General features: G+C 36.2%; 59 protein-coding genes and 1 pseudogene (2 of these 60 only partly in view). 28 read left to right on the forward strand and 32 right to left on the reverse strand.

Annotated elements, in window-relative coordinates:
• Both P2Q73_RS12750 and P2Q73_RS12755 read right to left on the reverse strand, forming a co-directional pair.
• On the reverse strand, positions 1 to 167 hold the 5' portion of the coding sequence (locus P2Q73_RS12750; RefSeq protein ID WP_275787772.1) for a GNAT family N-acetyltransferase. It extends 625 nt beyond the left edge of the window; the window shows 167 of its 792 coding nt (coding positions 1-167); the start codon lies at positions 165 to 167; its stop codon lies beyond the left edge, outside the window.
• Positions 167 to 739 (reverse strand): tetratricopeptide repeat protein, encoded by a 573-nt coding sequence (locus tag P2Q73_RS12755; protein WP_275787776.1) that lies wholly within the window; start codon positions 737 to 739, stop codon positions 167 to 169. Before P2Q73_RS12755 ends, P2Q73_RS12750 begins: the two co-directional genes overlap by 1 nt.
• 144 nt (positions 740 to 883) lie before the next feature.
• Between P2Q73_RS12755 and P2Q73_RS12760 the strand changes: the two genes are divergently transcribed.
• Positions 884 to 1366, forward strand: a complete 483-nt coding sequence (locus P2Q73_RS12760) for a nucleoside 2-deoxyribosyltransferase (RefSeq protein ID WP_056830752.1) — start codon at positions 884 to 886, stop codon at positions 1364 to 1366.
• Between the two features lie 63 nt (positions 1367 to 1429).
• Here the strand turns inward: P2Q73_RS12760 and P2Q73_RS12765 are convergent, their stop codons facing one another.
• Complete coding sequence (locus P2Q73_RS12765; RefSeq protein WP_275787781.1) at positions 1430 to 1807, reverse strand: nuclear transport factor 2 family protein; 378 nt, start codon at positions 1805 to 1807, stop codon at positions 1430 to 1432.
• 246 nt (positions 1808 to 2053) lie between these two features.
• On the opposite strand from P2Q73_RS12765, the gene P2Q73_RS12770 reads away from it, so the two are divergent.
• The 4 genes from P2Q73_RS12770 (at position 2054) to P2Q73_RS12785 (ending at position 5730) form a co-directional block, all read left to right on the forward strand.
• Complete coding sequence (locus P2Q73_RS12770; RefSeq protein WP_053591449.1) at positions 2054 to 2602, forward strand: GNAT family N-acetyltransferase; 549 nt, start codon at positions 2054 to 2056, stop codon at positions 2600 to 2602.
• Positions 2603 to 2965: 363 nt separating this feature from the next.
• Positions 2966 to 3994 carry a PTS sugar transporter subunit IIC gene (locus P2Q73_RS12775; protein ID WP_275787784.1) on the forward strand — a complete coding sequence of 343 codons (1029 nt, stop codon included), beginning with the start codon at positions 2966 to 2968 and terminating at the stop codon, positions 3992 to 3994.
• A gap of 123 nt (positions 3995 to 4117) precedes the next feature.
• On the forward strand, positions 4118 to 4267 hold the full coding sequence (locus P2Q73_RS12780; protein ID WP_172794361.1) for a hypothetical protein: 150 nt from the start codon (positions 4118 to 4120) through the stop codon (positions 4265 to 4267).
• Between the two features lie 182 nt (positions 4268 to 4449).
• Positions 4450 to 5730: a glucose-6-phosphate isomerase gene (locus P2Q73_RS12785; RefSeq protein ID WP_275787788.1), complete on the forward strand. Its 1281-nt coding sequence runs from the start codon at positions 4450 to 4452 to the stop codon at positions 5728 to 5730.
• 228 nt (positions 5731 to 5958) lie between these two features.
• On the opposite strand, the gene P2Q73_RS12790 is transcribed toward P2Q73_RS12785, so the two are convergent.
• Together P2Q73_RS12790 and P2Q73_RS12795 are read right to left on the reverse strand one after the other, a co-directional pair.
• Complete coding sequence (locus tag P2Q73_RS12790) at positions 5959 to 6852, reverse strand: ROK family protein (RefSeq protein ID WP_056830761.1); 894 nt, start codon at positions 6850 to 6852, stop codon at positions 5959 to 5961.
• A gap of 1 nt (position 6853) precedes the next feature.
• Positions 6854 to 8542, reverse strand: coding sequence for a glycoside hydrolase family 13 protein (locus P2Q73_RS12795; RefSeq protein ID WP_275787935.1), 1689 nt, complete (start codon positions 8540 to 8542; stop codon positions 6854 to 6856).
• Between the two features lie 167 nt (positions 8543 to 8709).
• Between P2Q73_RS12795 and P2Q73_RS12800 the strand changes: the two genes are divergently transcribed.
• On the forward strand, positions 8710 to 9492 hold the full coding sequence (locus tag P2Q73_RS12800) for an ABC transporter substrate-binding protein (RefSeq protein WP_275787791.1): 783 nt from the start codon (positions 8710 to 8712) through the stop codon (positions 9490 to 9492).
• Between the two features lie 117 nt (positions 9493 to 9609).
• Positions 9610 to 9897 (forward strand): YiaA/YiaB family inner membrane protein, encoded by a 288-nt coding sequence (locus P2Q73_RS12805; protein ID WP_275787794.1) that lies wholly within the window; start codon positions 9610 to 9612, stop codon positions 9895 to 9897.
• 66 nt (positions 9898 to 9963) lie between these two features.
• Here the strand turns inward: P2Q73_RS12805 and P2Q73_RS12810 are convergent, their stop codons facing one another.
• The 4 genes from P2Q73_RS12810 to P2Q73_RS12825 all read right to left on the reverse strand — a co-directional run bounded on the left by P2Q73_RS12810 (position 9964) and on the right by P2Q73_RS12825 (position 14614).
• Positions 9964 to 11571: a thiamine pyrophosphate-binding protein gene (locus tag P2Q73_RS12810; RefSeq protein WP_275787796.1), complete on the reverse strand. Its 1608-nt coding sequence runs from the start codon at positions 11569 to 11571 to the stop codon at positions 9964 to 9966.
• A 143-nt stretch (positions 11572 to 11714) separates the two neighbouring features.
• Positions 11715 to 12347, reverse strand: a complete 633-nt coding sequence (locus P2Q73_RS12815) for an FMN-dependent NADH-azoreductase (RefSeq protein WP_275787799.1) — start codon at positions 12345 to 12347, stop codon at positions 11715 to 11717.
• A gap of 134 nt (positions 12348 to 12481) precedes the next feature.
• Positions 12482 to 13447 (reverse strand): quinone oxidoreductase family protein, encoded by a 966-nt coding sequence (locus tag P2Q73_RS12820; protein ID WP_275787802.1) that lies wholly within the window; start codon positions 13445 to 13447, stop codon positions 12482 to 12484.
• Between the two features lie 327 nt (positions 13448 to 13774).
• Positions 13775 to 14614, reverse strand: a complete 840-nt coding sequence (locus P2Q73_RS12825) for a pentapeptide repeat-containing protein (RefSeq protein WP_275787804.1) — start codon at positions 14612 to 14614, stop codon at positions 13775 to 13777.
• A 175-nt stretch (positions 14615 to 14789) separates the two neighbouring features.
• Here P2Q73_RS12825 and P2Q73_RS12830 point away from each other — a divergent pair, with 175 nt between their 5' ends.
• Entirely contained in the window at positions 14790 to 15353 is a 564-nt protein-coding gene (locus P2Q73_RS12830) for a TVP38/TMEM64 family protein (protein WP_056830773.1), read from the forward strand.
• Here P2Q73_RS12830 and P2Q73_RS12835 read toward each other — a convergent pair.
• The 3 genes from P2Q73_RS12835 to P2Q73_RS12845 form a co-directional block, all read right to left on the reverse strand.
• On the reverse strand, positions 15350 to 15967 hold the full coding sequence (locus P2Q73_RS12835; RefSeq protein ID WP_275787806.1) for a class I SAM-dependent methyltransferase: 618 nt from the start codon (positions 15965 to 15967) through the stop codon (positions 15350 to 15352). The genes P2Q73_RS12830 and P2Q73_RS12835 overlap by 4 nt on opposite strands.
• Positions 15968 to 16187: 220 nt before the next feature.
• On the reverse strand, positions 16188 to 16856 hold the full coding sequence (locus tag P2Q73_RS12840; RefSeq protein WP_275787938.1) for an SOS response-associated peptidase: 669 nt from the start codon (positions 16854 to 16856) through the stop codon (positions 16188 to 16190).
• Positions 16857 to 16996: 140 nt separating this feature from the next.
• Entirely contained in the window at positions 16997 to 17344 is a 348-nt protein-coding gene (locus P2Q73_RS12845; protein WP_275787810.1) for a winged helix-turn-helix transcriptional regulator, read from the reverse strand.
• 187 nt (positions 17345 to 17531) lie between these two features.
• On the opposite strand from P2Q73_RS12845, the gene P2Q73_RS12850 reads away from it, so the two are divergent.
• Positions 17532 to 18590 (forward strand): LLM class flavin-dependent oxidoreductase, encoded by a 1059-nt coding sequence (locus tag P2Q73_RS12850; protein ID WP_275787814.1) that lies wholly within the window; start codon positions 17532 to 17534, stop codon positions 18588 to 18590.
• 12 nt (positions 18591 to 18602) lie between these two features.
• Positions 18603 to 19169 (forward strand): NADPH-dependent FMN reductase, encoded by a 567-nt coding sequence (locus P2Q73_RS12855; protein WP_053591435.1) that lies wholly within the window; start codon positions 18603 to 18605, stop codon positions 19167 to 19169.
• A 72-nt stretch (positions 19170 to 19241) separates the two neighbouring features.
• On the opposite strand, the gene P2Q73_RS12860 is transcribed toward P2Q73_RS12855, so the two are convergent.
• Positions 19242 to 20243, reverse strand: coding sequence for an LLM class flavin-dependent oxidoreductase (locus P2Q73_RS12860; RefSeq protein WP_053591434.1), 1002 nt, complete (start codon positions 20241 to 20243; stop codon positions 19242 to 19244).
• A gap of 467 nt (positions 20244 to 20710) precedes the next feature.
• Between P2Q73_RS12860 and P2Q73_RS12865 the strand changes: the two genes are divergently transcribed.
• From P2Q73_RS12865 to P2Q73_RS12885, 5 genes are all read left to right on the forward strand, one after another.
• The gene (locus P2Q73_RS12865) at positions 20711 to 21544 is read left to right on the forward strand and encodes an alpha/beta fold hydrolase (protein WP_275787820.1); all 834 of its coding nucleotides are present in this window, start codon (positions 20711 to 20713) and stop codon (positions 21542 to 21544) included.
• Positions 21545 to 21741: 197 nt separating this feature from the next.
• Positions 21742 to 22458 (forward strand): carboxymuconolactone decarboxylase family protein, encoded by a 717-nt coding sequence (locus P2Q73_RS12870; RefSeq protein WP_275787823.1) that lies wholly within the window; start codon positions 21742 to 21744, stop codon positions 22456 to 22458.
• A 13-nt stretch (positions 22459 to 22471) separates the two neighbouring features.
• Positions 22472 to 23158 carry a CoA transferase subunit A gene (locus P2Q73_RS12875; protein ID WP_053591431.1) on the forward strand — a complete coding sequence of 229 codons (687 nt, stop codon included), beginning with the start codon at positions 22472 to 22474 and terminating at the stop codon, positions 23156 to 23158.
• Positions 23151 to 23786, forward strand: coding sequence for a 3-oxoacid CoA-transferase subunit B (locus P2Q73_RS12880; protein WP_275787827.1), 636 nt, complete (start codon positions 23151 to 23153; stop codon positions 23784 to 23786). The genes P2Q73_RS12875 and P2Q73_RS12880 overlap by 8 nt, the downstream gene beginning before the upstream one ends.
• A gap of 12 nt (positions 23787 to 23798) precedes the next feature.
• The gene (locus P2Q73_RS12885) at positions 23799 to 24992 is read left to right on the forward strand and encodes a thiolase family protein (RefSeq protein ID WP_275787830.1); all 1194 of its coding nucleotides are present in this window, start codon (positions 23799 to 23801) and stop codon (positions 24990 to 24992) included.
• Between the two features lie 79 nt (positions 24993 to 25071).
• Here the strand turns inward: P2Q73_RS12885 and P2Q73_RS12890 are convergent, their stop codons facing one another.
• On the reverse strand, positions 25072 to 25392 hold the full coding sequence (locus P2Q73_RS12890; protein ID WP_053591428.1) for a DUF3870 domain-containing protein: 321 nt from the start codon (positions 25390 to 25392) through the stop codon (positions 25072 to 25074).
• A 166-nt stretch (positions 25393 to 25558) separates the two neighbouring features.
• Between P2Q73_RS12890 and P2Q73_RS12895 the strand changes: the two genes are divergently transcribed.
• From P2Q73_RS12895 to P2Q73_RS12920, 6 genes are all read left to right on the forward strand, one after another.
• Entirely contained in the window at positions 25559 to 26893 is a 1335-nt protein-coding gene (locus P2Q73_RS12895) for a short-chain fatty acid transporter (RefSeq protein WP_275787833.1), read from the forward strand.
• 190 nt (positions 26894 to 27083) lie between these two features.
• Complete coding sequence (locus tag P2Q73_RS12900; protein ID WP_275787835.1) at positions 27084 to 27686, forward strand: carboxymuconolactone decarboxylase family protein; 603 nt, start codon at positions 27084 to 27086, stop codon at positions 27684 to 27686.
• 14 nt (positions 27687 to 27700) lie between these two features.
• Positions 27701 to 28588 carry a 3-hydroxyacyl-CoA dehydrogenase NAD-binding domain-containing protein gene (locus P2Q73_RS12905; RefSeq protein ID WP_275787838.1) on the forward strand — a complete coding sequence of 296 codons (888 nt, stop codon included), beginning with the start codon at positions 27701 to 27703 and terminating at the stop codon, positions 28586 to 28588.
• Positions 28589 to 29635, forward strand: a complete 1047-nt coding sequence (locus P2Q73_RS12910) for a zinc-dependent alcohol dehydrogenase (protein ID WP_275787841.1) — start codon at positions 28589 to 28591, stop codon at positions 29633 to 29635.
• A gap of 12 nt (positions 29636 to 29647) precedes the next feature.
• The gene (locus tag P2Q73_RS12915; RefSeq protein ID WP_275787844.1) at positions 29648 to 30328 is read left to right on the forward strand and encodes a cyclase family protein; all 681 of its coding nucleotides are present in this window, start codon (positions 29648 to 29650) and stop codon (positions 30326 to 30328) included.
• Between the two features lie 252 nt (positions 30329 to 30580).
• Positions 30581 to 32095, forward strand: a complete 1515-nt coding sequence (locus P2Q73_RS12920; protein ID WP_275787847.1) for a glycosyl hydrolase family 18 protein — start codon at positions 30581 to 30583, stop codon at positions 32093 to 32095.
• 348 nt (positions 32096 to 32443) lie between these two features.
• On the opposite strand, the gene P2Q73_RS12925 is transcribed toward P2Q73_RS12920, so the two are convergent.
• The 3 genes from P2Q73_RS12925 to P2Q73_RS12935 all read right to left on the reverse strand — a co-directional run bounded on the left by P2Q73_RS12925 (position 32444) and on the right by P2Q73_RS12935 (position 34828).
• The gene (locus tag P2Q73_RS12925) at positions 32444 to 32611 is read right to left on the reverse strand and encodes a hypothetical protein (protein WP_172794362.1); all 168 of its coding nucleotides are present in this window, start codon (positions 32609 to 32611) and stop codon (positions 32444 to 32446) included.
• A 718-nt stretch (positions 32612 to 33329) separates the two neighbouring features.
• The gene (locus P2Q73_RS12930) at positions 33330 to 34316 is read right to left on the reverse strand and encodes a ketoacyl-ACP synthase III (protein WP_056830800.1); all 987 of its coding nucleotides are present in this window, start codon (positions 34314 to 34316) and stop codon (positions 33330 to 33332) included.
• Positions 34317 to 34477: 161 nt separating this feature from the next.
• Complete coding sequence (locus tag P2Q73_RS12935) at positions 34478 to 34828, reverse strand: hypothetical protein (protein WP_056830803.1); 351 nt, start codon at positions 34826 to 34828, stop codon at positions 34478 to 34480.
• A 762-nt stretch (positions 34829 to 35590) separates the two neighbouring features.
• Here P2Q73_RS12935 and helD point away from each other — a divergent pair.
• A complete protein-coding gene (gene helD / locus P2Q73_RS12940) occupies positions 35591 to 37927 on the forward strand; it encodes an RNA polymerase recycling motor HelD (RefSeq protein ID WP_275787854.1) in 2337 nt (778 codons plus the stop codon).
• Between the two features lie 251 nt (positions 37928 to 38178).
• Here helD and P2Q73_RS12945 read toward each other — a convergent pair whose 3' ends face one another.
• From P2Q73_RS12945 to P2Q73_RS12975, 7 genes are all read right to left on the reverse strand, one after another.
• Complete coding sequence (locus P2Q73_RS12945; RefSeq protein ID WP_056830807.1) at positions 38179 to 38418, reverse strand: hypothetical protein; 240 nt, start codon at positions 38416 to 38418, stop codon at positions 38179 to 38181.
• Between the two features lie 126 nt (positions 38419 to 38544).
• Complete coding sequence (locus tag P2Q73_RS12950; RefSeq protein ID WP_056830809.1) at positions 38545 to 38991, reverse strand: GNAT family N-acetyltransferase; 447 nt, start codon at positions 38989 to 38991, stop codon at positions 38545 to 38547.
• Between the two features lie 223 nt (positions 38992 to 39214).
• A complete protein-coding gene (locus tag P2Q73_RS12955) occupies positions 39215 to 39781 on the reverse strand; it encodes a DUF4256 domain-containing protein (RefSeq protein WP_275787858.1) in 567 nt (188 codons plus the stop codon).
• A gap of 421 nt (positions 39782 to 40202) precedes the next feature.
• A complete protein-coding gene (locus tag P2Q73_RS12960; protein WP_275787860.1) occupies positions 40203 to 41111 on the reverse strand; it encodes an ABC transporter ATP-binding protein in 909 nt (302 codons plus the stop codon).
• Positions 41112 to 41133: 22 nt separating this feature from the next.
• A complete protein-coding gene (locus P2Q73_RS12965) occupies positions 41134 to 42327 on the reverse strand; it encodes a bromodomain-containing protein (RefSeq protein WP_275787862.1) in 1194 nt (397 codons plus the stop codon).
• 13 nt (positions 42328 to 42340) lie between these two features.
• Positions 42341 to 43459, reverse strand: a complete 1119-nt coding sequence (locus tag P2Q73_RS12970; protein WP_275787865.1) for an ABC transporter — start codon at positions 43457 to 43459, stop codon at positions 42341 to 42343.
• A 289-nt stretch (positions 43460 to 43748) separates the two neighbouring features.
• On the reverse strand, positions 43749 to 44237 hold the full coding sequence (locus tag P2Q73_RS12975) for a GNAT family N-acetyltransferase (RefSeq protein ID WP_275787868.1): 489 nt from the start codon (positions 44235 to 44237) through the stop codon (positions 43749 to 43751).
• Positions 44238 to 44895: 658 nt separating this feature from the next.
• Here P2Q73_RS12975 and P2Q73_RS12980 point away from each other — a divergent pair.
• Positions 44896 to 45498 (forward strand): NADPH-dependent FMN reductase, encoded by a 603-nt coding sequence (locus tag P2Q73_RS12980; protein ID WP_053591412.1) that lies wholly within the window; start codon positions 44896 to 44898, stop codon positions 45496 to 45498.
• Between the two features lie 180 nt (positions 45499 to 45678).
• Here the strand turns inward: P2Q73_RS12980 and P2Q73_RS12985 are convergent, their stop codons facing one another.
• Positions 45679 to 45894, reverse strand: coding sequence for a hypothetical protein (locus tag P2Q73_RS12985; protein ID WP_231687484.1), 216 nt, complete (start codon positions 45892 to 45894; stop codon positions 45679 to 45681).
• Positions 45895 to 46131: 237 nt separating this feature from the next.
• Between P2Q73_RS12985 and P2Q73_RS12990 the strand changes: the two genes are divergently transcribed.
• The 3 genes and pseudogenes from P2Q73_RS12990 to P2Q73_RS13000 all read left to right on the forward strand — a co-directional run bounded on the left by P2Q73_RS12990 (position 46132) and on the right by P2Q73_RS13000 (position 47631).
• A complete protein-coding gene (locus P2Q73_RS12990) occupies positions 46132 to 46791 on the forward strand; it encodes a ZIP family metal transporter (protein ID WP_275787872.1) in 660 nt (219 codons plus the stop codon).
• Positions 46792 to 47012: 221 nt separating this feature from the next.
• Positions 47013 to 47194, forward strand: a pseudogene (locus tag P2Q73_RS12995) (DUF6366 family protein); the annotation flags it as partial.
• A gap of 65 nt (positions 47195 to 47259) precedes the next feature.
• On the forward strand, positions 47260 to 47631 hold the full coding sequence (locus P2Q73_RS13000) for a YhfM domain-containing protein (protein ID WP_056830823.1): 372 nt from the start codon (positions 47260 to 47262) through the stop codon (positions 47629 to 47631).
• A 157-nt stretch (positions 47632 to 47788) separates the two neighbouring features.
• Here the strand turns inward: P2Q73_RS13000 and P2Q73_RS13005 are convergent, their stop codons facing one another.
• Together P2Q73_RS13005 and P2Q73_RS13010 are read right to left on the reverse strand one after the other, a co-directional pair.
• Entirely contained in the window at positions 47789 to 48103 is a 315-nt protein-coding gene (locus P2Q73_RS13005) for an ArsR/SmtB family transcription factor (RefSeq protein WP_053591409.1), read from the reverse strand.
• A gap of 71 nt (positions 48104 to 48174) precedes the next feature.
• A complete protein-coding gene (locus P2Q73_RS13010) occupies positions 48175 to 49122 on the reverse strand; it encodes a cation diffusion facilitator family transporter (protein WP_275787877.1) in 948 nt (315 codons plus the stop codon).
• A gap of 337 nt (positions 49123 to 49459) precedes the next feature.
• Between P2Q73_RS13010 and P2Q73_RS13015 the strand changes: the two genes are divergently transcribed.
• Both P2Q73_RS13015 and P2Q73_RS13020 read left to right on the forward strand, forming a co-directional pair.
• Positions 49460 to 50698 carry a transglycosylase SLT domain-containing protein gene (locus P2Q73_RS13015; RefSeq protein ID WP_275787879.1) on the forward strand — a complete coding sequence of 413 codons (1239 nt, stop codon included), beginning with the start codon at positions 49460 to 49462 and terminating at the stop codon, positions 50696 to 50698.
• A gap of 294 nt (positions 50699 to 50992) precedes the next feature.
• On the forward strand, positions 50993 to 51958 hold the full coding sequence (locus P2Q73_RS13020; protein ID WP_275787882.1) for a hypothetical protein: 966 nt from the start codon (positions 50993 to 50995) through the stop codon (positions 51956 to 51958).
• A 319-nt stretch (positions 51959 to 52277) separates the two neighbouring features.
• On the opposite strand, the gene P2Q73_RS20435 is transcribed toward P2Q73_RS13020, so the two are convergent.
• From P2Q73_RS20435 to P2Q73_RS13040, 5 genes are all read right to left on the reverse strand, one after another.
• Positions 52278 to 52457: a hypothetical protein gene (locus tag P2Q73_RS20435; protein WP_481747158.1), complete on the reverse strand. Its 180-nt coding sequence runs from the start codon at positions 52455 to 52457 to the stop codon at positions 52278 to 52280.
• Between the two features lie 375 nt (positions 52458 to 52832).
• Positions 52833 to 53009 (reverse strand): hypothetical protein, encoded by a 177-nt coding sequence (locus tag P2Q73_RS13025; protein ID WP_275787885.1) that lies wholly within the window; start codon positions 53007 to 53009, stop codon positions 52833 to 52835.
• A gap of 229 nt (positions 53010 to 53238) precedes the next feature.
• Positions 53239 to 53544, reverse strand: coding sequence for a hypothetical protein (locus tag P2Q73_RS13030; protein WP_275787887.1), 306 nt, complete (start codon positions 53542 to 53544; stop codon positions 53239 to 53241).
• 321 nt (positions 53545 to 53865) lie between these two features.
• Positions 53866 to 55668 carry a glutamine--fructose-6-phosphate transaminase (isomerizing) gene (glmS, locus tag P2Q73_RS13035; protein WP_275787890.1) on the reverse strand — a complete coding sequence of 601 codons (1803 nt, stop codon included), beginning with the start codon at positions 55666 to 55668 and terminating at the stop codon, positions 53866 to 53868.
• 675 nt (positions 55669 to 56343) lie between these two features.
• Positions 56344 to 57671: the 3' portion of a gamma-glutamyltransferase family protein gene (locus tag P2Q73_RS13040; RefSeq protein WP_275787893.1), read on the reverse strand. 277 nt of this gene lie beyond the right edge of the window; 1328 of the gene's 1605 nt are visible here — the last part of the coding sequence; its start codon lies beyond the right edge, outside the window; its stop codon occupies positions 56344 to 56346.

Below are 57671 nucleotides of genomic sequence, written 5' to 3' on the forward strand. Positions count from 1 at the left end.
CGAACTGTATTAAAAGCCGAACCAGGAATTTTTTTAACAGAAAAAGCATGCGTTTTTCCCTTTACCAATTGATGAACGCCCATTGGATTACCTTCTATCGACTGAATAGCATCCAATCTGGATGTTATGGTTTGAATTTCTGCTTGCTCAATTATTGATAGTCTCATTAAATACCTCGATATTGCTTTGTAAATTTAACAGCCTTTTGAGTAGATTCAATTAAAGATGGGTCCCCTTTTACTTGCCTTAATAACAATGCTTGTTGAAAATTATCCAAAGCCATAATCGGCTGCCCTAATTCTAAAAGACACTTTCCTTTATGCTGATAAGCAAAGTCTAATAGGATAGTATAATTTAAATCCAACGTACACATATTAATGGCTTGTTCAAACTTTTTTAATGCCAAATCATGTTGTCCATCATATTTTAACGCTTCCCCAAGTCGAATTATATTGGCTATCTTATTATTCTCTTCGCTTAATGAAACAGCATATTCTAGACATTCAATTGCCGACGTTGTATTTCCAGTAATTCTATATAAATTGCCTATACTTCCATAAATAAAAATTTGATTCTCTAGTTTGTAATTCGATATTGTTTCAAGCTTTTCCTCAAACTTTTCAATTATTTTCTTTAGCACCTTCTCATCAGCACATTTCTCTCTAAGGAATTCATTTTCGTCAAAATATATTAAATCGTTTAGTAATAACAGTTCATTTTTCAAATCATACAAGTTCATCCATTTTCACACCCTCTTTGAGCTTTTGATACGAGATAATAAGAAAAAATGCAATCAGACATTAATTCGGCAAAAAGTGTATGATGTCCTTTTGCTTTTATATAACTTCCTCTACAATATTAATGATGAATTGGAGGAATGATGATGACAAAAGGTTATTTAGCAAATGGGTTATTTGGTTTAGGGGATAGATTAGTCAATGAATTGGTAGCTAAAGAAGTTCGAGTAGCAATCCCAGGCGTGGACTTATATGTACCACAAGAAAACTTGGCGATAAATGACAAATCGGCTTACGCAGATAGTTTAGCAATTGCAAATGCAGACATAGAAGCTTTAAAGAACAGCGACTTTTTAGTAGCTATTATTGATGGAGTTGAAATAGATGCTGGTGTGGCTGCTGAAATTGGAGCATTTTCCATGCTAAATCGTCCTATTTTTGGACTTTATACTGATACTCGACAACAAGGAAGAGACAATATAAAAAAAGTCGATGCATTAGTAGCAGATGGAACAGAAAACCAATTTATGTATCGAAACCTGTTTGTCATTGGTTTGATTAAACAAAATGGAGTAATAGTAAACTCCATAGAGGAATTATGTGAAGCTTTAAAGACAACCAATCAATAGATTATTATCTTTATGAAAAAGGCATGTGTTTAATATAATACATGCCTTTTTCTAACCAGACTATTACCTCTCTAACTCAATATATTCGCGCAATAGTTTCCAGTTATCTTTTTCTTTTCTCCAAACAAACATGCATTGAGCCGAATAAGGTTTACCATCAATCCTGTTTGTTTCTCTTCCCATGATTAAAAACTCCTCCCCATTTTTTCGTTCTGTCACAGAAACAGGCACAAAACTTTTTTCTGCATTACCATACTGCTCTAATACACTGTTTAAATCATAGTTATATTCATATCGGTCTGGTTGATCGAGGTTTGAATGAGCCCAATAGCCAACAAAGTTTTCAGACATAAACAGCCTGATCCCATCTCCATCTTTACTTTTAAATCCATCATTCCAAGACTTAAAATATTCCTCTATGACTTTTTGTATTACTTCCATGTTCATCCTCCTAACAAAAAAATTTCACCGTATAAGTCATTCGATGAACTTTTAGTAATTCCTTTTTCTTTTAGCTCTTTTCCAATTTTAACTAATTTTATTTTTATATTATAATAAATTTATATAACGAGAGGAGTGTTAAAAATGAAAAACTTTCAAATGGTGATTGAAAAGTAATTGGCATTCGCCTACTCTTTTCAATTCGATTCCCTTCATTTTAAAACTTGAAAAGAAAAGAGGAATTGCATGTTTTATCAAGATGAAGAGTTAATTTTACGACCTATACAAAAGGGAGATTTACCAAGACTTTGGGAACTAATTTATAAAGATGAGGCACCCGAATGGAAAAAATGGGATGCACCGTATTTTGAGCATAAGGCTATCTCATTCGAAGCGTTTATGGAAAAAGCCGATTCATTTGTACAAAGAGAAAATATGTGGGTAATTGAAGTTGCAGGCTTAACCTGCGGGACTGTTTCATATTACTGGGAGCATGAGCCTTCTAAATGGCTAGAGATGGGGATTGTTTTTCACGAATCGGCTAATTGGGGAAAAGGTTTGGGGACACGTGCTTTAAAACTTTGGGCAGAGCATTTATTTAGCACTATACCTTTAGTTCGTGTTGGATTTACAACGTGGTCAGGTAATGAGCGGATGATTCGTGTAGGAGAAAAACTAGGTATGACAATGGAAGCACGAATCCGTAAAGTGAGATTTTACAATGGAGAATATTACGATTCAATCCGCATGGGTATATTAAGGGAAGAATGGGAACAACTTAAAATAGGAATTTAAATAGTAAAAACTGGTTAGTAAATGATCTAACCAGTTTTTACTTTAATTGCTCATTACTGATACACTACTCGCTGATAAAACAGAATGTACGTAGTTAGCCTAATTGCCAAATACGTGCTATTTATAAAATTTAGAAAAATTGATATTGACTATAAATAATAATTATATTAGTATTATAACAATTTCATAAGAGAGAAACAGACATCATGAATAATAGACAACACGAAGACGATATTAGAGAAATCAATTAAGTTAATGTGGCAACAGCCAATCAATAGTTTAGCGTGCTGGTCCTTGATAAGGGCTTTTTATTTTTTAATAATTTGTAATATATTTAATACTATATATTAGGAGGAATACATAATGAAGCAGTCGACGAAAGAATATTTGGTCAACCGAATGTACAAGGGTTCCCAAGGATTAGCAAATGCAGTTCTTGTCACTCTAGGGATCGGTCTTCTTATAGAAACATTTGGAACATTTACAGGTTGGGAGGGCTTTTTAGTAATTGGAAAGGCTGCACAGCTTATGTTAGCTCCTGCTATAGGAGCTGGTATCGCCTACCAACTTGGCGGAAATACATTAGTAATATTTAGTGCGATGGCTTGTAGTACTGTAGGTGCTAATGCTTTGCACCTTAGTGCAGAGGGTACCTGGGTACTTACTACAGGACAACCGATTAGCGCCGTTTTGGCTGCAATCGTTGCTATCTGGGTTGGAAAACGCATTGCCGGTAAGACAAAGTTAGATATGCTAGCTATCCCATTCGCATCTATACTGATTGGAGGTGTCGCCGGTGTTGGTTTAGCCACAGTAACAACTCCACTATTAGAATCATTAAGTAGATTTATAGCGAATTCTGTAACAGGTTCCCCTCTTATGGGTTCAATTGTTATCGCACTTGTTTGGAGTATTTTCCTTATGTCCCCTGCTTCATCTGCTGCAATTGCAATTGCATTACAACTCGACCCTGTTTCCAGCGCAGCTGCATTAATTGGATGTACTGCTCAGTTTGCAGGGTGGACAGCGATGTCATGGAAACAAAATGATCTTGGTGCAAATATTGCGCAGTCTTTTTTAACACCTAAAGTGCAAGTTCCGAATATTGTTAAAAACCCAAGACTTGTTATTGGTCCATTTCTTGCTTCTGTTATTTGTGCACCAATCACCATATTAGTTTTTAACTTCCAGGTTCCATACACTTTAGCTGGACTTGGACTAAATTCTTTTATTGCTCCTCTTAATATCTTGGCTAATCAAGGTATAGGTGTTCTCCTGATGTACCTTGTATTAGGAGTAGCTTTACCAGCTCTTATTTCTCTTTCCGTGTATCATTTGTTAAAAGTTAAAGGACTAGCTAAAACTGGTGATTTGCATATGGAAGTTCAATAAATATGATGTTACATTACAAAGTACACATTTTGGTAGATTACCAAATGTGTGCTTTTATTTGTTTACATTGGTATTTACAGGGTATGTAGATTACAAGAATATACAGGGATGGAGTGAAGAGAAATGGATGAAGAAAAACGTGTAGAAGTCCATCGGGAAGAAAAAACAGATACTGGTTTAGTAGGTGCGACATTTATTAAATATGCTGCTTATCTCATTATCTTCTTTGGTGTTCTTTGGTTCCTAATTTCATATATTTTCCCAATGTTTTAAGAAGAAAAAATCACATTCTGCGTTAATGCAAAATGTGATTTTTTTGGTTGGTTTAATCGTTTTTGGTGTATGTCCCTAACTTCTTCTCCTCACTCTTTTGAAATGCATCAATATGTGCGATTTATTTTCTAAACAATGGTAAAATAAAAGTTAGAAAAATATGCTGTATAAAGGGGATAAGCATGAATATTTCCATAAATTATTCTGGAGACTACCTTGAGCTCCTTACACTTGAGTTAGAAAACAAATTAGAAACAATACATAAAGGAATTCAAACGAAATCTTCAGAAGGTGCAGATTTTTTAGGTTGGTTAGATTGGCCGAGCACTTTGAACCAAGATTTTTTAAACGATATAAAAGAAACCGCTGAGCGAATTCGTTCTCATTCCGATGTGTTGGTTGTCATAGGTATTGGAGGATCCTACTTAGGGTCGAAAGCAGTAATAGAAGCGTTATCTACACCATTTCAAAAAACTAAAGAGACAGAAGTAATCTTCGCTGGACACCTAGTAAGTGGTGAATATTTAAAGCAATTAATGACATATTTAGACGATAAAGATGTTACATTGAACGTCATTTCAAAATCAGGAACGACATCCGAACCCGCAATCGCATTTCGTTTTTTACAACAGTACATGGAAAAACGATATGGCGATCAAGCTGCAAAACGTATCATCGTCACAACTGACCAAGAAAAAGGTGCTTTGCTTACACTGGCAGTAGAAAAAGGATATCAACGTTATGTTGTACCTGATAGTATTGGAGGTCGCTATTCTGTTTTGACGGCGGTTGGTTTGTTACCAATTGCCGCTGCAGGTTTCGATATCAATCAACTGATCAATGGCGCAAAAATAGCAGAACAGGAATTTGCTAAATTTGATACAAAATCGAATCGTGCAATTCAATATGCTGTTATCCGCAAGCATTTATATGATAAGGGCTATCCTGTCGAAATCTTGGCAACTTTTGACGAGAAGTTAAAATATGTACAAGAATGGTGGAAACAATTATTCGGAGAAAGTGAAGGAAAAGAAGGGAAAGGAATCTACCCTTCGTCTGTTCTTTATTCAACGGATCTGCATTCCCTAGGTCAATACATTCAAGACGGTAAACGTATGTTGTTCGAAACATTTTTGATGGTTGAAAAGACGGATGTTGATTTGACTGTTTTTGAAGCAGAAAATGACGGGGACGAACTGAATTATTTAAGTGGCCTTACACTTCATGAATTTAATGCTGCATGTCACGAAGCAACAGCATCTGCTCATTTGCATGGCGGAGTTCCCCAAATTACTATTACAATGGAACAAATAGATGAGTGTAATCTTGGCCACTTATTATATTTTTATATGATGGCCTGTGCGTATAGTGCATACTTACTCGACATCAATCCATTTAACCAACCAGGAGTAGAAGGGTATAAAACAAATATGTTTAAAATACTTAAGAAACCTGGATATTGAAAAAAAGTAGTGCACACCAATAAATGGTTGCACTACTTTTTTTGGTAAAGGAAGATATGAGTAGACCATATCCGATTATTCGGTCGAACCATCCGATTTTACTGATGAACCATCCGATTATTTGGTTGAGCCATCCGATTATTCAGGTCAACCGCCCGATTTTTCTTCTTAGCCATCCGATTACGAATAAAAAACGTTTTGCCCCCAATGAACAAAACGTTTTTTCTATTAAATCATATCCATAACAAGCATGGCCGCTCCAAGCATTCCTGCTTCATTTCCAAAATTGGCACGCTTTATTTCTAATGGTTTTAGTTTAAGTGGTTCTACCATAGTAAGCAGGTTCTCCCACCAATCATCAGCCGAATCTGCAACCCCTCCGCCAATTACAACGCAATCCATATCTAACACTGCTTGGAGATTAGATATAACAATTGCAAAATCCGAAAGAAATCGATTGCGTACTGTTATAGCACTTGAAAGTCCTGTAGATGCTAGACGAAACAGTTGATGGGATATTGCCAGTTTCCCTGTATCAGGATCGATGACATTTTCCTCTTCTATTAATCTTTTTAATGCAGTACCAGAGACATATTGTTCACTGCATCCCTGTCTACCACAGCCACAAAGTAGGCCATGCGGATATAAGATTAAGTGACCTACTTCTCCTGCTCCACCATGTACTCCGTTTTCCACTTTTCCATCAAAAACGAAGCCGCCTCCAAGTTTAGTTCCTACTGTTAAACAAACTACTCTTTCGAAGTCTTTTGCTGCACCAAGTTTTCCTTCTGCAAGCGCAGCGCAATTTGCATCATTGTTAATCTCCACACGTAAACCTGTTGCTGCCTCTAGTTGAGCTTTTACAGGGGTGCCCTGCCAGCCTTCAAGTTCTGTCTCAAAGGTTACAACTCCTGTTTTGGCGTCGACCATTCCTCTAGTACCTATTCCAATCCCCAATAAATCGGGATAATTCTCCATCATCTTTAACACTTGCTCTTCTAAATAAGGATATAGCGGTAAAACAGTGGGAATAGTTGTATCCTCTATAACGTTACCAGACTCACTTACAACACCAATTCTTATTTTTGTTCCTCCAATATCAACACCAAGAACTTTCTTCAATCTACTTTCCCCTTTCAAAAGCAATCACAAATGACTCGTAAGGACGTACTTCAACCATATCTCCCTCTAATTTAGGAGAATCATAGTTAGCTATCATAATGTTTCCTTTGGTTTGAGGAAGGTTACATTCCTTCCACACAAGTTGGTTTGTTTTCTCTGAAAAATTGTTTACAATTAGCCATTCTTCTTCGGCTGTTTGTCGTTTGTACACAAACAGATCCGGGTGATCAGGTAACAATAATTGAAAGCTACCATGCGTGATGATAGCATGTATTTTCCTTAATTGGATTAGCCTTTGATACGTATAAAAAATGGACGATGGGTCTGCAATGGCTTGTTCCGCATTAATAAAAGAAGTATTCGTATTCATCCGAATCCATGGTGTACCCGTCGTAAAACCTCCGTTAGATGTCCACTGCATTGGCGTACGTGCGTTATCTCTACCCTTTGCATAAATACTAGACATAATTGTTTCATGAGCAATTCCCTGCTGACGCTTTTCCTTGTACATATTCAGCGTTTCAATATCACGATACTCACTTAAACTATCAAACTTTACATTCGTCATTCCTAACTCTTCACCCTGGTATATATAAGGTGTCCCTTGAAGCATATGAAGACAAATAGCCAACATTTTAGCTGATACTTCTCGAAATGCACCATCTTCACCAAAACGGGAAACGACTCGAGGTTGGTCATGATTATTCCAATAAAGACTGTTCCACCCTACTTCATGCAGTGCATGCTGCCATTTTTCGAGGTTCCGTTTTAATGCTACTAATTCTAATGGTCGAACATCCCATTTCTCATTAGGGCCACTATCTAAATTCATATGCTCAAATGTAAAGATCATATTCACTTCTTGGTTTTCTGGATTTGTATAGATTCGAGCATCTTCTGTTGAAGCTCCAGGCATTTCTCCTACAGTTAATACATCATAACGACTTAAAACCTTCTCATTCATTTCCCGTAGATATGTATGAATTTTTGGCCCATTCATAAAATAAGTACTTCCATCACCATATCCTTGTTCATGGTGAATCTCTCCGTCAGGAAGTTTCTCGTCCTTTGAAATAAAGTTAATGACATCCATCCGAAAGCCGCCAATTCCTTTTTCTAACCAAAACGTCATCATATCAAAAATATCATTTCGAAGCGGCTCGTGCTCCCAATTTAAATCTGGCTGTTTTTTCGAGAATAAATGAAGGTAATAAGAGTCTGTCAATTCATCCTTTTCCCATGCCGGTCCCGAAAATATAGAGCCCCAATTATTTGGAGGTTGTGCCCCTTTACCATCCCTCCAAATATAATAATCGCGATAGTTAGAATCCTTTGATGAACGCGATTCAACAAACCATGCATGCTCGTCTGAAGTATGGTTCACAACTAGATCCATCACAATTCGAATATCTCTTTGTTTCGCTTCCTCAATCAGCTGTTCAAAATCCTGCATTGTTCCAAACTCTTGCATGATCGTTTGATAGTCTCGAATGTCATAGCCATTATCATCATTAGGAGAATCATAGACTGGACTCAGCCAAATAATACCTATACCTAGTTTCTTCAAATAATCCATTTTTGAGATAATACCTTGTAAATCACCGACTCCATCTCCGTTGGAATCCATAAAACTTCTTGGATAAATTTGATAGACGACACTACGCTTCCACCAAGGCTCCATTTCTTTCACCATCCCATTTTTACCAAGTGTTAGAAATATTCTAATCTTTCCACAACTATAATGCAAGCGCTTGCATTATATTGTTACGATAGAATAGTATTGTATGATTTAGAGGACAATTTTTAGAGGATATCGAAGTATGAAGTTATATATTTTTAAAGAATAGGAGAAATGTAATGACTAATTTATTAACTGATCATCTTGGAAGAGAAGTGAAGGTCACTTCTTCCCCCAACCGCATTGTTTCCATTTGTCCTGCGATTACAGAAACATTATTTGCTTTAGGTTTAGAAAATGAAATAATCGGCCGTACGAAATATTGCATTTTCCCTCAAAAGAAGGTGGAAAAAGTAGAAATAGTGGGAGGTACAAAAGAAGTAAACGAAGAAAAAATACGGGAATTACAACCTGATTTGATTCTAGCTGAAAAGGAAGAAAATACAAAAGAGATTGTGCAAGCTTTAGAAAAAATTGCACCAGTATTTGTTTTAGAAGTACAGTCAATCAAGGATGCATATCGTTTTATAAGAACATTGGGGGCACTTACTAATAGAGAACAAAAAGCAGAAGAGCTTATAACCTCATGTAAATTTTCATTCCCTGTAGTTCCTGGTAACGAAAAGAAAAAAGCGGCATATGTCATTTGGCGGAAGCCTTATATGGTTGTTGGTGGAACTACCTATATTAATGATGTTTTACATACGCTTGGTTTTCATAATCCATTTGAAAAAGTTGGTTCCAGATATCCTGCTGTTTCAAAGGAAGAATTTGCAAAGGCTAACCTTGACGTTCTTTTTTTGGCATCCGAACCGTTTCCTTTCCAAGAAAAACATGTAGCAGAATTTCAATCGTTTCTTCCGAACACGAAAATAATTTTAGTTGATGGAGAAATGTTTTGGTATGGTGCGAAGATGGTTACTGCTGGTTCATATTTCAAGGAATATATAAGCAATTTTTAATGATTTCTTTCTTTACAAAACATCTTGTTTGAAAAACGTCTTTCCTGTAAATTAAAGATAAAGGGTAATTTTTCCTTACTACTGAATATATATTAGAAATGAAGAAAGGAGATTTTTATGAATAATAGAAGGTATAGAAGGCGTAATACAATGGCATTCACGGTATTATCCTATTTTACTTTATTCGCTGGCGTCTTCATGTTTAGCATCGGTCTTTATAATGCAGATAATTTAGAGCTCAATGAAAAGGGATATTATATCGCCGTAATGATATTAGTGGCAGTTGGAGCAATACTTACACAAAAAGTCACTCGCGATAACGCAGAAGACAACGAAATTCTTGCAGAGCAAGAACAAGAACGACTCGCTGTAAGAGCAGCCCCTTCAAATGCGAAAGAATCATAATTATTAATGAAAAGTCCTGTGCGAGTTGAACACAGGACTTTATTTGTTTTTATTCTTTTTACAGCTTCACTTTGTTTCTGGAAAGAACTCCTGAGCGGTTGGAATATCAACTAAGGTCGGACCATTTGTTCTAATTGCTTGTTCGAGAATTGTTTCTAATTCACTATCTATTTCTGCTCGGAGACCAGTCCACCCGCATGCTTCCGCCACTCTAACGAAGTCTGGATTCGTTAATTGTGTACCTAGTTCTCTATCTCCAGCTGCTTGCATTTTATCTATTTCCATTTGTAAAGAACCATTGTTAAATACGATTACTGTGATATCCAAGTTATAGCGAGTTGCAGTTAGAAGATCAGCCAACGTCATCTCTATACCACCGTCCCCTACAACAGCAACCACTTGCTTTTCAGGCTGTTCCAGTTTTGCGGCAATGGCAGCTGGAAGTCCAAAGCCCATGGAGCGCCAATAGCCTGAAAATAATACTCTCTGACTATTAGGACGGAAATTACGGTTAAACCAAACCGTTACATCTCCAGTGTCCAATGTTAGTACCGCATCTTCAGCGATTGTTTTTTCAATAGCTCGGACAATGCGAGAAGGAGAGACAGGGAAACCAGATTTTTTACCTTCTTCTTCGTTTTGTTTTGACCATTTTCTTTTCGTTTCTTCGATATGAGATAACCACTCGGTATTCGTCTGATAGTCTACTAAGCTTTGTAAAAGTAGTGGAACCACATGCTCTACTTTGCCTTTAACACCCATTTCAACTGGAATACCTTTTGTAGCATTTTCAAAATGGGTATCAATTTGAATAATCTTTGCATTTGTAGGCACATAGCCCTCTGGCCACCATGTCACTCCTGCTAGTAAAACGACATCAGTTTCCTTGAATACATCAGCTGCATGAGGATTTCCCCCTTCCCCGATTCCTTGTAGAAGTTGTGGCGTATCTTCCTTAAATACTCCTTTTCCCCCTAGACTTACCAATATGCCTGCTCCCCAAGCTTTAGAAAGCTCTTCAAGAGACGAAGATCCATTTACAGCTCCTGCTCCAGCAAGAATCATAGGTTTTTTTGCCGATTTCATTACTTCCGCTATTTCTTTTAAATCTTCTATTTGAAAAGAGGTCGTTCCTTCTATCACAGACGGTAACTTTCGAGGTTTCTTTTTTGTTTCTAATTGAAATAAATCCTTTGGAATTGATATATGTGTGACCGTTCGCTGTTCTAAGGAAATTTGGGACGCTTTGACGAGTAGATCCACAATTGCATCCTCACTAGCAAGATTTGCGGAAAAAGTGGCAAATGGTTTAAACAGTTCTTGTTGATCAACATATTGCTGATAGTCTGTACCTATTTTATTTAGTGGTGCCTGGCCCGTCAGTGCTAGCACAGGTGCTTTATCCGAATAAGCATCCCCAAGGCCATTCAGTAAATTTGCTGCCCCTGGTCCCATCGTAGCCGTACAAACCGCAAGTTTTCCCGTTAGCTTAGCTTCAGCAGATGCCATAAATGCCGCAACCGACTCATGCTTCACAGGGATAAACTGAATCTTCTCCTGTTTGTCCAGGGCATCCAATAACCCGATAATAGCATCCCCAACAACTCCGTAAATTCGCTTAACCCCCAATAAAGACAGTTGATCCACTACAACCTCGGCAACAGTTTTACCCATACAAAATAACCTCTCCTTTTAACAATTTAATTATCAAGTATTTTCCCTTATATAAATGGGATAAACATTTGACCTGTAAATATAAAAAAACGTTCACTAGTCATCATTAGACTTGTGAACGTTTTTTATAGTACGAAATTAAATTATACTAATTGTTTAGAAAGGCTTTGAGCAACTACTCTTACATTTTCTAAACCAGCTGCAATAATTTCTTCTGCTTTGTCAGGCATTGCATTGTGACCTTCAATGATAACTTCATCCGTAATTTGCATACCGAATACGCCACCTACTACATTTTTAATGTAGTTTGCAGACATTTCCATTGGTGCAGCTTCTGGAGAAGAGTAAATGCCACCACGTGCATTTAAAATAACGGCTTTTTTATCAGTCATTAAGCTTACTAATTGACCTTCTTCGCTGTATTTGAATGTGAAACCAGCTTGGTACACATAATCGATAAACGTTTGTAATGGTGCTGGAATTGTTAAGTTCCATAAAGGGAATGCGAATACTACTACATCAGCAGCAGTTAATGCGTCCATAGCTTTTTGTTTTGCAGCTAAAAGACGTGCTTCTAAGTCAGTTAATTCTTCACCGTTTTGAACTTTTCCAAAAGCATTGAAAAGATCTTGACCGAAGTAAGGCATATCTTCTTTAAATACATCAAAAGTGGTTACATTTGCACCTTCGATATTTTCCATAAATGTTTCGTACATTTTACTTGAAACAGCTTCAGCAGCTGGACGGTTATTTGCTTTTACTACTAATATATTCACTTGTTATTCCTCCAAAAATTATATTGATAACATACGATATATTAACAGATAGTCTATTAGATTGTAAACTACTTTGATTTCGAGATAAATAATTTTATTATAAAATGTCACATACATTTCACAATTACTTTGTTTTAAGGTATTAATAAAATCTTCCCGACACTTATTCTACTTTCTAAGATGGCGTGCGCTTGAGCACCATCCTGTAATGAGTAAGTTGTCGGTTCATTCACTTTTATTTTCCCATCTTTAATCCACTCAAATAGCTGTGTTGAACGAATTTTTCTTTCCTCAAATGAAGTTAGAACGTTCCAAAGATCCCCACCTGTAAGTGTTTTAGAAGTATCCATTAGCATTCTCGGATCTATCGGAGCAGGATTGCCACCCGACATACCATAAAATACGACTGTTCCACCTACTTTTGTAGCCTCAAAACTTTCTAATAAGGTAGAACCGACTGATTCATAAACCACGTCTACCCCTAGACCGTTTGTTACGTCTTTGATTTGTTCAATCCAATCTTCGCTATATAAAAACACAAAATCTGCTCCTGCCGTGGATGCAGCTTTTGATTTTTCTACTGAGGAGGTTAGCCCGATAACTTTTGCTCCTAAAAGCTTACCTATTTGTATAAGATTTTGACCAACTCCACCTGCAGCTGCATGCACAAGTATAGTGTCATTCGCTGTAATTTTGTAACTATCTTTCGTTAAATAATGGGCGGTTAAGCCCTGGAGTAAAACCGAAGCAGCTGTTTCAAAGGAAATATCAATCGGTAACGGTATAACTTTATCTATTGGAACGGTGACCAATTCAGCATTAGCAAATGGGACATCTGCAAAAGCAATTCGATCACCAACCTTCAAGGTCGTTACATCCTTTCCTACTTGCTCCACTACACCCGCCCCTTCGTACCCCAAGATATATGGAGGCTGACCTGCAAGATGATAATTTCCTTTTCTTCTGTATATATCAGCAAAGTTCAATCCAATCGCTTTCATTCTTATCAATAGTTCATTTTCTTTCATGATAGGGTCAGAAACTTCTTTATATTGCAGTACTTCCGGTCCACCAAACTCCTCAAAGATCAGTGCTTTCATGTGAACGCTCCTCGTTAGATTAATTTTAAAAATAATATTAAATGAACTAAGAATTAGAAACAACTAATGGGTCTTTTCGGTAAAAAAAAAGAGCTAATCGCTCCCTTTGAAAACAATATTCCCACACCATTAACGTAGAATTTTTTGAAGGGTTGTTCGTAACTTCCATCACGACCAACCCTTCTTTTCGGTAATCTTACGGCTATATTCTGCTTTTGAGATAATTAAAAAATAGATGCTCTCCTAATTCTATGTAAGCTCCCTTTTATTTGATGAGTGTTGACTATTTCCAGAAATTCCTCACAAAGCAACCACTCTATTATTTGTTTAATTAGTCCAATGAAAAGGTGTTTTTAAGGAGGATGGTAACTTAGTATTTCTATCTCCTTTTGCAGCGTTTATTTGTGCTTGAGTAAGAAAAATGCTTCCCGTTAAATTTGCTCCACTTATGTCAGCGTCTCTCAAGTCTGCTCCGATAAAATCAGACATCCTCAAATCCGCATTCTGCAAGTTTGCCGCAATAAGAAACGCACCTCTAAGGTTTGCTCCTCTAAGATCTGCTCCTCTTAAGTTTGCTCCTAATAGCTCTATTCCCCGACCAATCTTTTTCTGCTTCTTTATTGGAGCTTTAGATCTTACAAGTTCACTTGTTCGCAAAAGGAATTCGTTAACAGCCGCTCTGTGGGCATGGACATCAATAGTTAAAATTGATTGGGGAGGCAATTGAGTAAGTTCCTCCGTTTTTTCCAAAGCCTCTTCTAAATCTCTATATATAGGCTTTGTCTCCTCTCGACAAAGCGCTTCACTTAAATACAAAAGTATTTCATGAAGTTGCTGCATGATAGGAAAGACATCGAACATTTCCTTAGCGGTTGAAGGATTATCTCTCCAATCATTCCCTTTATATGTGAACTGGGATACTTTTTGCCCTGCGCCAAAGCATTCATAAACTGTACAGCCTTTATATCCTTCATTTCTAAGGTTTTGATGTATTCCACAGCGATAATCGGATTGCAAGTTGGAACAAGGAGTACCTCCGTCTTTATCCAATGGAAAATCAGCTGATTTTGCGTAAGGTAAAGCTACGCAACACAGTCCAAAACAGTTTCCACAATCAGCTTTTAATTTATTTTTAATATTGTCGTTTATTGATCTATGTTTAGACAATATCTACACTTCCTTTATTAGTTTGTACCATATAAATAATACATTTAGGAGATGTATATAGGAAGTAAAATTATTCCTATTCTAATTAGGAGAAGGTTAGATTGATGTTGTTAACAAAGCGATGTATAATGCAGCAAGAGAACGGAATAGCTAAAGGATAGGTGGTTCGTAATCTATGGAAGAATTTATACAACATATTCCAACATTGAGTAGCCCCCTCCAATTCCTTTTATTACTCCTGTTGAATTTATTCCTTGGGGCAATTGGTTTTGTGCCAAGTTTCTTCGTTACTGCCATAAATATAGATGCACTTGGTTTAATATGGGGAACCATTCTAACATTTTCGGGAGAAATTCTCGGAGCACTGTTTGGGTTTCATTTATATCGCTGGGGATTTTCAAAGGTCCAGCAGGAATGGTTTAATCATTCTATTTTTAAGGCAATAAAAAACAGCTCTCCTTGGAAGGTATTTTCCTTCGTTATTTTATTTAGAATTATTCCTTTTGTTCCATCCGGATTAGTTACCGCAGGAGCTTCATTGACCTCCATTAGTGGATGGTTTTTCATGGGGGCAAGTACGATTGGTAAGATTCCCGCAGTTGCCATTGAGATAGCAATTGTCTTTGGAATTGTAAAAAATGTTCCTTCGAGTTATTTATATGGATTTATGGTCTTGTTCCTAATTATTATTACGCCCTTTTGGATTAGAAAGAAAAGGAAAAACAACAGCGGCAGTTAATTTTTGTGAATTACTATTTTTCTATACATTCCTTTCAACATAATTGGCTTGTCTTCTTTTATATAAATATTTTCATTATTTCTTATGAAAAGTTCTTCGAAGCTTAAGCCTATATCAGTTCCTAAAATCCTTATGATCGGTCTTAGTATTGACTTGGGCAATGATAGCTTTTTATTTTTTGGAACAAATTTATCAAAAATAATTATGTCACCTTCCGATTTTAAAACTCTTGTCATTTCCCTAAAGCATTTATCGGCATCAGGCACTACAGAAAGAATTAGACTGGCAACAATATAATCAAACGATTCACTTTCAAATTCCATATGTTGTGCATCCATCTCTAAAAATTGAATGGAGGAATCTACAAATTTTGTTCTTGCTTGGTTTAACATCTCTGTCGAGTAATCAACTGCAGTAATTTCAAAATTTGCATGGTTTATTAATTCTAAGTCAGCGCCAGTGCCTACACCAACAAATAGTATTTTTTGTCCGCTCTTAAAATGTGTTTCCTTAAACACTTCTTTTCGACCATTTAAAAAAGCACCCGAATTAAAAAACTTATCATACATAGGAGACCAAATTTTATAAATTATCCTATTCCAAAAATTATCCAAGACTGGACCTCCTCTATCCATTAACGTCCGTGCAAAGTCGAATCTATTATAGTATTATTTATAAAATCAACCATTATCTTAATTCAATAAAAATGTGTGAATTCCTTCTATAAAGATAAATCAAAAGGCTGTGCGCGAATTAAGCTTATCTCCTCCATGGATATAATCAGAAGTTATAATATCACTAGAGTTATTAAAGGGACCATTCATATGGCCCCTTTTATAATGAGTTTAATAACCCTATGTGATTATTCTTTGGTGAATTGACCTCACTTGAGACAGGAAAGGCTTCCATTAAAGAAGCATCATAAGGCACCAACATGCTTTTTAATTCATCTATGTCCTGAAGAGAATCCAACCAATTCTTTTCATTCTCTTGATTCAATATAACAGGCATACGATGATGAATGTCCTCCATTAAAGTATTAGCTTCCGTTGTCAGAAGGGTACAAGTGTAAATACTTTTACCGTCCGGCGCTTTCCACATTTCCCATAATCCTGCAACCGTAAAAAGTTCATCCGATTTCATTTTAATTAGCATTGGCACTTTTCCAGAGGTTGTCGTTTTCCACTCATAAAAAGAATTCATAGGAATTAAACAACGTCTTTTTAAGAATGCCTGACGAAAACTAGGCTTTTCATCTACTGTTTCTGCTCGAGCATTTATCATTTTATAACCTATTTTTTCGTCTTTTGACCAGGACGGAACAAGTCCCCACTTTAGCTGACCCATGCGATTGCTTTTTCCATCATGGATAATTGCAACAACCTGTTGGGAAGGTGCAATATTGAAACTTGGTGCATAGAACTCTTCATCCATTGCGACAGCAACATCAAAGCGATCCATAAGCTGTTCGTAATTTGTAAATAACGTATAACGACCACACATAACCCACACTACCTCTTTCTTCCCAATGCCTATTTTTATCATTATACAAAAGCACCCTATAGATCACACTTTTTAAGTGGCATTCTATAGGGTACAGATTATTGTTTTCATTATCTTGCATAAGTAGGTAATACTTCAGTTTACCCTAAAGTCTGCTGTTTTTTTTTCATTTTATGAAGTGTATGAGCTGTTCCCCAATCATGCATTGCAACTAAAATCGGTTCTAAACTCTTTCCGTATTCCGTGATGGAATATTCCACTTTGGGAGGAACTTGAGGGTACACTTTACGAGTAATAATATCCTCTTCCTCTAATTCGCGAAGCTGATTTGTAAGCATTTTTTGAGTAATTCCTGGTATGCTTCTTTTTAAATCGCTAAATCGTTTTGTTCCATTTTGCAATAGAATTAATAATATAATTGGCTTCCATTTCCCAACTAATATACCTAAAGCATCTTCTACACGACATAGTTCTGGCTGCATTTCCAATATATATTCGCTCCTTAGTATCCTTTTGTATACTATACCACTTTTAAGTACGTACTTATATTAAATATCGTTTCAGATTATACTATCATCATTCAAAGAAATTTGAAAGCAAGATAGTGAAATCAGACACAAGTAAAGTAAGTACGAAATAAATAACACATACTTATTAATAGAAGGGTTGATATAAATGAAAAAATATCGAATTGACCAAAGTAAGGGTCTAGAATTTGGACTGTATACTCTTGGTGACCATATCCCAGATCCACTTACAGGTGAACGTATTTCAGCTGAACAACGTATACATGAGATTATAGATTTGGCCAAGCTAGCGGAGCAAGCAGGTTTAGACTTTTTTAGTGTCGGAGAAAGCCATCAGGAGTATTTTGCAACGCAGGCACACTCTGTTGTGTTAGCAGCAATAGCCCAGGCAACTAGTAAAATTAAAATCGCGAGCTCCTCTACCATTATTAGTACGTCTGACCCTGTTCGTGTGTATGAGGATTTTTCAACGATTGATTTAATTTCTAAAGGGCGAGCTGAAATTATAGCTGGACGTGCATCTCGTGTAGGTCTTTTTGATTTGTTGGGGTATAACGTTCGCGATTACGAAGAGTTGTATGAAGAAAAGTTTGATCTGTTATTGAAAATAAATGAAGAGGAAGTTGTCAATTGGAACGGGAAATTCCGCGCTTCATTAAATAACGCTAGAGTAATTCCATGTCCTAAAAACGGCTCATTACCTATTTGGCGTGCAGTTGGGGGACCTCCAGCTAGTGCTATTAAGGCTGGTTACGCTGGTGTTCCGATGATGCTTGCTACATTAGGTGGACCTGCTACAAGCTTTAAATATTCTATTGATGCTTACCGGGAGGCTTCCGAGCGTAGCGGCTTTGATCCATCAACTCTTCCAGTTGCAACTGCCGGCTTTTTCTATGCTGCCGAAACCACTCAACAGGCACAGAGTGAGACCTACCCTTACGTGAATCAAGGGATGCAGTTAATTAATGGACGAGGCTATCCAAAACAACATTTTGCACAAGGGGCAGATCCTCGTGATGTGATGAATATTGGTAGCCCGCAGCAAATAATTGAAAAAATTCTCTATCAGCATGAACTATTTGGTCACCAACGTTATATTGCACAAATGGATTTTGGTGGTATACCATATGAAAAATTAGTAAAAAATATTGAATTGATCGGTACCGAAATCTTACCGGCAATTAAAAAATACACAGCAAAAGATTAGGAGGCCCCAAACATGAAAATTGTAGGATTGTCAGGTTCTAGAGTGGGCTCGAAAACGCGTACTGCTATGAATTATACATTTAAAACTATCACTGAAAAATATCCAGATGCAGAAGTGACGTTAATAGATTTAGCAGAATATGACGTTCAATTCAGTGACGGTCGGAATTATTTAGAATATGAGGGCGACACCGGGTATGTGGCAAAAACAATTATGGAAGCCGATGCAATCATTATTGGAACTCCTATTTTTCAAGCATCCATCCCTGCTACACTCAAAAACATTTTTGACTTGCTCCCCGTTAATGCTTTTCGGGATAAAGTGGTGAGTATGATTGTAACAGCAGGTTCAGCCAAGCATTACTTAATTGCAGAGCAACAACTAAAGCCTATATTATCGTATATGAAATCTCAAATTGTTCAAACGTACGTGTTCATAGAAGAAAGGGATTTCATTCGGAAAGAAATCGTTAATGACGATGTTTTCTTCCGAATCGATCGTTTAGTCGAAGATACTGTTGTATTAACGGAAACCTATACTAAAATTCGAGAAGCAAAAGAAGCCGAATACGATTTTTAAAAGCTAATAATGAATACGAAAAATAGATAGAGCATGCTTTGATTGTTAAAGCATGCTCTTCTATTTACCTCTTTAATTGCCATCGACGACTTCTTTTAAAATTTCATATGAACGTTTCTGTTTGGCAGGATCATAAATATAAGATACTGCCATGATTTCATCCACGTCATACTTCTCTTGAAAATTGGTTAACTGCTCTCGAATGGAATTTTTATCTCCTAACATAATCATACTGGACATCGATGTAGCCATTTCTTTTTCAGATGGGCTCCATAGGGAATCCATGTTTTCAACTGGAGGACTTAACGGCATTTGTGAGCCACGTACAACATTCAAGAAAAATTGCTGCATTGTTGTCGATTCAAACTTTGCCTCTTCATCACTTTCAGCTGCAATCACATTTAGACAAACAATCATATACGGAGAATTTAAGTATGAAGAAGGCTGAAAATTATTTCGATAAATTGAAATTGCCTCCTCCATATGTCTTGGTGCAAAGTGTGCTGCGAATACATATGGCAGGCCTAATTTAGCGGCTAACACAGCTGAATCTGTCGATGAACCGAGAATATAAATAGGAATATTCGTGCCGACACCTGGATAAGCTTTTGTATAACCTTGGAACTCTTCAGGCCCAAAATACGTTAGCAATGACTTTACATCTTCTGGAAATGTATAGACAGAATTATTTTGAGATCGTCTTAGTGCAGTTGCCGTCAGTTGGTCAGTACCGGGTGCCCGTCCAAGACCCAAGTCTAATCGATTAGGATAGATGGTCGCCATTGTACCAAATTGTTCTGCAACTACTAAAGGAGAATGGTTAGGTAGCATTATTCCGCCTGATCCAATCCGTATATGTTCGGTATTTTCTAATGTATGTTTTATTAAAATAGAGGTAGCGGAGCTAACTAGTGTTGGAGTATTATGATGCTCCGCAATCCAGTATCTTGTATATCCCATTTTCTCCGTTGCTTGCGCCAAGTCAACCATTGCATCAATGGCTTCTTTAGGTCCTTGCCCTTTGCGAATTGGAGCCAAATTTAAGACTGATATAGGTATTTGTATAGTTGACATTTAAGAATTGTCCTTTCTTTGAAAAGTTTCTATTCCATTGTAAACATAAGAACTTAAGAAACAAATTTATATGCTCCACTCAAAAAATTAATATCCAATAGATTCTAATTAGTAGTCTACGCAAGCAACAATATATCAATACTATCAAGAAATTTAATCGGTACTATTAGTTCTTTTAAAGTTTAAAAGTAACTTGTTCCAACTGTTTTTCTAAGTATTATTCTGCTTTACAATTCTTTAAGTGCTTTAAATATTTGCATAACTTTTTAGCCCCAAAATCGCCAGACTGAATTATGCAAATTTTACTACACTCTTGTCAAAGATTGCCTTAATGCTGGCGGGCTTTTTAATAGATATAGGCTATGTGGATTCTGCCATTTTCTTCGTTAAATCTATAAAAATATTTTGACATTTTCTGAAAGTAGGTGTACAAATAATTTTAGACTTTTAACATAAGGAGGATACATATGGAATATCGTTCAATCGAAGTCAATGGTGGTACGCTAGCCTATGCTGAATATGAGGGAACACAAGGGGTCATCATCGGAGCGCATGGCTTAACAGGAAATAGTAAACAACTACATTACTATGCTGAATTACTTAAAGGAGATTACCGATTTATTTCTGTCGATTTACGAGGCCGTGGAAATAGTTCCGCCGCTACAGAAAATACAGGTATTGAGCAACATACGCAAGATATTATTGATCTAATCGATGCGTTAAATATACAAAATCCCATATTAATGGGCTACTCAATGGGTGGGTTCATTATGGCAAATGTCGCTAGTAAACGCGATGATGTAAAAGGAGTCATTTTACTTGATGGTGCTGCCACATGTACGGATCATCAACGACAAATAGTGGAGCCTTCTCTAGGACGCATTAGTAAACATTATGAATCTGCAGAAGCCTATTTGGAGGAAATAAAAAAAATCTATAGCAATCTCGGAGTAGTTTGGGATGAGCATATGGAAAGTGTTGGTCGCTATGAGATAGCTGAAGTAGATGGGCACTGGGAGAATAAATCCGATGAAACAAAGATTCGACAAGACTTCCAAAGTTTCTACGAATATAAACCAGCGGAAATATTTGCTAATATAGAATGCCCAGTGTTATTAGTACATTCTACAGGTGGTATTGGTGCAATGCCTGCGTTATTTTTAGCTGAATCTTATATTGAAACACAACAATACGCAAAAGATATTCATAAAGTTACGTCTGACAGCAATCATTACACACTTGTATTCGAAGAACGTAGCGATGTTAACCCAACTATAAAAGATTTTGTAAATAAATTATAAAAAAAGATTGAAATTTGTCGAACTTTATGTGAATATTTAATTAATCATATATAAAGCCTATCAGGTGGCTACAAGGAAATAACCTTTCTTTGTTCTTCCCCACTTGACTGTTGGCCTCATTACTCTCAAATGACACTTATGTTACGTGTTCATGAGAGTAGTGTGGCCTTTTTATTTTGTTTAAGGAGTGAAAATAGATGGCAACTGGATTAGAGTACTTTAAAAAAGTTTATGATGTTGTACCGGGATGGGTACAAAAAATGCATGATTACAATCCGGCAATGTTAGATCACTACACAGCATTACGTGGTGCAGCAATGGCTGAGGGAGTCCTTTCTGTAAAAGAAAAAGATATTTTACTAGTTGGCATTAATTCAGCTCGACATTATGCTCGAAGCATGGTTTACCATACAAAAGGTGCAATCGATGGCGGTGCTACTCTTGGAGAATTGGCTGAGTATTTACTTGTTGCCTATAACTACGGTGGAGAAAAAGCATTACAAATAGGTCTTCAATCTTTTGAGTATGCACTTGAGCTAACTGGCACACATGCTGAAAAAATTCTACATGATGCTAAAGCTGTAGATATTGTTCGTTATTATGCAAATTTCACTTCCACCGAAGAAAGTAAAAGTTACTACGAACAGCTCATCTCTCTTTTTGTGAATGGTGATGAAAACGCTTTATCTGCTAAATTACTTGAATCAAATATAGTCAATGAACAAATGAAACACATTTTAATGACTGGCATATACACGACGGTTTTACAAAATGCAGAAACAGATTACTGGGCAAAACAAGCACGTGAAAAAGGCGTAGATGAACCTCGCTTAGCTGAACTTGGATACATTTGTCTTTTGACAGCCGGTATTCCTTCCTGGTTCGAAATCAGTGACGCACTTATTCAAAAATAACGGAGTGAAAAAGATGAAAATTTATAACTCAGCGGAAGAGGCACTGGATTGTGTCCAAACTGGTCAAACGATTATGGTTGGGGGCTTTGGTCTTGTAGGTGGTCCTCTGACACTAATTGATACTTTAGTAGAACTTGAGGTAAAAGACTTAACCATTATTAGTAATAACCTCGGTGAACAAGGTAAAGGCTTAGGAAAATTGCTAGAACAAAAGAAAGTAAAAAAAGCGATTGGCTCTTATTTTACTGGAAATCGAGACGTAGGCGATGCTTTCCAACGTGGTGAAATCGAGATCGATTTATTGCCACAAGGTACATTAGCTGAATCCATTCGAGCAGGTGGCGCAGGAATTGCTGGGTATTATACAAAAACCTCTTATGGAACAAATTTATCAAAAGGTAAAGAAACAAAAATGTTTGACGACGGAGAATATGTACTAGAAGAGGCGTTAAAGGCAGATGTAGCAATTATTCGTGCTTATCAAGCGGATACATTAGGCAATCTTGTATATTACAAAACTGCACGTAACTTTAACCCTATTATGGCAACTGCTGCTAAAACGGTAATTGTGGAAGTGGATGAAATTGTAGAAGTTGGCGAACTAAAAAGTGATGAAATCGTTACACCCCACCTATTCGTTGATCGCGTCATCTTAGCGAAAAAGATTTTGACAAAGGAAGGTGTCATCGAACATGGCTAATCCAATTCAAGAAGCTATTGCCAAACGTGCAGCCAAAGAATTAGAGCATGGGCAAATTATTAACTTAGGTATTGGGATTCCAACACTTGTGGCCAACTATGTAGAACATAACCATGTTTTCTTCCACACTGAAAATGGAATGCTCGGCGTGGAAGATGTACACGAAGAAGATATAGACCCAAATATCGTCAATGCAGGTAAATTTGCAGTTGGAGAAGCTATTGGTGCCTCTTATTTTGATAGTGCAGCATCTTTTGCGATGATTCGCGGTGGTCATGTGGACGTAGCAATACTTGGGGTTCTTCAAGTAGATGAACACGCACGTATCGCTAACTGGGCAGTACCAGGAAAAAATATTATTGGTGTCGGCGGCGCAATGGATTTACTCGTTGGAGCTCGCAAGGTCATTGTAACCATGACTCATACATCAAAAGATGGAAAAAGTAAAATCTTAAAGGAATGTAATTACCCTATTACCTCTACACGTAGTGTAGACATCATAGTTACTGATTTAGCGGTTTTTAAATTCATCGACAGTCAATTGCATTTAGTTGAATTAATGCCAGGGGTGGATTTAGAAACAGTTGAAGCAAATACGGAAGCTCGTTTCATCAATGCATTGAATTAAGGAGGAAGCCACATGAAGGAAGTAGTAATTGTAGAAGGAGTTCGTACTGCAATTGGAAAACTCGGCGGTTCACTAATGAATCAGACTGCTGATTACTTAGGTGCTGCTGTTATAAAAGAATTATTGGCTCGCACGCAAATTGACCCAAATGAAGTGGATGAAGTGATTTTAGGTCAAGCAAAACAGAGCGCGGATCAGTCCAATGTTGCCCGCCTTGCTTCATTACGTGCAGACATACCGCTTGAAGTACCAGGTTACACAGTGCATCGTCAATGTGGTTCTGGCTTACAATCTATTAATAATGCCGCACAACAGATAGCTCTAGGGTTAAGTGATGTTATTATTGCAGGCGGTACAGAATCTATGAGTACAGCACCTTACTATATTCGTAATGCTCGATACGGGCTAAATGTAGGAAATAGTCTCCTATTAGATCCAAATACGGAAAGTCAGCCTGGCTCTCAACCAGAATCCTATGGGCTAAAAACTATGGGCGAGACAGCTGAAAACTTAGCTGAAAAATACTCCATTTCTCGTGAAGCACAAGATGTATTTGCGTTTCAAAGCCAAAGTCGTACAGAAAACGCTATTAAAAATGGCTACTTTGAAAAGCAAATTGTCCCTTACGAAATTAAAACACGTAAATCGACTGAAATCTTTCAGGTGGATGAACACCCACGGTTGACGCCTTTGGAAAAACTAGCGACTTTAAAACCTGTTTTTCGTGAAGGGGGTTCCGTTACTGCTGCTAACTCAAGTGGTCGTAATGACGGAGCTGCGGCTCTTCTAATAATGTCGAAAGAAAAAGCCGAAGCGCTAGGACTTCAGCCTAAGGTAAAAATCATCGCCCAAGCTGCTGCTGGTGTAGACCCTTCTATTATGGGTATTGGGCCAGTTCCAGCAACTCGAAAAGCACTAAAACAAGCTGGGCTTTCCATTGAGGATATTGATGTGATCGAACTTAATGAAGCCTTCGCTTCCCAGTCATTAGCGGTTATCGAAGAACTAGGTTTAGACCAAAGCAAAGTAAACCCTAATGGTGGTGCTATTGCAATGGGACACCCAATTGGTGCAACTGGTGCTATTTTAATGACGAAGCTTATTCATGAACTAGCCCGGACCGGCAAGCGTTATGGATTAGTTACCCTTTGTATCGCCGGTGGACTTGGAATAACAACCATCGTTGAAAATTGCCAAGCAAAATAAGAAGAGAATTCTTTTTAAGAATTCTCTTTCTAAGAAAAATGAAACCGCTTTAATATTACGTAACAACGTTTAACTGATCCTATTTAGCCAGCTTTTCTAAATATCTTTTCTGTGCAGATTTTAAAGCAACAATAACAGATCCACTTGATGGAGCTATATAATGCTCTTCAATACGCTCAATTAATATATTTACATCCGATGTAAAGTCAAAATCAACGATCATTCGTTTAAAGAAATCTTGTGCTAAACCAGTAATAAACGTGAATTCAGCATCTACTATTTTATGTGTTTGTTGGTCAATCTCAAGCACAATCCCTGCGTGTTTATAGATCTCGTACATAGATGTACCTTGTGGGGCTTTAGCATACGCAGTCACTAGTATAGTATTTAATTTTTGCATAAATAGGAACCTCCGTTAATTTAACTAGATATATTCTAGCACAGTTATTCTGAAAATTAGCCATTCTTATGCAAATTTAGATTCTTGCTCAAATGGAACAAAAGCATTTTACGGGAGTACTTGTTCGCTTATCAAACAAATTATTAACAATTTTTAGGGGGATTTTATGATGGAAAGATTAACGAATTTCTTCACTTCCATAATGAAGAAATATTTGCCAGACCCATTTGTATTTGCAATTGGTTTAACGATTTTAACTTTTATTTTAGCACTTTTAATTGAAGATATCTCATTCCTCGATTTAACAACTGAATGGGGTGGCGGCTTTTGGAATCTTTTAGCCTTCACCACGCAAATGGCTGTAATTTTAGCTATGGGTTATGTATTAGCAACAGCACCTATTACAGATCGCTTTTTAAATAAAATAGCAAGTAAGGTACATACACCTAAGACGGCTATTATTGTTGCTACACTAGTAGGTGGTATCGGTAGTTACTTAAACTGGGGTTTCGGGCTTGTAATTGGTGGTATTATCGCTAAAAAATTAGCAGTAAAAGTAAAAGGTGTCCACTATCCATTGATTATTGCTGCCGCCTATTCTGGTTTCACATTTTATGGCTTAGGTCTTTCAGCTTCTATTCCAATTTTAATTTCAACACCTGGCCATTTCTTGGAAGAAAATATGGGTCTGATTGCTTTATCGGAAACTATTTTTAGTTTACCAATGATTCTTACAGCTATTTTCTTATTCATCACATTACCGTTATTTAACGCTATGCTTCATCCAAAAGACGCAAAAAACGTTATTGAAATTGATCCTGCTTTATATTTAGATTCTAAAAAAGAAAAAGTAAAAATACTTGAAGAGAATACATTTGCTAACAAATTAAATAATAGCCGAGTACTTTCTTATTTGATTGGTACTTTAGGAATTATTTATGTCATTGTTTACTTTGCTAATGGAAAATCATTAGATTTAAATATTCTTAACTTTATTATCTTATTCCTAGGGATTATTTTGCTTGGTACTCCTGCAAAATATACGGAGCATCTATCAGATGGTATTAAAACGGTATCTGGTATCATTCTTCAATTCCCATTCTATGCTGGTATTATGGCGATCATGGCTGCATCAGGCTTAGTTGATACAATAGCTAAAGTATTCGTTGACATCTCTACTCAACATTCATTACCGTTTTGGGGCTTGATTAGTTCTTTCTTCATCAACTTCTTTGCTCCATCTGCGGGCGGTCACTGGGCTGTACAAGGACCTTTCATGATTGATGCAGCAAAAGCACTGGGAACTTCACTTGGAGAGACTTCGATGTCCGTTATGCTTGGTAACGCTTGGAATGATTTAGTACAACCATTTTGGATTTTACCAGCACTAGCACTATCCCGTTTAAAATTAAAAGACATTATGGGCTTTTTAGTAATGATTATGTTTTATGTAGGAATAGTCTATATTGTTGCTACACTAGCTTGGTCTTACCTATTCTAATCAAGAAATTCGCAAGCGCCTAGTTATAGGAGAATACAGTCTAAGTTCGCGACATCGTGTCGCAACGACTGCATGACCCACTTCCTGCGGGGGTCCCGAGGGGAAAGGCGCTGAAGTCTGAACATTTTCTAATAAAAAAAGGGCCTTGTTTTTATAACAATGGCCCTTTTATATAAACGGAGGTTTAGTTATGCACTCTTTACTTCAAGATTCTTCATTGTCTAAAAAAGAAAAGTCTTTACTATTAGTTGGTTTATTTGCCGCTCGCCGTGAAGAACAAGCAATGCTTCATTTCACAGAAGTGGCGATTGATGCTGGTAATACGGTCAACGAGATTGCTGAACTGATTTCTGCTGCAATTATTTCTCGTGGAATCCCAACTTGGTTATCTGGTATCGATGCTATTTCTAAGGCCATTGAAATAACAGGAGAGACTGAATCATCGATAGAGGCACAGAATGTATCCGCATTTTCAACTCAAGAAGATTGTGTAAGCTATTATCAATCAGAGTTTGAGCAACTACCAAAATGGATTCAGTATTTAGTAGATTATGCACCCGACACATTATTAAAGTATAGCAATTTACGTACTACTTCCCTTCGTGACGGTGTAGTTTCACGTCATTTAAAGGAATTGCTTTTATATGCTATTAACCTTTGTGATCAATACCCAAAAGGAATTAATATTCATAAAACGAATGCGATTCAATTAGGTGCAACGGACGCAGTATTAGAAGATATTAAAACAACCTGCATTTATGCAGTTGGTATTCAAGCCATTTTTAATGATTAAAGAGGTGTTTCCTTTTGCAACATGTATGCGTAATTGGCGGTGGCTTTATGGGGGCCGCACTGACAAAATATTTCTTAAAAGCACAAGTAAAAGTGTCGTTATTAGAAGAGTTTGCATCACGGCGTATGGAATTGATGGCAGATAAAACATTTCAAGAAGTACAATTTTTAGAAACAATCGAGGAATGTAACGAAGTAGATTTTATTATCGAGGCTATTACGGAAAATTTACAAGCAAAGCAACAGCTTTTCGAAAGAATTGACGACTACTTCCCTACTTCTACTACCTTTTGTACGAACACATCTAGCTATCTAATTAGCTCTATTGCGAAAAACGTAAAACATAAAAACAGAGTGATTGGCACGCATTTCTTTTCACCAGCACATATTACTCCTTTAGTAGAAGTCGTGCCAAGTGCTTTCACAGAATCACATCACATCCAAAAAACAATGAATTTTCTACAATCCATTAATAAAAAGCCTGTACTATTGAAAAAAGAAATTCAGGGATTTGTGGCAAACCGACTTCAAAGTGCACTTTCACGAGAGGCAATGTCACTTGTCCAAAATGGCATAGTGTCATCAGAAGAACTGGATTTCATCGCTAAATGGAGTTTAGGGATTCGCTTAGCTAATACCGGCCCTCTCGAACAGCGTGATATTAATGGCCTGGATACACATATGGCTATTGTCAAATATGTTTATCCTACGCTTGAGAATGGTACGGAACCATTACCTGTTCATGAAGACTTAATAGCAAATAGAAAATTGGGAATGAAGACAAACGAAGGATTTTATGATTGGTCTACAATCAATAAAAAACAATATCTAGCCCATAAAGAGGATGTTCTATTAAATATTATTAGGGCAGTATCAGCTCAGGATGGAGAGGTGGATAACTAAATGCAATACGAAGCGCTAGTGAAAAATACAACAGCTCCAAAAGATATTAAATTTGAGACCTACAAAATACCTGCGTTAGAACCCCATCAAAGCTTATTGAAAGTAAATGCAGTGGGCATTTGTGGAAGTGATTTGCATATGTATGATGGACATGGAGGCTATGATTGGGTAACCTATCCACTTATCTTAGGTCATGAGGTAACTGGTTCAGTGGTTGCCGTTGGTGAAGGTGAAGTCCCCCAACAACAACGTATGGTCATTAATCCATATAAAAGCTGTGGTAGTTGTGAATTCTGCCTCGCAGGGGAAAGTAATCGCTGTGATTTCGATGATTATAAATATATAAAAACGCCGACCGAGGCATTACGTTATGGGTTTCGTGAAGCAGGCGGAATGGCAGAATACATGGTTGTCGACAAGAAGAATTTAATTCCTATCCAGGATACAGTAACTGATGAAGTAGCAGCGATTTCAGAGGCACTAGCTGTTAGCTATACCGCAGTGGCTAAAATAGAAAACTTTGAGAAGATGTCGATTTTAATAGTTGGTCCAGGTCCCATAGGATTAGGTGTAGCGGCCATATTAGTAGGCGCTGGTAATGAACGAGTGATGATGTTGGGTACTGCGGTTGACGAAAATCGCCTTCAACTAGCAAAAGACATTGGTGTTTCAAAGACTTATCAAAACGCAGGGGATATTCCACATGAACAGTTTAAAGGTTTTGATGCTATTATTGATTGTTCGGGACATCCATCTATTCCAAATGCAGCCCTTCGCCTTTTAAAAAGAGGTGGTGAACTCATTTTAGTTGGCATTAATCCAGCTAGTTTTTCTGTTCCAATGGATCAAATCGTTCGTGGCGAGATCTCTATTAAAGGAAGTTATGGCATTACACAAGCAAATTATGAAGCCATATTATTACTCGCAGCAGACGCCCGCTACCCTTTCCAAAAACTAATTGCACAAACTGTGCCCTTTAAAGATTGTCTACAGGGCTTTGAAAGTGCTTTAAATAAAGCTACAGGTAAGGTTGTCATTAAAATGTAAGGAGGAATTTACTTGAAACTCATTGATTTAACTTTAGAAATTTACGATGGACTTCGCTCTTATACATCACATCCACCAATCGCTATTGCAGAGGAATCCACTTTTGAAAATTCTGGTCATCGCTATGTGCCTCCTTGTGAAGGCTTTGAGTCACGAATGCTAAAAATGTCTGATCATAGTGGAACACATATCGATGCACCTTTACATTTTATTCGCGATGGCGAATCTACTTCTGATATGGATCTCTCAAAAGCATATGGAGAAGCTGTGCTATTAGACGTGTCTGACTTTAAAGATCCTTTCCAAGCTGTAACACGCGAAATGTTAGAGGAAGCGGAAAAACGCCAAGGGATAACCGTTCAACCTAACGACATTGTCCTCACACGTACTCGTAAACTTTCATGGGGAGAAGGATCCTTTTATGAAGAACATGCATTTGCACCTTGTGCCGGTGATTGGCTCATTGAAAAAAAAGTAAAATGTGTTGGATTAGATTTAGCCAATATCGACGTTCACGACAATATGATGCGCGAAGTACATCTTAAGATATTAAGCGTACCTATCTATATTGTGGAAAACTTAGTCAATTTACATTTGCTTCCTTTAAACGAGCATTTCACTTTCATTGCACTTCCGCTGAACCTTAAGAACGCTACAGCATCACCGGTTCGCGCTGTCGCATTTATTAAATAATATTGAATTCAAGGATACTCTTTCTTTATAGAAAGAGTATTTTTTTACTTAACATTAGGTTATTATCTACAAGCTGTTTGCCTCATTATTGACAATGCTTTTTCCACAACCATCTTTTTAAAGCTACCAAATTAAGTAGTACCGTACACTATTGGCTACCTTACCACAAAGTACCTGTATCTATTAAATTTAATCCATAGTAACCTATGAAGGTTCTAATACTATTTTCAAATTAGAGGTGAATGAGATTAAGTGAAAAAGATACTTTATAGTATTTTTATATTAATATTAGTTTTAAGTTTCGAAACTATAAAAGGTGAGGCCTCCAGTACTTCTCTTTCTGTTGGGTCTGTTCAAATAGATAACGTTAAAGTATTAAGTTTACCTAAACAAGGTTCAACCGTTATTACAACTTTAAAAAGAGGTGAAGAATTTCCTGTTCTGTCCACTATAAAGGGAGATTCAACTACTGCGGGAGTCCATACTGTAGTTGTCGGGAACACATTATGGAAAATCTCAAACCAATATGGGATTTCATTGAGTCGGCTTCAGAAGACGAACAAGCTTACTACGACCCAAATTCGAATTGGCCAGAAATTAATAATTCCTCAGAATTACCAAGTATATACGGTTATTAAAGGAGATACTTTATGGAAAATTTCCACTAAGTACGGAGTATCTACTAATGATTTGATCGAATTGAACAATTTGCCTTCTTCAAACATACTGGAAGGGCAAAAGTTAAACATTCCTGACTATTATCTACAAGTTCAGTTGCTAGACGGTAAAAAAGGATGGGTTAAGAAATCACTTTTACAACAAAAAAATCAGGAACGAATTGTTATGGGTTGGAAGTATAGTGGGAGTTCCGAGAGCTATGCCCAACAATTGAACCATTCAAATTTAAATGTAGTGTCACCACGTTGGTATACTTTAAGCAATTCAGGCAATTTTGTTTCCATTTCAGCCGATACAAAATATCTGCAGGATGCACACAGCAAGGGCAAAAAGGTTTGGCCACTATTTGGGAATAAATTCGATCCTGACTTGACTGACGCAGTATTAAATAATGCTGCAAATCGTAAGAAACTAGTCATGGCGTTAAAGGACTCTTTAGTCCAAACAAAAAGTGATGGAATCAATGTGGATTTTGAAAACATACATCCGAAAAACAAGCAAGATTATGTTCTCTTCATAACCGAACTTAAAAAAGCTCTTCAACCTAATGGAATTAAAGTATCTGTTGACGTCACTCGAGAAAACAGCGATCCTTTTTGGTCTGGAAGTTTAGACCGCAAAGAGCTAGGTAAGGTTGCTGACTATATCGTTTTGATGGGCTATGACGAGCATTGGGGAAACAGCCCGATCGCGGGGTCTGTAGCTTCGATGCCTTGGATTGAAGAAGGTGTTGAGTTATTAATGTCCGAAGTACCCTCTCATAAGATCATCTTGGGGATGCCCTTTTATACAAGGGAATGGGTGACTAATTTATCGACAAAAAAAGTAAGAAGTATTGACCGTACAATGAATGAGGTCGAGCAAATTATCTCATCAAAAGGACTTAACAAAGTTTGGGATCGAAATACTCAGCAAAATTATGTAGAATATACAGCAAACGGAGAGAAGCACCAGATTTGGATTGAGGATAAACAATCCATCGAGCTTCGCGTTAACTTGGTCAAACAATATAACCTAGGTGGTGCAGCAGCATGGTATATTGGTTCTGAAACACCCGACGTTTGGGATGTATACCATTTCAACAATTAATTGTTTAGAGTTTTAAGCACCTTTTTTACAACCTGTGTCCGTTGACTCAGGTTGTTTTTTTAATTCTTCATTTACTTAGAGCTATCCCATCTGTAATATGCGCTAAAGCAATTAAACGGATAGGCATTTATAATGCTCTAAGGTAAAGTTTTAAAACATCTATCAGACGATTTCATGCTGTATGCTTTTGTAAGCATACACAAAAAAAAGATTGCCCAATTTAAAGGGCAATCTTTTCTTCCTCTATATTGTCAGTAAAAAAGGGGTTAAAAGTAACGCATAAATGTTTTTAGTTAAGGCAATATTTCTCGTCAATTGGTCTTCATCTTTATTATGATAGAGACACTATTACTTACCTTCTTCTTCATTTTTATTTCCATCATCTACATCATCCATCTCTTCACCATCATTTACTCCATTATCCTGGTCAACTCCGTCCCCACAACCAGCCACTCCGCCAAGCACTAACCCGCCTACTAGTCCACTAGCCAATAATTTCTTTTTCCAATCTGCCATGTTAGTTCCTCCTTTTAATGTGTTGAACGTTCTAACAAATGTCTACCCTTTGACATATATCTCTAAACAAAAAGTTACTTGGACGTTACCATCTTCATTATTCCATAAGAAAAAGCTGCCCTCTAAAGCAGCCGTTTCTTCAACTAAACACCAATAGTTGAAAAATAAATTTATTAAATTTTACCTGTTAGTTGAAGTGCAATGTTTCACAATCTGATTTAGTTTAAACCATTTGAGAAAAAAATAAAGTTGAGTAATATGCTTCAGCATTTTAGCCTTTATGAAAATTAGATTTTCTCCATCTATCCTGCTCCATTAATTCATTAATAAAGCTTTATATTACTCGAATTTAATAATTTAATTACTACTTAACTTTGTCTTCTTTAAAATAAATATTTCTCTTATAAAAGCCCCAATGGCTGAAGAGAGAAATATTATAGCTATTAGGTTTACGACTCTAACAAATGTATAGGGTGTGTAAATAACTTGAACGCTTTGACTAATTACCAATAAGCCAAAAATTAGAGACATCATTATAAGATATTTGGGCGTTGCTTCCCTTGGTTTACTCATTATCATCACCCCTAAATTACCTATTCTACATATGACTCACACTATCCTTCTTAAACCAACCTGCCTCGTTAATACAATTAAATTAACAAATAGAGCGTAGATTCTCCTGAATCTACGCCCTTTACTTTAAGAATATTTACATTGTTTAATATCTAAATAACATAGTAATGAACTCGTGACCGCCACCGATTGTCCAAAATAATATTAAGTCTCCACGCTTTATCTTTCCTGATTCGATTCCTTCATGAAGAGCAATAAAAGGACTGCTTGTACCAGTATATCCATACTTGTCTCCTACATAAATAAATTTTTCTTCAGGTATATCAAAATGGCTTTGAATTTTATCAATATTCACTTTAGCAAATTGAGATAAGCAGAACGCATCTACATCATCAATTTTAAGTTGATTTCTTTCTAGAATGGCTTCAAACATATCATACGTATAAGGGAGTGACATCGCTCCATCAAATGGCTGCCAAAGCATGAATTCTGCACTTTCACCCGCTTTATTTGTTTGAGATAATCCCTTTTGTGGATATAAAATATTGTTTCGGTTACTTGAGTCTACTTCAAACATCGCATCGATAAATCCTGCCTCATTCTCAGTCTTTTCTAATATAATAGCAGCAGAAGCATCCCCAAAGTTAGCATACGTCATTGCATCTTTTGGGTCAGCCACTAATGATAGATAATCAGAACCTACCACAAGTGCGGTATTAACATGTGGATTGGATTTCATATATCGGGACGCCTGTTCTACTGCAATTGACATACCAGCGCAATTTGCGTTCATATCAAAAATTACTGTTCCTTTTTTTGCTTGAATGGCATTATGAATGAACATAGCGTTGGTTGGAACAGTCACTTCAGGTACTTGAGTAGAAAAAACAATCATATCTACATCCTTACCTTCTAATCCTACTTTTTTCAACACTCGATTTGTTGCTTCAATCGCCATTGTAATCGTATTTTCTTCATGATTATCAATGACATAACGCTCTTTTCTTCCCATAATATTTAAGAAATTTGTAATATCATTTCCTTGTTTTTTAAAGTGTTCAAGATAAACATCATTGTTTACTTGTTTTTTTGCATGGTAAACATCCACTGCTTTAATTCTAATGTTAGTCATAGTCGTAAGAAACCTCTCGAATGAAATTTTAGTATTATATACAATTACATATCTTGTTATTAAGCTTAATCATTTTAGTACATTAAGTTACGAGTTTTGTTATGTAAATATCAAATAAAAAAGGCAGGATCCTTTAATAGCCCCTTACCTTTTTGTAAAAATTAATATTTTTGAATTACCTCAAACGTAGTTAGCCCTACATTATTCGCCAAGCGTTTTAATTGCATGGAGATTATAGCACTTTTCCTAATACCTACTTCTACTTTCTTAAATCCAGAAGATTTATAAAGTGCTAAACAATTTTCAAGATCTGGTATCATTTCTTTTGTCACTACATCCAAATCACTACAATTAAATTCCAAGACGAATTCGCTTGCATTTATTGATGATAACTTATTCTGATAATCATTAATAAATTGTTGAGCTTTTTCAGGAGTAAAAGTCCCGCTTACCATCATATCAACAGTTTTCTTAGCGAGATTTACGTTCATTGTGTAAGTTCCTTCTGCCATTATTTAAACCACTTCCTTATTAAAATCTGTGAAAAGTTGCATTTCGTCATTAGTTTAAATAGGAAATTTTTTTTAAAATATTAACCCTACTTTAGACGTAGATGCCGAAAAACTTCTCTCTTTAACTATCGTCATATAACAATTTTTGTTAATATCTATTCAATGTTTTTAAATATTCGAATTTAAAATTAGTGTTGATATAGTAAAATTCCATAAACTATATCACCTTTATCTACAAAAAAGGAAGTTGCACTTCTTCCATTCAATTCAAATTAATCAAGAAAAGGGAGCAAAAATTGTTTTAACTATTAACAATTAAGATTTAAAACAGATTTATTTGAGATGTAATAGTTCAAAAATAATTCTTATAATAAAGTAATTAACCACCAATTTGTGGTGGTTTTTGCTTTATACTTCTCAAACTAACCTTCACAGTAAGTTGAATAAGAAATAAAATTTTTTATCAAAAAGAAACAACAATTATTTATGGTTTCTATATTCGAAGTAAAAATGTGGTCAAAAAAACACCCTCTTATCTAGCGGGTGTGTGTTTCTTGCATTCAATTGGTGTATGTTTGGCAAAGTAATATTAAGAATCGACAAGCATAGAAATCATGTCCAATACATTGAAAAAAATGAGAATCTGTGGTAAATTTATATAGATATATGCCAAAAATAATAATGAGCATTATATCCCTATTATATATTATACAACATACTTTTTTCATTTGTCAATACCAATCTTTTTAAGGAGTGGTTGCTATGGGTTCAGAATTTCAGCAGGAGCAAAAACGAGTGGAAAGTGTAATTGAGACAATAACGGAGCGAATCAGCGGATTAGAGGAAGAAACTTCTCGACGTCGGAACGAACTAGTTAATATGCGCAAACACTTTTGGGATGAAGTCAAGGTGAATGTTGATACCTTCGACGATTATCTTGAGACCATCATCGGCTTGAGACAAGAGGCTCAGGCTCTATCAGTAAGCCAAAGCACCAATAGACATGTATCCAATAAATTATCCAAGCTTCGACGTATGCAAGAGGTTCCCTACTTCGGACGAATCGATTTCATTGAAGAAGGAGAATCTACTCAGGAACAATTTTATATTGGAATCTCCACACTTAAGGATGCAAGTGGCGAAGAATTTCTTATCTATGACTGGAGGGCGCCTGTCTCAAGTGTCTACTATGAGTACCAAACTGGACCGGCCAAGTATGCAACACCTGGGGGGGAAATCAAAGGCTTATTAGAGAAAAAGGGGCAATATCTAATCCGTGGCGGTGTTCTCCAATCTATGTTCGATACAAGTCTCACCATTGGAGACGAGATTTTACAACAGGTGCTGGGCAAAGGCACAGACAAACATATGCACAATATAGTAGCTACCATCCAACAGGAGCAAAACCGAATCATCCGTCATGATCGTGGGAGACTGCTCATTGTTCATGGTGCTGCTGGCAGTGGCAAGACATCGGCCGCCCTGCAGCGGATTGCTTTTTTGCTCTACAAATATCGAGATAGTATGACTGCTGATCAAATTATTCTTTTTTCACCTAATTCGATGTTTAACAGTTATGTGTCCAATGTGCTGCCAGAACTCGGAGAAGAGAATATGCAGCAGGTCACATTTCAGGAATACTTAGACCATCGACTAAGTAAAGAATTTCAAGTTGAAAATCCTTACGAACAATTGGAATATGTTTTAACTGCAACGAATACCCCTTCCTACAGACCAAGGGTTGCGAGCATTAGATTCAAAGCATCACTCCTTTTTTTCAGAGCAATTGAATCATATAGGAAGTCATTAGAGTTATCTGGAATGTTATTCAAGGATATAAACTTCAGAGGTAAGCCGATTGTTACTGCGGGGCAAATAGCAGAAAGGTTTTATAGTAACGATACTTCACTCCGATTTCATAATCGACTTGAAAAATTAAAGGATTGGCTAATTAAGAAAATAAATGAAGCTCAAAAGGCAGAACTAACTAAGCCGTGGGTACAGGAGAAAATCGAGCTGCTTAGCAACGAAGAGTACCATAAGGTCCATACCTATTTAGCGAAAAAACGCAGCTTTAAAGGAGAATCGATTGCCGATTATGAGATAGAGCCTGAAGCACTTGCCCAATTGATTGTTCAACAGAAATTGAAGCCGTCACGTAAACGAGTCCGAACATTTGATTTCATCGACATTAAGGGGATTTATATGCAGCTTTTTGCTGACCCCCTGCAGATCAAACAGTGGATAGAGGGTGAAACACCCGCGGAGTGGGCAGAGATTTGTCAAGCGACGTTGGAAATGCTAAATGAAGGCAAACTATCTAACGAAGATGCTACTCCGTTCTTATTTATGAAAGAGCTGATTCAAGGCTTTCAGTCGAACCGCTCCATAAAGCACATACTTATTGACGAGGGACAGGACTATTCACCGTTTCAATTCGAGTTTCTAAAGCGTTTATTTCCTTCGGCAAGAATGACTGTGCTAGGTGACTTTAATCAAGCGATATTCGCCCATGCAAGCGAAAAGGATGATTTTCACACACTTATGAACTTATACGGACAGGTTGAAACGGAAGTGATCAACATGACACGCAGCTACCGATCCACAAAACCGATTATCGAATTTACACGCAGACTAGTTCCTAACGGCGAACGGATTATTCCTTTTGAACGCGATGGTGAGCGACCTGTGCTGACACAATTGCTCGATCACACAGAACTGCACCGCTGCATAGCATCCAAAGTCGCGACTTTGCGAAATCTTGGTTATAACAGTATTGCTATAATATGTAAATCAGCTGAGGAAAGTAAGCGTGCATACGAAGCCTTGTCCAACATCGATGATATTAAGCTAGTGAAGAACGGTTCGATTGAATATGAACAAGGAGTTGTTGTCATACCATCGTATTTGTCCAAAGGCATCGAATTCGACGCTGTCATCATTTATGACGCATCAGAGGAAGTATACGGCGATGAGAGCGTTCGTAGAGTATTCTACACAGCTTGCACCAGAGCTATGCATTATTTGCAACTTTACAGTGTAGGTGAACCAACCCCATTATTGAGAAAAGTCTTGCGGGAAAGTTTTATCCAAGCTTGACTTAGTCGAAATTTTAACGATAAACACTTGTGACAATTACCTAATTAAGAAGAATATTAATCAGCCGAAAATATGTGAGTTTTTATTCACCACTTACATATTTTCGGCTATTTTGCATTTAAAAATACAGCCATCAAACTCAATACAATAATAATCAGTGAAGAGTCATATAAAAAAGTCCTGTCCTTATTTAACTAACCTGCTTCTTAAGTAAAAAAGCGACTGTTCCCGTTGAAACAATCGCTTCCGATTTACCCTTTAATTGACCTCGTTTTTTTCTTACTTATGAACCAAATTAATATCGTTAGAACAAGTAGTAGGACTGGAGTCAAACCAACATATTTCCAAGCATTATTTACCCCTGAAAAATAATATGCTATCGGTATGAATGTAATCGTACTAATTAGTAGGAATACCGAAGACTTTTTAACAATACCCACCAATAAAGCTGCAATTGAAACAAATAATGAAAGTTGCCATAATAACAACATTTTCGACCTCCATTTATCTTTTTCTTTCTTCCACTTAATCTGCCCAGTTAGTTCAATAAGAAAAAGCTACCCTTACAGGCAGCCACTTGTTCAACTAAAGCACCCGTTAGTTGATTAAGGATAATTTTAAATAGCAATATTTTTAGAAAATAAAATACGGTCTTGTCCAACACCAGCGTAATCAGTTTTTAAGGATACGGAAAAACCCATTGATTTATGAAATGAGATAGAACCCTCGTTAACTGGTGAAGTAATGCAACGGACAGTGCTACAACCTAAGTTTCGAACCTTAGCAAAAAACAATTCATATAGCTCTCTTGCTAAGCCGTTCTTCCTGAATTCTGGATTAACACCCACGAAGTGTATGTATGCTTCGTTTAAATTTGTTTGAGACACAAATCCAATTAAAAATGCGGATAATACTTCATTGTCTTTAACTATGAAACTTGTTGACTGGAAATGCTCGAAAAACAGGCGAGGTAACAAATGGGTCATCTCGCGACCACCCCACCAATCATTCAAAACATCCATTACTTTATAATAATCTTCTTCTGTAATGTTATGAGTTTGCATTAATACAACTCCTTTTTGTGCACATTTATGTTATAGATTCATATTAACATGAAAAAACAAATATTTTATTCTACTAAACGGCGCCTTTAGTTGAATAAAAAAAAGAGCTGCCTATTCCAGCTCTTTAATCTATTGCTAATGCCTCTGATAGTTGAAGAATGAAATTAAAACCTTTCTCCAAGTGATCCGTTCTCAAATTTAAATTTAGCCGTCTATTCAAAATTTAAACCCTAAGCGAGCCACGGAATCCCCTTGCAGCATAGTAGGAGTCTGCTCCATTGTGGTACACAAAGACAGTGTCGTAGCGACGATCACCAAAGACTGCCCCGCCGAGTTGTCTAATATTAGCAGGTGTTTGCACCCAGCTCGACGTTTTCAAATCGAAATTTTCAAGTTTCTGCAGCCCTCGGTACTGTTCTTCCGTTAAAAGTTCAATGCCCATGGCAGTTGCCATATCAATAGCGTTATTTTCTGGTTTGTGTTTTTTCCTTGAATCCAGTGCTTCACGGTCGTAACAAACACTTCTGCGACCTTTAGGACTTTCTGCTGAACAATCATAAAAAATGTATTCGCCCGTCTCTTTATCATGGCCAACAACATCCGGTTCACCACCTGTTCCTTCCATTTCATTGAGCGACCACAGTTTTTCAGTATTAGCTTCGAGCTTAGCTTGGACTTTAGCCCATTCAAGACCTTCATGGCGGTTCATGTTTTTCTCAAAACGGGCTTTCAAAGTTCTGAGTAGTTCCTCACGTTGTTCTAGTGACAACTCCTTATTTCTCTTTGTCATATAAGTTTCCCCCTTATTGTTACTCTAAATGGTTTAAGACTAAACTGTCCTTTAGTTGAATAAAAAAAGTGAGTTTTATTTATCAAACATTACTAATTTTTTTATCTTAAATATAAAATAATAAATGCGATAATACAAGGATAGGTAAATAAACACAACAGCATTCATATGTTCAACTAACTGTACATAAAAATTTTCACCTAACTTTACTTAAGCCTCTTTTGATTCTCTAACTTTACCATTCATCTTGTTAAACTAACCACAATGGATTTCTTAGATTTATTTGATTTTTTGGATGAAGAAATAGACCATCAAACTGATGGTCTTGTTTAACTAAAGCACCCGTTAGTGAAATATCAAAATTCAGGCTTACTACAAATTATAGTTGTATTGTTCCCTTTTATATTAACCCTCACAAAAGTCATCCTTCTTGATAATACATGGAATATAAATCATTCAATGTAACTTTCCCAATGCTAAACTCTGTTAACTGATTGTCTTTAAGAAACTCTACAATCGTTCCTAATTTCCTTGAATCATATCCACGAACATCTATTAAAGTAACGCCATTTGGTAATAATCGCACATTGGTTTTTGCAAACTCTTTTGATAACTTTTCTTTTATCTTCTCTGTCATTTCTGTTACCCGTACAGTCGTGATTTCTCTTTCTTCGAACCCTGGCGAAATGACATTAACTAGGATTAACTCACCATTTCTCATAAAAAAAATTCGATCTGCATATTTTTCTAAGTTATCTAATAAATGAGAAGCTACAATAACCGTTTTTCCTTCAGACTTCTTTTTAACGAGTATCTGTGAAATAAGTTCGACATGAGTAGGATCTAATCCGTTCATGACTTCGTCCATTAACATGATTTGGGTGTCTGATACAATTTGCATCGCAAAACAAAGTCTTTGGCGCATTCCCAAAGAATACGTACCTGTCTTCTTATTTATATATGACGCCATCCCTAGTTCTTTTATTGTACTGTCAATCAGTTTTGGGTTACTATTCCATATGGAGGAATAAATTTTTAAATGCTCTTTTCCAGAAATCTGATTATACAAGTCACTTTGGTCAGGCATCATGGATACTAGTTGATGGATTTTTACCTCATTCTTTTTGTTTGTATATTCCAACTCATTATTTAGTATAACTTTCCCACTATTTGGATTGATATAATTCATAATCACATTCATAAGCGTTGACTTCCCCGTCCCATTAGGAGCTACCAAACCAATAATTTCTCCTGGATTGAACAGCACAGAAACATCCTTTAAAATGTCTCTACTTGAAAATTGAACACCAATATTTTTTAATTCAATCATACCTTTCCTCCAAATCTTCAAACTACAATAGCTTAAATTTTTTATGATTGCTTATTAAGAAAGTGAGTAATAAAAAAATACACGTACATAATCCTATTATGGAGAGTCCAGTTCCAAAAGTGAGTTCATCTGTACCATAAAGATAGTTTCGATAACCTGAAATAATCTGTCCCACCTGAACATAGCTCGTTGGATACCATTGAACATCGCGAAATACTCCAATCCCTCTACTAAAGTAAGCAAATTCAACAATTACAACCACGCAACCTATCAATAAAGTTGCAAACTCGTATTTGAGCGTCACACTTACAAGTAGTAGCAATGAAATAATGAATAAAAACCAGATAACCAAAAATAGTACGTTTTGGATCAGGTATTCCCTAATCGTTATATTTGAAAATAATTCTTCAACAGAATGATAAATCGGAACTGGTAAGTTAAAATCACCAAAACCATTTTGGACACCAATTATCAATAGACCTACAGAAAGTGGAATAATTGCAAGGATACTCCCCACTAAGGAAACTGCTCCTTTTATCATCAACCTTATCCAATCTGAAAGAGGCAAACCTTGTAACAGTGTTGGATTCCTACGATCCTTTATGACGATATCGACTGTGAAGAGTATACAACTAACAATGAGAATAAATGGCAGGTAAGAGTGTAACTGACGTTGCAATGTTTGCAACGCAGTCCTTTCCTCGAAAACATTTATAGTTAAATCCGATTTCCCTTTTGTATACCCTTCGAACCGACTTGCAGAATACGAATACGCGAAGTGTCCATCTTCCCTCGCATAATTATTTCCATACGTATAATATCTCGGATTATAGTAGAGGAAATCACCTCCATAACGGAAGATTATCGCATCAGAGTATGCATACCACTTAAATGTAGCTTCTGCATACTCATTTAAATTGTGCTGTTTGATAGCTTCTAATCTTTCTTTGTCATATTCATTCCATTCAGGGAATATTTGCGCAGCAAATTTAGTTAAAGGGTGAGTCCCGTCATTTATCTCAACATTCTTTAGAAATTCTTCTCTCGTTAGGTAACGAGCCTCCATTTCACTTACATCTACTTTTTCAATAGGGTTATAAGCTGGAGCTATTTTTAGTGCATAATAACACGAGAAGAAAAGAAGAATGACATAAATTGCAATATTCTTCTTATTGAATATAAATTGAAGAAATTCAAACTTAAAATACGACCACATTATCTCACTCACCTTATACCTTCTTTAACTTCCCAGTAGTCAAGAATAACTTTATAGCGACTACCATTATAACTATGCTCAACGCGATATAAATAAGTCCATGTGTGCTATTTAAGAGTGCCGGGTTTGCAAGATCGAGTGTCTGACCGTTCAATAGGTTAGTAAAATTCAAGTAGTTAAATGGATTAAACGGAACAAAATTCATCATGTCCGGAAATAACATAGGAAAAATAAACAATAACAATTGCAAAAACAGTGTCAAATACATATTCTTCAATAAAACATTTAAAATTACAGATAGTAATATTGTAAAAATAGAAATACAAATCATATAAAGTACAGATACACCTATGTATTTATATATTGGATAAACTTCAAAACTACCATTAAAGATAGCAATAGGGTAGGATGGGTTTCCTAGTCCCTTAAAAAAAACTAACAACAGACTGCAAACAAATAACTCCAGAAGAAATACACCTACTATAAGCATGGATGAGATACATTTAGATAAAACGTACTTATCAAAGGATATAGGATAACCTTTAACTATAGACGTATGTTGGAATTCTTCTATCATGATCCCACAAGTATAAATACTCATGAAAATAAACCATACAGAACCTAGTACACCAAATAAAAAAGCAAGAAACTGAAAGAAAGATAGCGAATTAACGGATAACGAAATTCCCGTGTTCTTTACATACTGATAAAACACAAGATCCAATTGATTTTCTACCTTTGAAGGTAGATTACTTGCAACATCCTCATATCCTTCCATATGAAATGATTCCGTTCTTAAATTTGCAAGGTCGATCGCTGTTTCCAAATACAACTCAGGCCGATTCATTTTTAGTGCCATTCTTTGTTTAGATACATATTGTTGCTGAAGTACTAAATTCTTATATAAGTCGCTGCCATTCCCATTATCAGTAGCATCAACATTTTGAAATTTACTCAACGCGGAAGAAAGTGATTGATATTCACCCGCTTTTTCTTTTATTAAGTTTCCTAAATCCTCCGTTTTCACAAATAAAATTAATCCAAAAACAAATGCTGCCAAGATAATACTAGCTAAAATATTTTTCTTATTTGATTTCTCTAAAATAAAATTAGTCTTTAATATCTTCCACATAGGCATCCCCCAAATACTGTCCTAGCAGTCAAAATGTTTAGACCGCTTAATATAGAAAGTAACACCAACAAAGTTTCATACTTAATAAATTCGCCTTGCACATAAAATATCCCTTTAGATAGTTGGAAATTTTATGATATTCTCCTTCCTTCTTCCATTAATACTGCCGCTAGCTCTGATAATAAGTCGTCTATTATTGGTAGTATTTATGTATAAACGAATTGAAATGGTAAAAAAAAGAACGGTTATATTAATTACCGTTCTTTCATATAGGATTCTACTTATTAATTTAGATTTTAAATGTCTGGACTATGCAAGGTTCGTCATCAATTAATTGATTCTTTTCTTCAAAATCAATATTAAATACTTTGAATATCTTTCTCCAAAAGGATACGGCAGGGAGATTATTTACAAGTTCAATAACATAGTATTGACCTTTTTTGGTTTCAAATAACTCTTTAACTGCCTGTATTCCATAGCCCCTCCCTTTGAACTTATTTAGAATAAAGATATCATTAATGCAGAAATCGCTTTCTTTTTTTAAAAATGGTCTTTCCAAAAGAAGTATAAAGCCAATTATGTTGCCTTCAGATTCGATGAAATAAGGAGAAATACCCTCATTTGTCCAAAACAAATAGAGATCTTCGTAATCAAAGAATCCATTTTCATTGATAGTAATGTTTGGTGTGAACATAGAAAGGTCATGAAGATAAAAAGAATATAAGTTTTGTAAAATTGTTTTCTCGTTTTCATAAACTTCACGAAGTGTAACAGACATCTAAAAACCCCCTAGCATTTCTTTTAACTATAGCTCAATGTGTTTGATGTAGAAATAGTTAAATTAAAACGGAGATGAAATAATAACATCTAGATTTCATTAATCGTTTTTGTAATTGTTGCTCTATACTCTTGGTTTGTATATCTATAAATCCCGTAATACAAAATATATTAAAACAAAATGTTGACAATTGTTTTGAATTTATGTTAAATTTATTTCGAATTAAAGATATTTTAATTAAAGGTAAAATAATTTGTAAGAACGAAAATTTTTTAAATATATATCTCGAATCCGAGGTAAAATATATTCTATTTTATAAAAAATATCTCGATTCAAATTTCCGTTGTACTTACTTAGTAGGAACACGTTTCGACAGAATATTAATTGGTCATACTAGTATAAAGAACCAACCTGGCATAATCCATCATAGATTATGTCGATCAAACAATAACCATTAAAGGGGGTGAGGGAAGAATTAGTGTGCTTATTTTGTAGAATACAATAAGTTTTACATAATGCACATGTTTCCTTCCATGCAAGCGATTATGTGGTGTAATCGAATGAGAGGTATGTAAATCGTTACTATAACCACTATTAGTATGACCCATCTATACAGTAAGAAACACAATGAATTTAAGAAAGCATATGAGGTAGAACAATGAGTTTTTTTAGAAAATTTTTTGGATTAGACACTAAAGAAGAACAAATAGGAGGAAATGACATGTTGAAAATTGGAATAGTTTTAGGAAGTACACGTGAGGGACGCGTTAGTCCACAAGTAGGAGAATGGGTAAAAGAACTAGCAGACAAGCGTGGAGACGCTGAGTACGAAATCATCGACATTGCAGAATTTAAGTTACCACTTTTAGGTGAACCAGGTGGCGATGCTTCAGGTGCAGCAGCTTGGAGTGCAAAAATCAATGGTTGTGACGGATTCGTATTCATCGTTCAAGAATATAACCACTCCATTACCGGCGCATTAAAAAATGCTTTAGACTACTTACGAGATGAGTGGAATAACAAAGCAGCTGGTATCGTATCATATGGTTCCGTAGGTGGTGCTCGTGCAGCAGAACATTTACGTGGCATTTTAAGTGAATTGCTTGTAGCACATGTTCGCGTTCATCCAGCACTATCCCTCTTCACTGACTTTGAAAACGGTACTGTATTTAAACCAAAAGCTGTACAAGCTGATTCAGTAAACCAAATGCTAGACCAAGTTATTCCTTGGACTAATGCACTAAAAACTGTTCGTAAGTAATTTAATAGTTTAAATTGTTACACTTCACAAAATGTGTATGGCGTGGGTATCGAAAGCCAGTCGGTGAATTTGTAAAATTTATTTAATAGAGATGCAAAAGACCAAGTAGAGCCAACTTAGACTCTACTTGGTCAATTTTATGAAAAAGTAGTTATAGTTAACTTTATTAAGCAAGGAATATTAAATAGAGTTGTTTGTAAATATCGTATTATATTCAACCCACTTTTCTTTTTCTCGCTCTACTGCTCGGTTTTGCCATTCAAACCAAACATATGAACATTCACTACAATGACTTTCTACACCACTATTATTGTTCATATCTCTACGTGTAAATAAGGTCCTTTTGCGACAGCTGTAGCAATAAATTACTTTATCTTCATCACTTTTTATTATCATAATTATCTTTCCTCCAATATAAACTATTTATTGGCTATTACTTGGCTAATTATTCTATAATCAAATAATTTTACTAAATAATTGGACAGTCTAATTTATGGAGGTACCTTCCATGCACTAATCGCAAGTGTCTTTTAGAAATGTCATTCACATGAATTTAATTTCGTTTTCATAAATGCATGACAATATCCATATAAACATAAAGACAGACAGAGTGAACATAGTAGGAGTGATCAATTGTCTTTGATTTGGGTAATGGGCTATATCTACACTGCTTTAGGATTTAGTATAGGTGGGGTAATAGCATGGACGTTAAGAGGAGTACAAAGAAAAATAGATACTATTTACAGTATTTGCGCTGGTTTAATTCTTGGTTTATTAAGTTTTGAAGTTGCTCCCGAGGCTATAAACCTTGGAAATTGGCTCACATTCATCGTAGGATTTGTCATTGGAGTTATTTTATTTAAAATTACACATAAAGCTTTGAAAAATTTATTTGGAACTTTCAAAGGTAAAGATAACTTTTCATTACAAACGGGTATACTGTTGTTCCTTAGTATTTCATTTCACAATTTGCCTATTGGAATAGTAATAGGATCAAATCAAGAGTCTAGTATTGAAATGACGCTTCTACAAACCATTTTACTTCACAATATACCTGAAGGAATAATTGTATTTACTCCATTATTTATTGCGGGCCTTGGAGTATGGACATGGCTATTTTTATCTTTAATTGTTGCAATCCCAGTTGGTTTTGGCGCTTATATAGGGAACTCAATGGGAATTGGCGATCCAATGTTTTGGTCTTTTTCCATAAGTTTAGCAGTAGGCACAATATACATGATCACCATCCAGGAAATAATCATGGAGTCTATTAAGATTTTTCAAAAGTATTAACAATAGCACTCATAAGCTTTGGATGCATAGGAGGTTTTCTTTTTCTTACCTAGCGCTTTTCTGTACATTTTAACCGTCACTTTGTTTTTCATATGCACGCAAAAATAAAAAGAGCCTTACCAGCATATCCCTTATATTAAAGGGTGGCAGAGGCTCTTTTTGGTACTTTAATTAGAAATCAAAGGTCGGATAGGTTTTTTCAAGAAGGTACACCCGAATAAAAAAGAGAGAGATTAAGACAAGAAGAACTAAAAAAAATTCAACAGGTTCATTACAAGATGGATTTAGTAGAGCAGAAAATGGTAACTTAGCTGACTTAGTTGGTGGTTTAGATTGGAAAGGGACAGGAATACTAATCGTTATTTTATTCGTTGGAAAAGTTTTGTATAAACTGTTTTTTTAATGACTTTACTTACACTGTAACTTAAATTCAAGAAATGCGACTAACTTCAAATAGGAGGTGGTTTCTTGAAAAGTTTATTTCCACGTTTTCTTTTTATTATTTTAATAGCACTATTGACTATAGGATGTTCATCTCAAAACATAGAAGAAGTGAACGTATACAAAATGGACAGCTTTTCAAAAGTTGGAGAGAATTCATTGACTACTTATACAGACTCAAGTGTCATGAAAGATTTTAAAAATGCATTCAACAGTGCTAATAAAGAACCAGGAATAGTGAATATGGTTGACCCCGATTATAAAATTGAATTTGGAGATAAATCTTATTTTCTTTGGATAAGTGATGAACATGGCACAATAATGAATACAAATGATACTCATACCATTTATAGTCTTTCAGAAAGTTCGGCAAAAAAAATAGTCGAGATTTTAAACTAATGGCTGATATAGGGAAATATAGGAAGGGTTTTTATATAACAATCACTTAAACTTTCTCTTACAAAACGTATAAGAACTAAAAAAATCTATAAGTAAAAATAGAGTAGCTCAAAATTTTTTGAAGCAACTCTATTTCAATTCATATATAGAATGTATTTTAATGCTTTGCATGACCAATCGCTTGATGCAATAGATTCATAATATGGTCATCATCGCTTGAATAATACAACGTTGTCCCTTCACGTCGAAATTTTACTAAACGTAAATTTTTCAAAAAACGGAGCTGATGAGATACTGTGGACTGACCCAAATTTAGTGCCTCAGCAATATCATTCACAGAGTGCTCTTCGCAGCAAAGTAAGTTTAATATACGAATACGTGTTGGATCACTTAACGCTTTAAACGTCTGGGATACGACAAACAGTGTTTCTTCATCTAATTCATGTGTATTAGTTTGTACTTCCTCTGCCATACTTTTTTCCACCTCCTGTAACTAATCCTATTGACTTACTATTTTACTATTGGAAGTTCTAATACACCCCGTTAGTGATGGTGGTGTGCATGTGCAGCTGAGACATCAGCTTTTGCTGTACATAAAATAGAATTATCACATTTATGTGCAGTAGATTCCAACTGAATCGTCACATGCTGGATATTTTTATGTTCTAAATCATGTTCCATTTTACGTAGTAGTTTTTCGCCCTCTACAATCGTCATTTGTCCCTCAACCACCACATGGCAAGAAAGCGCATTTAAACCACTTGTAATAGACCAAATGTGTAAATCATGAACACCCATAATTCCCTTTGTCTGTTCAATTATTTTAACGATGTCGTTTACACTTACATTTTGAGGCGTGCCCTCCATCAATACATGCAGCGAAGCTTGCGTTACATAATAGCCACTGCGTAAAACTAGTGCTGCAACAATAACACTTGCTAAGGGGTCAGCCCAACCCCAACCAAAGAACATAATCAGTAGTGCTGCAATAATAGCGCCAATTGATCCTAGCATATCACTAATCACATGGAGAAATGCCCCACGCATATTTAAATTCTCTTTCGTATCACTGCCACGCATCATAATCCAAGCAACTAGGATATTCACAGCTAACCCAATACTACTAATAACAAGCATACCGGTTGTTGCCACTTCTGGTGGATTTGTAAAACGTTCAATTGCTTCATAAAAAATAAAGAAAGCTATTAAAATAAGCGTCACACCGTTTAAGACGGCTGCTAAAACTTCAAAACGTTTATAGCCATATGTTTTACTAGCATTTGCTGCTTTTTCACTAAATGTAAATGCTAATAAGGCAACTCCAAGGGATACGGCATCGCTTAGCATATGCCCTGCATCAGAAAGAAGAGCAAGACTGTTTGTAATATAACCCCCTACCGCTTCTACAATCATATAGATGGTAATGATTAAAAACGAAATCAGTAATACTTTTTTATTTTCTCCATGTGCATGATTGTGACTATTACCCATAAAAATCCCTCCCTATTGTTAACCTAAATTTTTATATATGATTATATATTCATATATACATATTATATTCCTAATTATTTATTGTCAATAATTAAAGAGGGAAGATTTTTAAAGTCCTTCATGTGAAAATAACCTAATTTACAAATGGCGAAAAGTTCAAATTAAAAACAAATAGTTAAAATCAAAAATCGTTTATGCCCCTTCCATTGAATTCTTAAATTCTTGTGAAGGTTTAACAGAGTCATCCATTTTATTCCTAAATATCATTTCTCCACTAATCATTTATGGTAAAATATACTAATAAATATAAAATACTAAATGAATGGGGAATAAATGAATGAAATCAATCAAAATTGGGGCAGCTGGATTATTAACTTGTTTAATGCTCCTGAGTTGGTCTTACGAAGAAGCTTCCGCTGAGTCAACATGGACATCTAAATGTTCATCATATGGTGAAATTAAGCAAAATCAAAATCCCGCTTTTCAGCATATGAACTGTTTACTTACGAATGCAGCTTTAGAAGCAAATATCCCTCCCGAAGTTGTTAAAGCTGTGGCTTCAAAAGAAAATGGTGGTTGGAAACAATTTGATGAGAATGGCCAGCCTGTTATCTCAAAAGATAATGGGATCGGTCTTATGCAAATTACCAATCAACTAGGATATGATCAAGAGAAATTGAAATACGATATCAACTACAATATTCAGGCAGGTGTCGAAATCCTTAGTAGTATGTATCACCGTAAAGATCTACCTAAAATAAAAGAGACAGGACCAGAAGTAATCGAAAATTGGTACTTTCCCGTCATGGCTTATAACGGTATAAAGCCTGCTAACAGTCCTCTTTATCAATCCAGTGGCTTGAAGAATATAGGGGCCTATCAAGAAAAAGTCTTTTCGTTTATTGAAAAAGATAGTTACATAAACGATACAAAATTAGGGCAATTTCCTTTCAATACAGTTGATTTTGAATATGACCCTAATAGCAGTGAAAATATTGTATTCAAAAAGAAGGAATATACATTAACTGATCAGTTGCATGCCTCTGCATATCAATTTCAAATAGGAGACAAAGTAACGATCACAAAAGACAATGTAAATTTAAGGTCACAACCTAGTACTTCTTCAGTTGCAAAATCCTTACCAATAAATACTACCTTGATTATTGAAGGAAATTTCTTCTATGATCAATCTTTGACAAGTATAAACCAATTTGTATGGTACCCAGTTAAAACTAAGGATCAAAAGTTAACTGGTTATATATCCTCTGCGTACATTAAGAAAAAGTTAGATGTAGATGTACCCCCTATAAAAGTTATGTGGGGAAAAACAGAACTAAAATTAGGGCAAATAGGTAAAGTTACTATTCTATCTAATACAAACTTGGTCAAAATGGAGAGTAACGGTTCATTGACTACGGTCCGTACTTTGAAAAAAGGCGAAGAATACCGAGTTTATAACTATAAGAGTAATCATGGCGGTTTATATGGTGTAGGTGGTGGAAATTACGTTCAGAAGTCCACAAAAGTAAAATACGAAACACCATCTAAAAGCAAGTTAGCATTACTTGCACAATAACTTGCAATTTTACCAACCATCAATAAATCTATTGCTAATTCAAAGGGACTTTAGAGTATATTGTATATCATGACAGTATTGATCTAATTGAAGTAAATGTTGAGAGTTCATTTAAAAAGAATCAGCAGTCAGTTATTAACTTTAGATAAAGATTGTGAACATTTATATGAGGAAATACAATTTTTTATACAGCAGATATTCAAAGACGTTTCATCTATATAAATTTAGTAACTTAAAGAGGAACTAAATGATTTTAAGATAAAGTGAGTCATAACTTGTAGAGGAGATGAATAGATGACAATAAGTACAGAGAGGAAGGCTTCAAGATTGATGAGATTGCGTAGATTTTGCGGTTATGGTGCTGCAATAACAGTAACACCTTACCTGCTGATCAAAATCGTATGGACTTTAGGTTTCTTCCTCCCAACCGAGCAAATGGGCGACGCCAGTTGGCGCATTATAAACGCAGTTACCGCCGTTCTCGCTGCGATTGGTATCCTTCTTGCAATGGCGTTTTGCAAGCCATGGGGGGAGCGACTACCTGCGTGGTTGGTTGCTCTACCCATTTGGGTTGGTACCGGTTTGCTAGTTCCCATGCTGTTAATCGCACCGGTTCTAGGCCCTGCAGCTATGATTCGAGATCAAGAATCAGGTGCTGCTGATTTCTGGGTATACGAGCAGATCTTCGTAATGATTTCACTTTTCGGAATCGGTATCTTCTTGCCGCTTGCATTGGCAGGGTATGCAATGGCACGTTGGCCAGAGGCACTGAGTGGCACAACCGACTACAAGGAATTGACTGGAAATACTTTACAACTTCAAACCATTATGGCTAGGACAGTCGCTGCTGGCTGCATTCTGCTCGGTGTCATTAAGGTATTTTGGTCGGTTGGCGGCTCTTTCGGCATCAACCCGGCAACCATGGGTGAACGCGATGTGTGGTGGCACATGCTGTCATTGAGTACAGGTGTCTGGTCCTTTGTTGGTGCGTGGGGGATACTGGTGGTATCATCCCGCCGTGGAACGAGGTGGTTTCTACCCCCTATGGCTGCTGCATGGATTTCATCGGGAGCGTTGTTCTCCAACAATCTCTATTCCGCCTTATCTTCAGTTCGACTCGATGCGTCACCCTCCCCAGAGTACCCATTGGCATGGTTGTTGACCACACAGGCCGGCATCGTCTTAGGTATAATAATGGGGATGATTATCCTATTAGTGCTGCACGAACGCCGTCGAGCTCTTCGAGAAGAGTGCAACTGAAATAGATTACACAGAACCACGTATTTATCATAAAAGAATGAATGATTCAATTGAATATAGAAAAAGCGTGTTTTGAGCAATCTTTTTTTTCAATACCCACTTTTTCTATTTGCTCTTTTATTAAGGTTTATAGATTTAATTTAACTTTATTTCAAGGTTACAATTAATGCTTTTTCTCAAGGAATTAAAATACAATTTCTATAGATTTCCTTTCTAGTAGATGTTTTATTACCCCTTCATTACCTACATATCACATTAATAAACACACTCTTGCAACTAAATTTTATATATACTTTTTAGGTATCATATAAGATTAAGTTTAATTCATTGGAAGGGGTATTACATTCTTCGTTATTATTGGTGCTTCTGAAATTGTTTCTACATTATTATCAACTAATATTTGATTGAACAAATCTTTGAATAACAATTTATATTGAAGATATATAGGAACTCTTATTAAAGATAGCTTACCGTATCCTAGAATTTTAGCGCAATCCAATATAAAACGGTAGAATAGTTAAAATAAGCATTTTGAAAATCATAGCCCCTATTTTGAACAAAGATTGATCAAAAAGGGGCTTTTTTTTGTAATAAAGATTGATTATTTCGGTAAGCGAATATTTAACTAAAGCACCCGTTAGTTTAATAAGAACAGAGATGCTTATTAATTCTTTATGGACTATTTTTCGTTCCAATAAAAAAAAGGTAGCCCATGCCAACCTTCTTCCGCAATCGCACCCGATTGAGGAAAACGAGATAATGATTACTTCCAATAGTTTTTTTAATTAAAGCACCCAATATAGTAAGCAAAGAAATAATAAAAAATCTTAACCAACTATATTGGGGTCTATTCTTAATACTTCTGTTATTTTAGTTAACGTCCATTTTTGTCCCAGTCTTCGTCCCAATCTGGATCTTCAAAGTCTCTTCCAGCTTCCATTAAGCTGCTAGCACATCCTTTACAAAAAGACTCACCCTCTATCAGCAATTTTGAATCGAGTTGATTTTTGGAGAATTCTCCTCCACACTCATTACAAATATACTTTTTCATAAGTTTCCTCCCTTTCCAATTTAAATAGCGTATCTAAATATTGATTATACAGCAATAGTAATATAGCTTTTAATGAGGTGCAATTATAATACAATACTCACCCTGTTCAGACAACTATGAATTACACTTACACTAAACTGCTGCGTTAGTTCAATAAGAAAAAAGAGTTGCCTTTGGCAACCCATGATTTTTGACTAAAGCACCCGTTAGTTCAACAATAAAATATGGTTTAGTCACCAGCAATATGTACCTTATCTATATCCGAACTGGACAATTGTTTTATAAATTCTTCAAATTCGTTTAGTTTATTTACCGAAATAAATACTTTGTAATTATTAAGGTCTGTTATTAGATTAGAAAGTCTCTCTCCCGAAAAAGTTTCATTAGTAAGATAAAAATCGCTTAATCTTCTAAGTTCCAAATAACTACGCCACAGTTTCTTAGAATTAAATATTTCATTATGAAGACTTTCTCTCATTTCGTAAAATCCAATCTCACTACCTTCTTGATTATATAAGACAACATCAAATCCCAAATGCAGTTCCCTCCTTAAAACAACTATTACTTAACTTTATCATATTGATTTCTTCTTCAACTAAACTGCTGCGTTAGTTTAAGTGAAATCCTTCACAATCAATAGCTATTTTAACATAAGTATCCAACAAAAAATCACCTCTCAGTTAAACTAGAGAGGTGATTTTAAAATTCTGTTATAAATATCAGTAACCGACTTTATTGTAAAGTTACCTACTATAATGTAACTGGACAAATGTCGGTGCACATCAGTAACGAACTTTCTCTTCAAGTAACAATCTTTTTTTAAAAGTAACAAAAATAGCCACAAATAATATTTTACTTACTCCACCGTTACCGATTTTGCCAAATTTCTTGGTTTATCGACGTCACAGTCTCTGTGTAAAGCAGCATAGTAGCTTATTAGTTGAAGTGGAATTACTGCTACGAGTGGAGCGAATAGCTCGTGTACTTTTGGAAGAATGAATCGATCGCCTTCTTCTTCAAAGCCTTCCATTGCGATGATGCATGGGTTTGCTCCACGCGCTACTACTTCTTTTACGTTGCCGCGAATATTTAAACTTACCGCTTGTTGCGTTGCAAGGGCGATAATCGGTGTACCCTCTTCAATTAGAGCGATCGTACCGTGTTTTAATTCCCCACCTGCAAAACCTTCTGCTTGGATATAAGAAATTTCTTTTAGTTTTAATGCACCTTCAAGACTTACGTAGAAGTCGATGTTACGTCCGATGAAGAATGCATTTCGAGTTGTTGCTAAGAATTCAGTTGCAATTTCTTCCATTTCTTCTTTGGAATCGACAATTGTTTGGACAGCATTTGCTACAATACCTAGTTCTTTGACAACATCAAAGTCTAATTCTATGTTTTGAGATTGCGCGTATACAGATGCTGTTACCATTAATGTCGCAACTTGTGCAACATACGCTTTTGTTGATGCAACGGCAATTTCAGGGCCAGCATGAAGTAGTAATGTATGGTCTGCTTCACGAGAAAGGGTTGACCCAGGCACGTTAGTCATCGTAATAGTTGGGAAGCCTTTATCTTTGATTTTCACTAGCACTTGTCTGCTATCTGCTGTTTCACCTGATTGCGTGATGAACATAAATATTGGTTTTGCTGATAGAAGTGGCATGTTATAGCCGAATTCACTAGAAATATGCACTTCTACTGGAATACCTGCAACTTTCTCAAAGTATTCTTTCCCAATTAATCCTGCATGATAGCTAGTTCCTGCAGCGATAATGTACAGACGATCTGCCTCATTCAGTGCATCTAAAATAGCTTGGTCGATTGTAAGCTCGCCTTGTTCGTTTTGGTACGCTTGTATTATTTTACGGATAACAGCTGGCTGTTCATCCATTTCTTTTAACATATAGTGAGGATATGTCCCTTTTTCAATATCGCTCATGTCAAGTTCTGCCTTGTATGGAGCACGTTCTACTTTTGTGCCATCAAGCTTTTGAATTTCAACAGAATCTTTATGCACGATAACGATTTCTTGGTCATGAAGTTCTACATAGTGCTCTGTCACTTGGAGCATTGCCATTGCGTCAGATGCTACTACATTAAATCCATCTCCTAATCCAACAAGAAGAGGTGATTTATTTTTTGCTACATAAATTGTGTTTTGATCTTCTCTATCAATAAGAGCAATTGCATATGATCCGTGAATAAGATGCAATGTTTTTCTAAGCGCATCTACAGTAGATAAACCATCTTGTGAAAATTTTTCAATAAGCTGTACAATCACTTCTGTATCCGTGTCAGAAGCCATTTCTACATTTGCTAAGTACGCTTTTTTCATAAGATGATAATTTTCAATTACACCATTGTGCACTAAAGTAAAACGCTTTGTAGTACTTTGGTGTGGATGGGCATTCAACTGATTTGGAACACCGTGAGTAGCCCAACGTGTATGACCAATTCCAAGCTTAGCGCCTACCTCTTCGTCTACTACATCGCGTAAGTCTGCAATACGTCCTTTTTCTTTGAAAACGACTACACCTTCTTCATTTAACACAGCGATTCCCGCCGAGTCATATCCGCGGTACTCTAATTTTTCTAAACCTTTTAATAGAATTTCCTTTGTATCTGATTCACCAATATATCCTACGATTCCACACATAATTTCATTTCCTCCGTTTACATTCATGTCAAAATAAACTTGCCTCAGACTGTTGAGAAACGCTCGCATTCTTCGTTACTTGCTCCTGCGGTTACTCGTCGCAAAGAAGGGCTTTTGCTCCTGCGGTTACTCGTCGCAAAGAAGGGCTTTTGCTCCTGCGGTTACTCGTCGCGAAGAAGGGCTTTTGCTCCTGCGGTTAGTTCCACATTCGAATGAAGAATTTGTTTCTACTAAGTCTTACCAAGCTCATTATGCTAAGAATGCCTTCTTTTCCCTCTGTCATACAATCACTTGCATGGTTTATGAAAAAGAATAACAACCGGGCAAATACGGTCGGGAGGCATCCGCCGAAAATTCGATAACCTCCACCTCGTCTGCTGAAGATCTGTTTCGTCCAATTTCTTCAGCTCAGGCGCTATAATTGTTTTCCTTATTTTTACGCGTTTTCTTTTCCCTCCATTTCAACGCGGGTACAGAAACGATTAGATTTTCTGAGTCTGCACTTTATCTATAATACTTAAATTACATATGTTAGTCAATTAAGTACCTCTATTTATATATGCTATAAAACGATATTTTGCTAAGCAAAAGAGCCAGTATACGGAGACTCTTTTGCAAGCAGGTTGATGGAACTATGTTTAAAAAAGGTTCAAACGAATCAAGAAAACTACTAATCTACCAGACAGCAATGGATCCATCTGTTCGAGATTCCGTCCCACCTTGCAGGACTCCTGTTTCAGGGTTTCTCCAAATTATTTGCCCACGACCGAAAGATCCAGTGTCGGATGCGACATGAATGTCATGCCCCTTCCTAACTAAGCTTTGCACTAGATAGTTCGGAAATTCAGGTTCTACGTGAACCGTCTTTCCTTTTATCCACTGCCAGCGTGGCATATCAAGGGCAGCTTGCGGATTTAATAGATAATCAATTGTATTGGTCACTACTTGAAAATGACCCTGCGGCTGCATATATCCACCCATCACTCCAAATGCCCCAACTGCTTGACCATCTTGCGTTAGGAATCCAGGAATGATGGTATGGAATGTACGTTTCCCCGGTTCAATAAAGTTAGGATGTGATTCATTTAATGTAAAATCGTGCCCTCTATTTTGCAATGCAATACCAGTCCCTGGCACTACAATACCTGAGCCAAACCCCATATAATTGCTTTGTATGTATGAAACCATGTTCCCTTCTTCATCAGCAGTTGCTAAATACACAGTACCGCCTTTAGGTAATTCATACGGTTCTGGATCGCTTGCTTCTTCCAAAATGGTTTCTGCTCGCGCTTTTGCGTATTCATCTGATAATAAATGATTTACTTTTACAGGCATTGCATCTAAGTCAGTAATGAACGCTTTTCCGTCCGTAAATGCCAGCTTCATCGCTTCTATCTGTTCATGAAGGATATTTGCATTTTGCCACTCTGGCTTATTCAGTTGCTTGTATATATTTAATGCCATAAGTGCAATCATGCCTTGTCCATTTGGAGGGATTTCCCATACATCATATCCTTTATAATTCGTTGAAATTGGTTCTACCCATTCAGGTTTGTATGTTGCTAAATCTTCTTTGGATAAGAAGCCACCGTGTTTTTTCATGAAATCATCTATTTTAGTAGCAATTTCTCCTTCATAGAAGTCTCGTGCATTTGATTCACCAATTGCCCGTAATGTTTTAGCATGATCTGGAGAGGACCAAATTTCTCCGATTTCAGGAGCGCTCCCATCCGGTGCAAACGTCTCAAACCAAGCTGCAAATTCCTCTGTAGTAAAAGTACTTTTGAACCTTTTATATGCTGCTTTCCAGTACTTACCGAGGATTGGAGTTAAAGGATAACCTTCCTCCGCATATCGGATTGCCGGGATGAGCACTTCTTGAAGTGGGAGTTTCCCATATTGAATGGATAACTCGGCCCATGCTGCCGGGACACCGGGAACCGTTATAGGAATAAGACCAAATGCAGGAATAGTTTCATGACCCTTTTCTCGAATTGCTTTTG

The sequence above is a fragment of the Bacillus sp. Cr_A10 genome (assembly GCF_029222665.1).
In the GTDB taxonomy this organism is placed as follows: domain Bacteria; phylum Bacillota; class Bacilli; order Bacillales_A; family Planococcaceae; genus Psychrobacillus.

Bases quoted from the DNA above. Each gene is read 5' to 3' on its own strand.
- P2Q73_RS12755 (WP_275787776.1), bottom strand. From the start codon at position 739: ATGAACTTGTATGATTTGAAAAATGAACTGTTATTACTAAACGATTTA.
- P2Q73_RS12760 (WP_056830752.1), top strand. From the start codon at position 884: ATGACAAAAGGTTATTTAGCAAATGGGTTATTTGGTTTAGGGGATAGA.
- P2Q73_RS12765 (WP_275787781.1), bottom strand. From the start codon at position 1,807: ATGGAAGTAATACAAAAAGTCATAGAGGAATATTTTAAGTCTTGGAAT.
- P2Q73_RS12770 (WP_053591449.1), top strand. From the start codon at position 2,054: ATGTTTTATCAAGATGAAGAGTTAATTTTACGACCTATACAAAAGGGA.
- P2Q73_RS12775 (WP_275787784.1), top strand. From the start codon at position 2,966: ATGAAGCAGTCGACGAAAGAATATTTGGTCAACCGAATGTACAAGGGT.
- P2Q73_RS12780 (WP_172794361.1), top strand. From the start codon at position 4,118: ATGGATGAAGAAAAACGTGTAGAAGTCCATCGGGAAGAAAAAACAGAT.
- P2Q73_RS12785 (WP_275787788.1), top strand. From the start codon at position 4,450: ATGAATATTTCCATAAATTATTCTGGAGACTACCTTGAGCTCCTTACA.
- P2Q73_RS12800 (WP_275787791.1), top strand. From the start codon at position 8,710: ATGACTAATTTATTAACTGATCATCTTGGAAGAGAAGTGAAGGTCACT.
- P2Q73_RS12805 (WP_275787794.1), top strand. From the start codon at position 9,610: ATGAATAATAGAAGGTATAGAAGGCGTAATACAATGGCATTCACGGTA.
- P2Q73_RS12810 (WP_275787796.1), bottom strand. From the start codon at position 11,571: ATGGGTAAAACTGTTGCCGAGGTTGTAGTGGATCAACTGTCTTTATTG.
- P2Q73_RS12820 (WP_275787802.1), bottom strand. From the start codon at position 13,447: ATGAAAGCACTGATCTTTGAGGAGTTTGGTGGACCGGAAGTACTGCAA.
- P2Q73_RS12830 (WP_056830773.1), top strand. From the start codon at position 14,790: ATGGAAGAATTTATACAACATATTCCAACATTGAGTAGCCCCCTCCAA.
- P2Q73_RS12840 (WP_275787938.1), bottom strand. From the start codon at position 16,856: ATGTGTGGTCGTTATACGTTATTTACAAATTACGAACAGCTTATGGAT.
- P2Q73_RS12850 (WP_275787814.1), top strand. From the start codon at position 17,532: ATGAAAAAATATCGAATTGACCAAAGTAAGGGTCTAGAATTTGGACTG.
- P2Q73_RS12855 (WP_053591435.1), top strand. From the start codon at position 18,603: ATGAAAATTGTAGGATTGTCAGGTTCTAGAGTGGGCTCGAAAACGCGT.
- P2Q73_RS12860 (WP_053591434.1), bottom strand. From the start codon at position 20,243: ATGTCAACTATACAAATACCTATATCAGTCTTAAATTTGGCTCCAATT.
- P2Q73_RS12865 (WP_275787820.1), top strand. From the start codon at position 20,711: ATGGAATATCGTTCAATCGAAGTCAATGGTGGTACGCTAGCCTATGCT.
- P2Q73_RS12870 (WP_275787823.1), top strand. From the start codon at position 21,742: ATGGCAACTGGATTAGAGTACTTTAAAAAAGTTTATGATGTTGTACCG.
- P2Q73_RS12875 (WP_053591431.1), top strand. From the start codon at position 22,472: ATGAAAATTTATAACTCAGCGGAAGAGGCACTGGATTGTGTCCAAACT.
- P2Q73_RS12880 (WP_275787827.1), top strand. From the start codon at position 23,151: ATGGCTAATCCAATTCAAGAAGCTATTGCCAAACGTGCAGCCAAAGAA.
- P2Q73_RS12885 (WP_275787830.1), top strand. From the start codon at position 23,799: ATGAAGGAAGTAGTAATTGTAGAAGGAGTTCGTACTGCAATTGGAAAA.
- P2Q73_RS12890 (WP_053591428.1), bottom strand. From the start codon at position 25,392: ATGCAAAAATTAAATACTATACTAGTGACTGCGTATGCTAAAGCCCCA.
- P2Q73_RS12895 (WP_275787833.1), top strand. From the start codon at position 25,559: ATGATGGAAAGATTAACGAATTTCTTCACTTCCATAATGAAGAAATAT.
- P2Q73_RS12900 (WP_275787835.1), top strand. From the start codon at position 27,084: ATGCACTCTTTACTTCAAGATTCTTCATTGTCTAAAAAAGAAAAGTCT.
- P2Q73_RS12910 (WP_275787841.1), top strand. From the start codon at position 28,589: ATGCAATACGAAGCGCTAGTGAAAAATACAACAGCTCCAAAAGATATT.
- P2Q73_RS12925 (WP_172794362.1), bottom strand. From the start codon at position 32,611: ATGGCAGATTGGAAAAAGAAATTATTGGCTAGTGGACTAGTAGGCGGG.
- P2Q73_RS12930 (WP_056830800.1), bottom strand. From the start codon at position 34,316: ATGACTAACATTAGAATTAAAGCAGTGGATGTTTACCATGCAAAAAAA.
- P2Q73_RS12935 (WP_056830803.1), bottom strand. From the start codon at position 34,828: ATGGCAGAAGGAACTTACACAATGAACGTAAATCTCGCTAAGAAAACT.
- helD (WP_275787854.1), top strand. From the start codon at position 35,591: ATGGGTTCAGAATTTCAGCAGGAGCAAAAACGAGTGGAAAGTGTAATT.
- P2Q73_RS12945 (WP_056830807.1), bottom strand. From the start codon at position 38,418: ATGTTGTTATTATGGCAACTTTCATTATTTGTTTCAATTGCAGCTTTA.
- P2Q73_RS12950 (WP_056830809.1), bottom strand. From the start codon at position 38,991: ATGCAAACTCATAACATTACAGAAGAAGATTATTATAAAGTAATGGAT.
- P2Q73_RS12955 (WP_275787858.1), bottom strand. From the start codon at position 39,781: ATGACAAAGAGAAATAAGGAGTTGTCACTAGAACAACGTGAGGAACTA.
- P2Q73_RS12960 (WP_275787860.1), bottom strand. From the start codon at position 41,111: ATGATTGAATTAAAAAATATTGGTGTTCAATTTTCAAGTAGAGACATT.
- P2Q73_RS12965 (WP_275787862.1), bottom strand. From the start codon at position 42,327: ATGTGGTCGTATTTTAAGTTTGAATTTCTTCAATTTATATTCAATAAG.
- P2Q73_RS12970 (WP_275787865.1), bottom strand. From the start codon at position 43,459: ATGTGGAAGATATTAAAGACTAATTTTATTTTAGAGAAATCAAATAAG.
- P2Q73_RS12975 (WP_275787868.1), bottom strand. From the start codon at position 44,237: ATGTCTGTTACACTTCGTGAAGTTTATGAAAACGAGAAAACAATTTTA.
- P2Q73_RS12980 (WP_053591412.1), top strand. From the start codon at position 44,896: ATGAGTTTTTTTAGAAAATTTTTTGGATTAGACACTAAAGAAGAACAA.
- P2Q73_RS12985 (WP_231687484.1), bottom strand. From the start codon at position 45,894: ATGATAATAAAAAGTGATGAAGATAAAGTAATTTATTGCTACAGCTGT.
- P2Q73_RS13005 (WP_053591409.1), bottom strand. From the start codon at position 48,103: ATGGCAGAGGAAGTACAAACTAATACACATGAATTAGATGAAGAAACA.
- P2Q73_RS13010 (WP_275787877.1), bottom strand. From the start codon at position 49,122: ATGGGTAATAGTCACAATCATGCACATGGAGAAAATAAAAAAGTATTA.
- P2Q73_RS13015 (WP_275787879.1), top strand. From the start codon at position 49,460: ATGAAATCAATCAAAATTGGGGCAGCTGGATTATTAACTTGTTTAATG.
- P2Q73_RS13020 (WP_275787882.1), top strand. From the start codon at position 50,993: ATGACAATAAGTACAGAGAGGAAGGCTTCAAGATTGATGAGATTGCGT.
- P2Q73_RS13025 (WP_275787885.1), bottom strand. From the start codon at position 53,009: ATGAAAAAGTATATTTGTAATGAGTGTGGAGGAGAATTCTCCAAAAAT.
- glmS (WP_275787890.1), bottom strand. From the start codon at position 55,668: ATGTGTGGAATCGTAGGATATATTGGTGAATCAGATACAAAGGAAATT.